Below are 57,671 nucleotides of genomic sequence, written 5' to 3'. Positions count from 1 at the left end.
AGTAATCGATAAGGTACTGTTCTGCTTACCCCTAACTTTTTTGCAATCTCTGAGAGTGACAAACTAGGATGTTCCTCATTAAAAAGCTTAATAATTTCTAACCCTCTAACTAAAGAATTGGCGCTATATTTTTCTTTTTCTACATTATCCATCGAGCAAACCTCTCCTAATACATAGATTTAATTCTACTTTTGACTTATCGGTTGTTTCTTTAAAAAGTTTAACACGGATTGATTAAATATTTTAGGATCTTCTTGATAGCATAAATGCCCTGTATTTGGAACAATAACAAATTCCGAATTTGGAATCAACTCGTGAAATATTTGTGACTCACTTACTGGAGTTACTTGATCTAACTCCCCACACATAACAAGTGTTGGAACAGATATTGAAGACAGAATCTCCATTTGGTTTAAGTTCGATAATGAGTAGGAAACAGAACGGTAACCAGATAAACGTACTTGTGACATTATACGTTCGGCCTCTTTTATAACCTCAGCCGATGCATTTGGCGCAAGTAATGCTATTACTCTTTTTCTGGCTAGTGCAGTTGGATGTAGATTTTCAATGGAGTTTAATCTATTTTGAAGTTTTTTCTCGTTTTCTTCTCTACTTAACCCAGCTGCTCCACGTGTTGCATCTGAAATAATTAACGCATCGACCATATGTGGAAAACGATTCGTAAAATCAATTGCAATTGCCGATCCCATTGAATGACCTAGTAAATAGATAGAATCTAGCCCTAGACTATCCAAAAACTCTTTAAGAACATTAGCAAACTCGGAAAATTCACGAAACTCCGTTTGTAAATCGGAACTCCCACCATAACCCGGTGCGTCCCAAACAATTACTCTATACTGTTCCTTCAATTCACTTAATTGATGCTTCCATGACTGAGAATTGTTTCCTAAACCATGTAAAATTACAAGTGCTTGTCCTTCACCTGATTCTTGATAATGAATCGATAACTCTTTTAAATGACTAATTGGCATCCGCATTACCTCCACGCTATTTTCTAAATTCAAAATCTACTAACCTGCATTTCAAAAAACATAATGTTTCATATAAAAAACATATTTTTTCAACTTGAATTATAGATTTGTCAGAATTTAATGTCAATAACTCAATTTTTCAATGAATAGATAAATGATTGATTATTCCATCGAAACATAAAAATTGGAAAATTTTTCAGTAAAATCATAATTGACAAACTTTTCTAATTATTTTATCTTTAAAAGAGTTTCATCGGTAAATTTTGAAACAGTGTTTTATATTTAAAACCTTTGCAAATATCGAAAGGAGTGAATCATTCAAGTTGAGCCAAAATTAATACGTGAAGTATCAAAACAGATTATTTGAACTTCAATATCTATTAGGTAAACGTAGTTTCTGCTTTTTCCTTCCAAATTTTAAACGCAATTACATGATTTTAAAAGGAGAGAGAATTTTAATGCTACATAGACAAAAAAGATGGATTTTAATTGCTTTACCAATCTTTTTCTTTTGGTTCTTTGGTCAAATTGATAAAGTTGGAATTTCTGTCATACAAACAGATCCAGAGTTTTTGAAGGCACTCGGAATGACCGGTGTTGACAAAAATGCAAAAATTGGTCTTCTTTCATTTGTTTTTACGGTTGCATATGGAATATCGAATCTATTTTGGGGATTCATTATTGATAAATTTGGTGCGAGAAAAACGGCTATAGCTGGATTATTTGTTTGGTCTCTTACTATGTTTTCATCTGGGCTCTCCACTACATATGAAGCATTTATTATAAGTCGAATTATTCTTGGATTCGGAGAAGGGATGATGATTCCTGTTTCGGGGAAATTTATTTCTGCTTGGTTCAACAAACGAGAGTTAGGTCGAGCTCAAGCTTCATGGCTTACAGGTAACTATTTAGGACCAGCAATTGGGGCAGTCATATTAGTCCTTGTTATTTCATCACTCCATTGGCAATCAGCTTTCTTCCTGCTCGCTGGATTTAACTTTTTAATTAATATTCCTATGTTTATTTTTCTTACAAGAAATACACCTGCTGAACACCCGTGGGTTAGTAAAGAAGAGTTGGATCTAATTCACCGTCCAGTAGAACCATTAGAACATCAAGTAAGTAGCTCCAATGGGAATAAAAATTTTATTCAAGATTATCGTTTTTGGATTGTATGGTTTGGTATGTTAGTTTGTTCTTTCCTTTTCTTTGGAATAAGCATTTGGCTCCCAACATACTTGATCGAGGCAAAAGGTTTTGAGCGTGAAGGTATGACAAGCATTACTTCTTTATCTTGGTTATTTGCACTTGGATTTGTTCTCGTATGTGGCTTTCTTGCCGATAAAACAAGACGTCCAAGCTTAATGGCAACAATCTTATTTTCATTGACTGCTATATTTTTAACAATAGCAGTATTTGTTCCAAATCCAGTATTAGCAGGGATTTGCATGGGCCTAGCTATGGGATGTCAAGGTGGTGTCTTCCATCTAAGTAATATGTTTTTAGTAAAATATTCAACACAAGAGACGGCAGGCCGTGCAGCAGGCTTAATCGGATTTACCAACCTAATGGGTGGCTTTTCTAGCTATATTATGGGCTGGCTACGTGATTCATCAGGAGGAAATTTCACTACCTCAATTATTATGTTAATCATTACGGCTCTATTAGGATTGATCGCTTATCTATTTTCTATTAAAGAAGAAGCAACCGAGCTACGTGCTGTTTCCCTACCTCCACAAAAAATTAATGCTTAATCAATCTAAGTTTTGAAAACGCTTTAATAAAAGAGGAGCGTCCCAAAAGTATAACTTTAATGGGTAGCCCGTTTTTTATAACGGCAAATATCAATTAAGAAGTCCAATTATCCAAATAAATACTGAAGAGTTGCAAAAAAAAGTGAACTGCAATTAAAATTGGAATACCGCAAATAAAATTGCCAAAGCTGCAATTAAATCAAAGAAAATCGCAATTAAAATTAATAATTACCTATACGAGTTGGGGTATTATGACATAAAAATTGTTCAATAGTAGATACCTTGAATTGGAAAACTAGCAAATATATTCTAACTCTTACTAAATCGAATAAAACTCTTCTAATATGATTTAAAAAACAGCCATTTTCTCAACTAAAATGAAAAGTTCTTGAGATACCCCTACTAGTTTAATTTTCATATAAAAAAGGCGTCTCGTGTCAGTTAATCTGACTTTTTGAGACGCCCTCTTTTATAAATAGATGATCACTATCAAAAATCAAATTTTCTACAGTAATCATCTCTTCTATTACTTATCTAAATCAATTTTAGTTCCAGGGCGGACAGTCCAGGAAGGATTTTTCCCTACTTTATCCTCTTCCTTTACTCCTTTAAGAATGGCAATATATTTCCCTTGTTTTTGGCCAGTTTTTACATTCTGCTTATAAATAGTTCCTTTTTTAAGTACATACACATATTTTGATTTTCCTGATCCTTTTACGCTTGTCGCAGGTATTGCTAATAAATCCTTTGATTGTACGACTACTTCAAGATTTGTTTCATAGCCAGGATATAGATTCTCTTGTGAATCTAGCGTTGCTCTAAAAGTGTAATATGGTATAGCTTCTTTTTTGGAATTCTTATCTTGGTTGGTGGATTGATCATTCATAGGATAGTTACTTACCTCTGAAATGCTTCCTTTCCAGCTCTTATCGGTAACAACCTTTGAAGTGACTTTAACTACTTGGCCTGGCTCAACTTTTGCTTTCTCTTCTTCTGTTAGCTTTCCTTCAATTTGAAATGGTTCGTTTGAAGCAATTTGCATAATTGAGATTTGCTGTTTATCTGTTGCTTTATAACCTTGACCGATACTTTTGTTCAAATTAAGTACTACTCCATCATTATTACTGTTAACAGTTAATGATTCTTTTTGTGCTTTCAGCTTTTCAGCTTCAAGTGTATATTGTTCTACTTTTAGCTGTGCAGCATTAAGCTCTTCCTTTGCAGTATTAAGTTGAGCTTGCAGCGATTGAATCTCTGGTGTATTTGTTGTATTTGTTGCATTTTTATCTGTATTATTGGCATCAGTTGTATCAGATGTTGATGTTGACGCTGAAATAGCATTTTGAATGTCTTTCTCTAATGATGCAATTTGGCCGTTTTTCTGCGTAACAGTTGTTTCTGCTAGCTTTTTATTTACTTCTGCTTGTCCCATTTCAGCTGCTATAGTAGTATCTTCATAAGAAAAAAGTTTTTGTCCTTTAGTGACAGTATCTCCTTCTTTAACAAAAATCTCATTTATAGAACCTTTAGTTGGATTTACGTAAATTGTTTCAGTATGACTTTGTACTACACGACCAGACACAGTTTCAGTTTTCGTAAAACTTTTTACCGTTGGACTGATAAACTGTAATGTTTTAGATTTACTTTTTTTAATTTCTACCACCGCTACGCTAAGAACCACAGAAACGATTAAAAGAACAATGATCCCCATTAAAATAAATTTCTTATTACGTGGTGTAATTACTTTTACTTGTTCTTTTTCTTCGTCAATTCTTTTCGCCGTTTCCATAACTATACCTATACCCCTTCCTTATCTTGCCAAAAACTTAATACGACTTCTCCTATATCTATTGTCTATTGTTTTAAAAAGCGTTTCAAGGAGATTTTTTAGAAAATCATAAATATTTAATATGTTTTTTTTAATAAACCATTTATTTGTCATTTCGAGTGGATTATTAGGTTGATTTGGGCAAATTTATATTATTTCAGAATATTCAAATTTTAATTTTCAAAAAATAATTTTATCGTTTATTGAATAAAATTTTACCAAAAATATCGAATAAATAGGGTCTACTAAAAAAGTCACAGAACCCTTTGATAAATCTATGTATTTTCGCACATACTTTCATTAATTTAATTAAAATTTAGACTCTATAAGATCAAAATCTAATATTTAAAACATTCATACTATTATTGCGTAGTATTATTGAACTATGTTACAATACAAAAAATATCTTTGTAGGAAAGGATTTTTTCCATTCCATAAGTCTATAAAAGTGTATTTCGTATACCCAATAGAAAACGCTTACGAACATTTCGAGGAATTAACAGTCTTTCCTCTAGCAATTTTGGGAATTAATACAACTCTCCCGTTGCAAATTGATTAGTTACTACGCACTCTTTTAAGCGGTGTGTATTTATTTACTAAAAATACAGATAATTCACAAAAAGGGGGAGTCTTTGGATGAATGCTTTTTTCAGGAAAAAGTCGATTGAACAGCTCCAACAGGATGGGGCTAAAAATACCGGACTTAACCGCGTTCTAGGTTTATGGCAACTGACTGCCATTGGTTTAGGCGGAATCATAGGTGTAGGTATTTTCGTATTAACCGGTGTAGCTGCAGCTGAACACGCTGGTCCGGCAGTTCTCTTATCGTTTATTATTGCTGGTTTAGCTAGCGCAGCAGCAGCTTTGTGTTATGCAGAATTTGCTGGGCTAATACCGGTAGCCGGAAGTGCTTATACTTACAGTTATGCTGTTTTAGGTGAAGGTACAGCTTGGTTAATCGGGTGGGATTTGTTACTCGAGTATGCCTTAGTTGTTGCAGTAGTAGCCATTGGATGGTCTGGCTACATGCAAGAGTTTTTATTACAAATGGGCGTTCACATTCCTGTATGGGCACAAGGCGCGCCTGGTACTGGAGCAGGTCACAAAGTTGACTTAATTGCCGTTTTAGTTAGTCTTGGAATTGCCGGCTTACTTACATTAGGAACTGAAATGGGTTCTAAATTTAATTCATTAATGGTTATCATCAAATTAGGCATTATTCTTTTAGTTATTGGTGTTGGTAGTTTTCATATTAATACAGCTAACTGGCACCCATTCATGCCTTTTGGTTTTCATGGCGTAATGAGTGGAGCAGCTCTAGTATTCTTTGCTGTATTCGGATATGACACATTAACTACAGCAGCTGAAGAAGCAAAAAGACCGCAACGTGATTTACCACTTGCAGTTATCATATCATTAGCTGTCGCTTTATGTTTGTATGTTGCAATGTCACTTATTATTACAGGGATGGCTCCGTATGAAACACTTAATAACGCAGCACCTGTAGCAAAAGCTTTTAGTAATATTGGTATGAAGTGGATTACGTTAATCATTTCTGCCGCTGCAATTGCAGGGATTCTATCAGTATTGTTCTCATTTATGCTTGCTGGATCACGTATATGGTTCTCAATGAGTAGAGATGGTCTATTACCAAAATGGTTTACAAAATTACATCCTAAATATAAAACACCTTATCGTCCAACTTTATTAATTGGTTTAATTACGGCATTTGTAGCAGGTGTTACGCCAATTAACGAAGTTGCAGAATTAGTTAATATCGGAACGTTAACAGCATTTATCTTAATTTGTTCTTCTATTATTGTATTACGTGTAAAACGTCCTGATTTAAAAAGAGGATTCAAAACACCATTGGTTCCAATTATTCCATTAATCGGGATCGGATTTTCTGCTTATCTAATCGCTAGTCTTCCAGGCATTACATTTATTCGTTTTATTGTCTGGATGGCTATTGGACTTGTTGTGTATGGTTTTTATGGTAAGAAAAGAAGTGTACTGGGGACCGCGAACAACAACAATAATAAAACTAAAATAAGCTAAAGCAGACCACAAGGAAATTAATTTTCCTTGTGGTTTTTTTCGTTAATACAAGTATCCCTTTCTTTCCTCTTTTCCAATAAATCCTGTTCAAAACAAAAAGCATGTATCCGATTTAAAATCGAATACATGCCCAAAATTTCCTGAATTCTAGTAAGCTATTAAATCAAAAGCTTACTTTCTTGCTCCGTCTTTACCTACTTTATATTTACCAATTGTAGTATTTACAGCCATTACGCCAGACTTGTTGAAGTAATAATATTTACCATTTATTTTCTTCCAGCCATTACTAAACATTACTCCGTTTGGATCGAAGTAGTAGTGTTTAGAGCCTAATACTAACCAACCAGTTTTCATTACTCCGTATTTATCAAAGTAATAGTGTTTAGTTCCTAATACTAACCAGCTAGTTTTTCATTACTCCGTATTTATCGAAGTAATAGTGTTTAGTTCCTAATACTAACCAGCTAGTTTTCATTACTCCATATTTATCGAAGTAATACTTCTTACCATTTAGGTCTAACCAGCTAGTTTTCATTACTCCGTATTTATCAAAGTAATAACGTTTTCCATTTATAACTACCCAACTAGTTTTCATTACTCCGTCTTTATCGAAGTAATATTTTTTACCACCGATTGTAGTCAAGCCAACTACTTTAACACCTTTGCTATTGTAGTTCTCTATAAAATTCAAAATATTTTAAAATTTTTAATTTTTTTGCGTTTTTAATAAAAATATGTAATTTTATGTATTAATTTATCGTTTTGGCGCAGTTTTTTATAGATTTAAAGTTCTAGATTTGTATATTTATCTAGATAAATATTCACACTTTTTAAATATATGTAACAGTAGATCGTAGGACTTCTGTGTTAAATTTCAGAGAAAAAAATTCAAAATTTGAGTTTGATCAACAATATCTTACAAAGCAAAAAAAAAGACAGCACACCCATCAGGTTTGCTATCTTACTATTTCTATTTAAAAAACCTTGGTAAATATTCTTTATGAGCTTCTAGCATCTCGTCAACGATCGCTACAGCTACCTTATCATTTGCTACAAGCGGATTTATTGTCAATGCAAGAATTGCTTTTTCGCGACTTCCTTCTACAGCAGCTTCAATTGCTGTTTGTTCGAAAGATTTAATCGTTTGAATTAATCCTCGAACTGGAACTGGTAATTCCCCGATTGTCAGTGGAATTGGACCATCTTTTGTGATGACACAGCTAACTTCTACTGCTCCGTCATATGGTAAGCCTGAAATAGCTCCCTTGTTCATCGTATTTAATGGTTGAATATCTCTCGTATCATTATAAATAGATGAAATTAAACGACAAGCCGCATCCGAATAGTAAGCTCCACCACGTTTTTCTAACTCAGGTGGTTTTATATCTAGTGCTTCATCTTTATATTTTTCAAAAAGAGAAGCTTCAATTTTTTGCACGACTTCTGCACGCGTTTCATTCGATTCAAAATCTTTTAATGCTCTTTCAAGCATTTCAGATGTTTTGTAATAGTAATGGTGATAAGAACACGGTATGACATTGACTGCTTTTAGGAATTCAGGTGCCCATTCTTCCGCATCTATATTTTTTACAAAACTAGCATTAGCAGGGTCCATAATCATTTCAAGTACTTGCTCTTTTACACTAACTCCGTCTAAATAAACCTCTGTACCATATACCATATGATTTAGACCTGCAAAATCAATACGTACACGTGAATGATCTACGTTTAATAATTTTGCAACACCCATTTCCATTCCGATCGGTATATTGCAAAGACCAATGAATCTCTTAATATTTGAATATCTTAATGCTGCTTCTGTAACCATACCTGCAGGGTTTGTAAAGTTAAGGATCCAAGCATTTGGACATAGCTCTTCAACTTCTTTACAAATATCCAATATAACAGGAATTGTACGTAATGCTTTAAATAATCCACCTGCACCGTTTGTTTCTTGACCGATTACCCTATGTTTAAGTGGAATTCTTTCATCAAGTGCACGTGCAGCTAGTTGTCCAACGCGAAGCTGTGTTGTAACAAAATCAGCATCTTTTAAGGCCTCACGACGATCATACGAAAGATGAATCTCCATAGGTACTCCAGCTTTTTTGACCATACGCTTTGCTAGTGCACCGACTGTTTCTAACTTTTCACGGCCAGCTTCTACATCAACAAGCCACAGCTCATTTACTGGGATTTGTTCATAGCGCTTAATAATTCCTTCAACCAATTCTGGCGTATAACTTGAGCCCCCACCTATTGTCACGATTTTAAATTTTGACATTACTTTAGGCCCCTTTCATACATGTCAACGAACTCTTTTGCCAAGTCTTTTACAGTCATTGCATTCATTAAATGATCTTGAGCATGAATCATTAAAAGTGAAATCTCCGTTGGAGTACCACCAATCTCTGATTGAATAAGCGTTGTTTGAATATGGTGTGCCTCATTTAAAGCATCACCTGATTCTTTCAATTTCTTGCGAGCTAAATCGAAGTCTTGTTTTTTTGCTGCTTGAATCGCTTCCATTGCAGCACTTCGACCATTTCCACCATGAAGAATCAGTGTGAAAATTTCCGTTTCATTTTTTACCATAAAACTGACCTCCTCTCTTTATTAACAAAATTTTTTTATCGTCATAACCCCGCGGTTTTTAATTTCAAAGTTATAAACCTAAAAGGTATTCATCGTATTTTTCTTCTAGTAAAGATCAGAAAAGTCATTTCTCAACAATTACTACTTATTTTCAATTAAATTGATAGCTTGCTCTAAGATCGCTTCACCATCACACATGCCGTAATTCATCATATTAATTACTTCAACTGGAATGTTTTTCTCTTCACAGATTTCTTCCATTTCTCCTAAAAGGAAACGTACTTGTGGACCTAACAATAACACATCAGCTTCATCGATTTCTGAGCGAACAACTGATTCAGAAACTGCCCAAATGCGTGCTGAAATCCCTTTTGATTCAGCAACTTTTTCCATTTTAGAAACGATTAGACTTGTTGACATGCCTGCAGCACAGCAAAGTAAGATATTCATGATAATTTCCTCTTTCTTTAGTAAGTTTTTTTATATTTCATTCTTATTTATAACGACAAATCGACCGATACGATCGTGAACAGCTAATGATTTTTTATTAGCAAACATACTAATAACTGATAAAAAGAACGGAAGACCTTGAAAAATAAACATCGTCAAAAATTTAAAGAAACTTCTAACAATCACTAGTAATACATAAGGAAGTATTCCCTTTTTATTATTAATGCGTGTCAACTTCAATCGAAAGATCTTCTTTCCAATAGTCGATCCTCTTAACAATAAGGTTGTTAAGACGTCATAACAAAAATAGATGATAAGCGATTGGAGAAATGCTTCATTAAAAAGAGCCATCACCTTTACAGCTGCATCTTGAGTAGCAGTTGATTTTTGAAGCTCAATCATATTTGCTAGAACTCCTGGAAAGTTTGGAAGTCCCGTGATTCGATACACAATTGACAAGATGATTGAAACAATTATTGCATCAATGGCAAAGGCACCGATTCTTTTTAATCGAAACGAAGTTATAATTTTTTGTCGATTTTCCATAAGTTTTAGTCCCTTCTTCTAATCAATTATCCATCTATTTGCTTGGGAGAATTATTTACTAGCTTTCTCCATCTCTAAATTTTTCTTATCCCAAATTCGAATGAATGGGAACCAAATGATCGAAGCCACTGCAAAAGCTACCAATTGCATGACTACACCCATAATCTTACCACCCGTCATTAGATAACCACTTATGAAATAAGGAGTTGTCCACGGGATGATTGTTCCAGTTGTATGTGGGAAAATTCCCATTGCCGTACCAAAGTACGTTATTGTTAATACTGCTACTGGAGCTAGAATATAAGGAATCATTAAAAATGGATTTAAAACAATTGGAACACCAAACATAATTGGCTCATTAACGTTAAAGATAGATGGCCCAATTGCTAGACGTCCTACCTTCTTAAGAAGTTTTGACTTCGCTAAAAATGTCATATAGATTGCAACTGGTAAAGTAGCACCAGATCCACCCATCCAAATTCCATTCTCATAGAATGTATACGTAATGATATGTGGTAACGTTTTACCTGCTTTAAGTGCTTCTAAGTTTGCATCTGCATTTGTAATCCAAATTGGTTCCATAACAGACGTGATGATTGATGAACCGTGGATACCAAAACTCCATAAAAGGTGTTCCATTAAACATGCGACAAGTGTACCAACATAAGTTGAACCTAAAATCGTAAATGGCTGTGTCACAACTTTATGAACAAACGTTGCAAAATCTCCCCAGCCTGTATGACTAAATCCGTAACGAACTAGTAAGAAGAAAAGGATAATCACAAAGCCAGGAATAAGAGCCGTAAATGAACGTGACACTGTTGGCGGCACTGTATCTGGTAAAGTGATGATAATCTTCTTTTGTAAGAAGTAACGATAAATTTCAGCAGTAATAATTGCAATGATTAATCCAACAAACAAGTATTGTGCACCAAAAAGATCAGGTGACCATGCAGATACAGTTTCCTTACCATCTTTGAAAGTGCTCATAATATTAACAATTAAATAACTCGCTAATGCTAATACCCCAGCAGGAACTCCATCAATATTCTTTTTATCTACCTTATAACTACTTGCTAAGGAATACGCTACTCCAAATACTGCAACTAATGCGATAATCCCCATTGAACCGTTATAAACGATATCTCCAAAAGCATTCCAATTTTCGCCAAATACTTTTGACATGAAGTTTTGATACCAATCTGCTTCTAACCAAGCTACGATAATGAAAAATGAACCAATGATCATTAGTGGCATAGCAAACATAATACCGTCACGCAAAGCAAGTAAGTGTCTTTGATTACCTATTTTCGAAGCGATTGGTAAGAATTTTTTTTCAAAAAAGCTGCTGTTCATTTCGTTATCCCCTCTCTAAGGAATTAGGATCTTGGTAAATCAAGATTTTCCCCATATACCAAGATCCCTTTTAGAATTTATTTCTTTTTTAAATTTAAGTTTTAAAGTTTAAATTTAATAACAGTTGTGTAACTACCGTAAACTTTAACTTTTCCATCTAGGGTGAAAGCACGAACTTTAAAGTAGTACGTTTTACCTTTAACTAATCCTGTTGCATTAAATGTTCCAGTTGTAGTTGTTTTTGTTATTTGGTCAGAGAAATCGCTTTTTGTAGCACGAACGATTTCATAACCAGATACACCACTTACTCCAGTCCAATTTACTTTAATTGAAGTAGTACTTGCTTTTGTTGCTTTTAGTCCTGTTGCTTTAGCAACATCCCATTTTGCATAAAGCGTTGTATTTGCTGTTACTTTATCAGTTGCAAAGTTCCATGCAGTTTTAAGTCCTGCATCTTTGTACCATCCAGCAAAGACAAATCCTTTTTTCGTTGGATTAACTGGTTTCGTAATGATAGAATCATAGTTTCCTGTTATAGTAGCTACATTAGATCCACCTTTACTGTTAAATGTAACTGTGTATTTGTTAATACCCCATTTAGCGTAAAGTGTAGTAGATGCTGTTACTTTATCAGTTGCAAAGTTCCATGCTTGAGTACATGAAGCATCTTTATACCAACCAAGGAATGTATAACCTGTTTTTGTTGGTGTTGGAGATGTAATCGCTTCATTGTAAGTTGCAGTTATTGGATCTACTGCAGATCCACCTTGTGAATTAAATGAAACTGTTTGTTTTGCATCTCTAGAGACTGTGCGTACAAAAGTCATCACATGGCTATCATTTGCAAATTGTGCTTCTCCGTTCAATGTCATTCCAGAGTATACAACCGTCGCAGTGATGTTAGCTGGTTTATCAGTGTTGTACGTTACTTTTCCATCCGCATCAACAGCAACATCGTCTGGTGAAGATGATTCGTAACTAATTTCTACATATTTATTTCCATCTGTATTAAGTCCTTTTTCAACCATTGCATCTTTTAACCAAGTTGGGTATGCAAATGCGTTCTTGTCAAGCTCAGTAGGAGCAATTTTTTCAGCTGATTTCATCGGATCAACAACTTTGATAGTGTAAGTGATTTTTTTCGGTGTTCTAAAGAATCCGTCGATCACATAGCCCGTAACTGTACTAGTTCCTGGTTTTAAAGCAGTTGCGTATGAACCATAGTGCACACCATCTTCACTAATTCCAGCTGCACTTACATTTCCAACTTCACCGTAAGCTGCTAAAGTTCTTAAATCAAGAACTTGAGATACATTTGAATCAGCATTGATTTGCGTTGGTAATCCATTGCTATATCCAGCTAAATCCCAAGAATTCGTTAACCAAGCTACATTGTTCGTATATCCTGTTGTTTTAGCATCCAATTTAACAGAGTCACCAACATTAATCGTAAATGAATGTGTGTCTTCGTTATATTTAGCCTTTGGATTCATAGCTGCTACATTCGTTGGATAATAAATACTTTCTGTTCCGTTATTTACTGGCGCAGTAACTTTTGATCCTAAATCTTCTACATATGCAGCATCCTCAGGGTTTTGAGTTAACCAATAAGGCATAGATGTTACAGTTGAAGATTCCATTGATAAACTGTTACCAGAATCAATTGTTCTTCGGTCCATCGTTCCGAAAATATTTGTATTGTATTTAGACATCATCACTTCATCACGTGGAATTAATTGATCAACCATTAAATCAGGTGTCACATGTGTTACGTCATTTCTGTTTGCAGAAAGAACATCCCAGTTCATGAAGTTATTTGGTATACGTGTCATTTGCCATGTTGAACCTGCAAGGTCAACCGTTGAACTTCCGATACTAAATCCTTTTTCTTTCAATGCACCTAGAGAAGCTGCATAGAAAGTTGACATAAATGGATTTTTCTCTCTTTTTTCATTGAACCACCATTGGTTCATACCATCTAAGATCCCTTTAGCGTTCATTTTCTCTGCATGGTGAGATAATGTGTAGTATGATAATGCAGCTTCTTCTTCATCAGAATAGTTCATGTATGACTCGTAAGATACACCACTTACGCCAATATCGTCTCCGTTATGAGCAGATATACCAAAGTATCTTGAGTGGTACTGTAATGACATATCAAGTAATGAAGTTGAGTTATAAGACTTAGGGTATCTTGTTTCATAATCATTGTGTTCTGAAGCCTTTGTAGACGCTTTCACACCATTCATTACTTTGTATTCATTTGCAAAATCAAGTGGAGAAATTACTGCAACACCTTGTGCTTCAAGTGCAGCTTTTTCTGCTGGTGTATAACCTCCCATATCTCTTGCAGCTACAAGCATTTGTAATGCCAGTGTTGCATTTAATGGACCATCTTCGTAGTCATTTCTACCCCATGCATTTGATACACCGTCAAGGAATTCTGGATTTAAATTTGCCCATTTAGTTGGAGCTGAAGGAGCATTTAATCCATCTCCAGGTGCTGTTCCATTGAAACGAGATTCAATTGGGTTCTCCCCAGTAACACTTACTTGATAATAGTTGTTTAATACCATTGCATTTGTATGGTTAATTAAATCATTTTTCACAAGAGCCGCTAACTCAGGATCACTATCTTTAAACGTGTTATAAGCTAGGTCTAATGTAAAGTAATGACCTACTAATTCGTCTGTAGATGTTGTCGCTTTATAATAGACTTTGTTTGAGTCTAAAGCTTTTGTTGCATCATCTAAATTAGGATTTTGTTCATTTACAATATTCGTTAAACGCGGCGGTACTGCAACAGTGTCATATGCCTTGATTCCAGCAGTTCCTCCACTGATTTTACCTGGAACAGAATATTTAACTGTATTTCCGTTTACATCAGTCGTAGTTCCTGCACTTTTTTGAAGCCAAGCTTGATCCCATGATTTGCTTTCTGCAGTCGTAGAACCATTGTTGCTGCCTTCTACTTTATATGATCTAGCAAAGAAGCCAGCAGAAGCAGGTTTTCCTGTTGTGTCCAACGTATAATTTCCTTCATTATCAACGAATACCGGTTTACCTTCGTTATCTGCAAGCCACTTCTTACCTTCATCAATCGTCGTAACTTTGCCACCTAGTGAGTTAACAACATAAACAACATCGTTAACATTGTCTTTTGAAGGTACCTTTAACTGCGTTCCAGATACATAGCCAAGCGTTACAATGGCTTCAACAGCGCGAACAGCAGAAGCTTTAGCATCTATTGTCCTAGCATCTTTTTCACCAAAGTTTTCTTTCATATAGTTGTATCTCCAAATTTCACCTGAAGCGTACATTGTTGTCCATAATCCATCATTATCCGTATCAGAAATTGAGCTTATAGCATCTTTATCTGCAGTCATAAGAGCTTTAATCATATTATCCTTATTAGTAAAACTCATAGAACCAGATTGGAATCCAAATCGATCTGCGTAGTTTCTAGAAATTTCTTCTTGAACTAATGATTTGCCCATTAGAGACATTTGTTTTCTTACAATATGAGTAGCATTTCCTTTTTCGCCTAGAATCCAAAGACCATTATTTCCATCAGACATAATGTTTGTAATTACTTCTTTGGCGTTAAATTGAGTCGGGTTTCCGTTTTTATCGACCCCTGAACCCGAATTTTCACCAGTTTGAGGAATATATCTTCCACCTTGTAAATATTGAATTTGATCAGCTGGAGCTAAGTTTGGATCATATAGAGTAATTGCATCAGATACGATACCAGTAGTAACAGGATGATCTTTTTCATCACCAAAATTAACGTTACCATTTGACTTAATTAAAGTATCCTTTGAAACTAACCATTTTACGCCATTTTCTCCATTAACATAGCCAACAATGTTTTTAGAAGGAAACTTAGTTCCTGATGGAGCAGTTGGAATATTTGTTGTTTGCAAATTAGATGATGAAAGTGCAGAAGGAATTTTTGAATCTCCTGCATTGTAATAGTAAACTACCTTTTCAAGATTAGTAGATGCCTGCGTTTCAATTACAGAAACCGTAATATTCACTGTAGCTGCATTACCATTTAAATCTACTCCAGTACCTGTGATGATTGCAGATCCACCAGATACACCTAAAATCTTTCCACTGTAATCACCTTTTGCATTACCAATTGTGTCAACATATGCAACGTATGGATCAGAAGTTGTCCATTTTACTGGCTTTGTTGTATCTAATCCACTTGGTTTTGCATGAGTGATTTGTGTAGTATTCATAAAAATCTTAGTGCCAGTTGAGATTGGCGCTACTGATTGAGTTGTAATAGTTGGTGCAGCTTTTGCAACAACGCCACTAAATGGCGTTGCAAACATTGATGCCGCTAGTACAGAAGCTGGAAGTGCTCTACCTAAAAACCATTTATTTCTTTTCATTTATCTTCCTCCAAAATAATTTATTTAATTAATTTTCTAATCGAAGAACACCTTTTTTAATAAGTAACCGTTTTCAATATTATTTAAAAAGGACAAATGATAGCATGAAGTTGATTCGTTTCTATTAGCGATCACCCTTCTAATTTTTTTGTTAGAATGATCGCTAAACTGTTACGAACCATATTTAAACAAGATTTTTGAAATTTCATATTGAAAATCGTTAAAATTATTTGATTTTAATACTTTCTGCTTCGTTTCAGGATGGTCCATTAAATGTAAAAATAATCGACTTAACTCTTTGTGTAAAAACAAGTCTCCGGCACGAAGATTAATTAAAAATAAGATTTGTACAACTTTCCCATCGATTGTTGGCGGATTTTTAAAAATCACCACACTGATTGAATCCTGAATCGCAACCATTTTTAATGCATGTGGCGCAGCGATTCCATTTTGCAGTATCGTCGATATTTTTTCTTCACGGTCGACAACTAAAGCTGGATAGTTAGGTGCTGCAAATCCTAGTTCAACAACGCTTTTTGCCTTTTCTTTAATAAAGGCTTTGTAGTCAAACGACTCTTTGCTTTCTTCTATATAAAACAAATCTGTATGAAATAAAGATAAAAGTGTTGGTACATCTTCTTTAACTTTATTAGCTGGGTATCTTGTAAGCGTACGACGAATTCTTTGGACATCCGTTTCAGTTAGTATTGGTGCTACTTGAATATATGGAATCGAAATATTGTCAAATGGAATCGAAGTCGATGAAACTAATAAGTCATAATCTTCTAAATTTAACAATTGAAGCTCACTATACAAAACGACGTCAATGATTGCCCCTTGGAAAAGTGTCTCAAGTTTCATTTTCATTAAATCAGCCGATCCTGCTCCTAATCCGTAAGATAGTAGAATTTTTTTGTAGGAACTTAATTGTTTTTGCTTCTCCCTTTCCACGTGAGCTGCTAAATGCATTGTAATATAACCCATTTCGTCACTAGAAAGTTCGAACCCCCATATTTCCTTTATCATTTCAGAAAAATTTAAAGCAATCATAAACACATCCGAATACCTACTATAAACATCATCTATTAATGGATTCGTAAGCTTTAAATTAAAATATAATCTTCTTAACAATGGATACATATGCATGATCATCGTATTTAAAAGCTGCTGGTCACCTGAAAACTGTGTTAAGAATGTTTGATCTAATCTTTCTAAACAATTCTTTAGTTTTTGTTTTAAGTCATTTTTTTCATGTTCCTCAATATCGTCTACACTCGATTTACCACTTATATGAGCAGCTAAATAGATGATTTCACTCTCTGGTAATACGACATGATATAGTTCAGAAAGAATTTCACAAATTCTCTTTGCTATATTCATAAACGATGGTTTGATTAGAGAAACATCTAACTTTTTTTCTTGATTAGGCAAGATAAAGTTGTGTTGAGTTACTCGAAACGAGAGTACTTGGATATGCACTAAAATGTTCTCTAATGCAAAATAACTTAACTTCAGTTGATTATTCTGTACTTCTTCACTCAAAACAGCTCGGATTTCCGCAAACGGAAACGCTTTCTCAAAAGTTTGATAAATTGACTTTTTTAACAATCCAGTTTCTTTTTGACTTAGGAAGTAGGAAAACGCTCTTCTAAAATTCATTTCATCCCCAAGTAAACGAACTCCGTAACGTGATTTTGTTTCTACTTTTAAATCAAAAATCCTAACTTGCTTTTCAACTTCAATCATGTCGGTAAAAACTGTCGATCTGCTAATCATTAGACTATCAGCAAACATATCGATCGTTTGAAACTCAGTTGTTTGAAGCAAAAGCATAATAATATTGTTCACTCGAACACGAGGTAAATCTGGTGCTAACGCTCCATCTATTTCATTCAAATATGTTTGAACCAGTTCTTGGTTTTCTACATGAAGTAAATAGCCTTCACCACGTTTTTTCTGAATCACAAATCCGGACTTTTCTCCAATCGCGTTTAATTCTTTCAATTCATTTCGCAATGTACGATTTGAAATAGCGAATTCTGATTCAAGTTCCTGTGAAGTTAGTGATTTTCCTTTTTGATACAAATATTGCAAAATTAAATCTCTTCGCATATATCACCTCACCACCCTAGATGCCTAATCTAGTATTTTAAGTTTACTTTCCAGTAAATCTATTTAACAGTTTGAATTTTTCCAATATAGTTCGCAATTTAAAACAAACACTTCTAGTTCATATGTCATATATACTTACAATGCTATACCTAAGTCCTACTACAAAATACAGGAACATTTTACTAGCACCGATCGTTTCTAATTCTTTTGTATACAAAAAAAATCCTTATCTTAGCATAAAAGCACTAAGAACAAGGATTTTGTCCTTTTATTGTTTTAAGCATTTCTTAACGTTGTATTAGAAATTCTGTAAGACGATGTTAACACTATAATCCGTTCAAACGTGAAAAAGCGCTCCCATAAACTGGGAACGCAAAGCAAGTCAATAAGTTAAAGTTAAATCTTTTTAAGTTATATTCGATATTTTTTAAACACCATAATACTTAGCAAACAACTCTTTATTCCATTCATCTCCACCATCTACATTAGAGCTTTTAAACACAGGTGGTTTTAATCCGGCTTGATGATATTTTTTTGCTAATAATATAGAAATTGATTGAGCAACAAAGGCTCCAGCCATTGTGGAAGTTGCCCCCATACCTGTATTTGCTTCTTCTACAAAAAAGGCAGCATCTCCAGGTCCTGTGCAATTATCTATAACTACATCACTAAAATCGCAAAGATATTTTCCACTACTATGTCTTGATTTTGAGCCTTCTGTATGATTTGGATTTGTAAAAGCGATTACCTTTGCACCGCATTCCTGTGTCATTTTTGCAAGTTCAACAGTCATTCCATTTCTTCCCGAATTGGAAGCAATCACAAGAATATCTTTTGAGCTTATTTTATATAAATCAAAAATTACTTTTGCATAAGCTTCAATTCGTTCGATCACAGTACTTTTTAATGGATGATCATGTAAAAAAAACTCATTCGGCAAAATTGGAGAGACCCCCGCAAATCCACCCGCTCTTACATAAAATTCTTCTGCAAACATATGTGAATGACCTGAACCAGTAACAAGGAAGCGACCACCATTTTGAATGGCTTCAAAAATAGAAGTTGCTGCATGGTCAATGTTTTGATTCTGTGTCGTATATAGTTTTTCGAGATTTGCCATCACATAATTAAAATAATTCTCCATAAATGAATACCTTCTTTTATCGATTTAATAGAATTACCAACCGTACTTCTTTTCACTCCATTTTTTAATAACTAGATCTTGTTTTACGAAAACAAGACTATTTTGTTCAATATCTTTATCGATGATTGCACCTGCTCCGAGCACACTATAAGGCCCTATTTTACATCCAGGCATAATAATCGTATTCACACCAGTTCTACAATAATCACCAAGATAAGCTGCATTTGAAAAATGTAAAGGTATTTCCTTTCGTCCATTTATAACGTGCTCAGTTTCACCGTCATCAAAGCGTAATGTTCCACAAACTGTTGCAGCACCGATATCCGTATGACTACCTATTGCGCCATAAAACTCGCCATAGTGGTAAAGATATACCTTATCCATTACCATTCCACCAAGGAACTCTGCACAATGATCGAATATACAATGCGATCCAATTGAAACTCCATCATAAATCATACAATAATTACGTATGGCAGTATGATCGCCAATAATTGCATTGCCATTGAAAATCGCACCATTATCTATGATTGTATTATCACCTACAATTAGGTTACCGTGAATGACAACTCGATCTCCAATTGAGGAATTCTTACCAAGCTTTACGTGACCATGAATGGTTGCATTTTCAGAAATCGTCGCACCTTCTGCTAGTTCGTTCTCTTTTATTGCATCACAAAAATGATTCACCATATATTCATTCGCTTCTAACATATGCCAAGGCTTATCGATATCAAAGAAATAGCCATTACACTCAATCGCTTGTAATTTTGTTTTCTCAAGTGATATTAGAAGTGCAGCTTCGATGTATCTTTCTTTCGGAACACCCACTCCGACTTTTACATTCGGAAAATAATCGGGCGTTCTTCTCACTTCATCTAGTAATGTCTCTTCAAAAAGAAATCCTGCGAATTGATGGGTAATACTATCACCACGGTAGTGGGCACCGATTGACTGAACAAAACCATCCTTTATACTCGCACCGATCCAATTCCTTGATGACTCTTCTAATTTTTTCAACAAAACAGTAGGTTTGTTCGAATTAGCTAATTGCTCAAGATCCTTTTCTTCGATGATCGTATCACCGTAAAGAACTAGAAACTCTTTAGTACTTGAAAGTCTCTCAACTCCCTTTACTAAACTTTCTGCACTTCCTAAATTAGATTGATCAATTACAAATTTAACATTTTCTATGTCGAATAGAAGATTCTCTATCTCCCTTTGATGTTCCTCATTAACGACAACAATAATCTCTTCTATTCCCATTGCTACAATGGATTCAATATTATAACGTATTAATGGCTTACCAGCGATTTTTATTGATGTTTTGGAGCGAACTGCGTTGAAAGGATTCATTTTACTCCCTTTGCCTGCCGCAAGAATTACTGCACTTTTTACCATTCTAATACCTCGACTATAAATTTTTTTTACTTATATTCAACTAATCGAAATTTATTTTTGCCTGCTAAAAGATAAGGCATTAAATCGTAAGCAAAAGGATGAATAAATCCAATGACATTATGTTCAACGGATTGTCCTAAATCTTTTAATGAAATTTGTACCTCTCCCTCATATTGTGCACTTCGATTATTTAAAATAGAAACTGTATATTTCTCTCTTGGAGCACAATAGCAATGAGGTACTTCCATTCCCCTTGTATCAGTTGCACGAATGAGATTTGCTGGTTGATCTACTCTTGAAATAAGAACCTGCTCGCTAATTTTCACCTTTGTCTGCTCGGGAACAAACTGATTAAAAACAACTGGAATTTCTATATACTCTTGTTTGTAACATTTAGCCATTTCTGTGAGCTCTGAAAAATCTGCAAATGAGTCACCAATTAACACATCATTAAAACCATTTGCAAATAACTCTAGCATGGCAATATGGCTAGGCAAAAAGCGGTGTTTTTCAATTGTACAAACGCCATGCCCTAAATGGTGTAAATCTTTAGGAGAAAGCTGCGAAGCAACAAACCCTCCGACTGGCACACCGAATAAAGCAAACATATTGTTAATTGAGCGTATGTCTTCTAAAGACAAAGCTGTATCTGGTAGAGGAAAAAAATTATGACAAGCTGTAAGTTGTCCGATATTTCCTTCTCGTTCTATTGTTTCTAAAAACTCACGACATTCGCGTAAAGCGTTTCCATTTTGATTATTAGAAGAAGACATTGAAGCATTTACTTCTATTTGAATTCCCTGTTTATTTTTTGAAAGGAGCGCAACTTCTTCACTCGTAAACCCACCATCGATGCGGAGCCTTGTGATACCCATATTCTGCAATGCTGTAAGGTCGGTTAATGTACAACCCAACTCACTGAAAACTTCATCATTCATATCAGCTGACACTGTCATATTAAGTTCCTTACAATAACCAAATAATTCATTCCAAGTGTCCGCATTTACATTTATCGCACCTTCAAAGCCATGATTATTTAAAATAAGTGAAACAAATATCTTTTTAAAGCCTAATGATTTAGCCTTCTCTAAATAATCTTTGATTTGATCTAAAGGATAAAAGTTGGGATACACACTAATTCCTATTTCACGCATATTCGATCCCCATTCCTTACTATTTTTATTTTGAATTACAAGAATTTCTCGCCAATAATGATGGCACCGAAAACTGGATCATAAAGAGGTGCAGAAAGTTCAACTTGGGGTAAAGCAACACTTAACTTCTCCTTTAGCGTATCGAAATACTCAGCTGATTTCGTCAACAAACTTCCTGCCACAGATAGGCGGAATTTAATTGAACCCATTTGTCGGCTGATTCCAATGACTAAACGAACCAACTTGTCTAGTTCTCCTTCAACAATTGTACGAGCAGCTTCGTCACCTTTTACCCATGCTTCTAAAACGATTGGCGTACATGAAGCTACCTTATCTACGGGAATTGTATCTTCCAAGTAAAATAAATCCATAAAATCTTCCGGGGAATTCAACTTAAAATGAGCGAGCAATTTTTCGGTAAATGAAGTTGGAGCAATTACTTTGTCGTACTCATTCATAACTGCCGCGATTGCATGTAAACCAATTTGGAAACCGCCACCCTCATCACTTATTAATCCACCCCATCCGCCTGACCGTATTGTATTTCCTTTTGAGTCTACTCCCATAACAATGGAGCCTGTTCCAGCAATCATTAAAGCATCTTTTCGATCTCCGTTTCCACCTACAAGAGCAATTTCTGCATCATTCACTACTTCTAGCTGGCAAGTAAAACCACTTTCTTTTAAAGCATTCAAATAAATATCAATATCTTTCGGTCGATCTACTCCTGCAGAGCCTAGTACAAGAATCGCATTTTGTAAACGCTCTCCAAAATAAGAAACAAGCGATTCATATATTTCACTAAATACTGGTCTAAGCCCTTCTACACCGATATTGTTATAATTTGACATTCCAAAATTTTGATCAAATAACGTTTCCCCTTCTAGGCATTCTTTGACCATAACTCTCGTTTTCGTTCCTCCGCCATCCATTCCAATTATCAATCTATTCATTATGTGTTGATCCATCCTTTCGTTAAGCTAATAAGTTATCGTATCAATCTACTTATACATAAAGATTTAATTTCATTCTCTTTCGATTCTTATTTCATCTTAATTTTCAAATTTATTATGAATGTATAGTTGCATTAATTGTAAAGTAAACATTTCTCATTTACTAGGTGGATATTTTCTTCAAGTAAAGGAAAAAAACCACTTATTCAATGTGAACAACTCGTCAAAGTGCAGACTTGGAGATTGTTTAATAAAAACAAAAAAAGTACCCTATAGTTAGACTTTTAAAGTGTCTACTCTAGAGAGTACTTTTTAACTGTATTTACATGTGCAGACTGTAATTGACAGCACAAGGGCTGAAACTTTTACAGTTCCAATATTCCATCAAGATACTTTGATTCAAAGTTATCAAGCATTGCACGTACTTCATCTGTTGATTTCGTATTCATCAATTGATTTCTTAGTTCACCAGCTCCGCGGAATCCTTTGACATAAATTTTGAAAAAGCGATGAAGCCCTGTGATTGAACGTGGTAATACATCCGCATATTGATCTTGAAGATCAAGCTGCAGTCTTAAAAGATCAAGATGTTCTTTACTACTATGCTCTTTTGGCTCTTTTTCAAAAGCAAAAGGATTTTTAAAAATGCCTCGGCCAATCATAACCCCATCAATACCATATTTTTCGGCAAGCTGTAGTCCAATTTGACGGTCAGGAATGTCTCCATTGATTGTTAAAAGCGTATTTGGTGCGATGCGGTCACGTAATTTTTTAATTTCTGGAATAAGCTCCCAATGCGCATCTACTTGGCTCATTTCGTCTCTTGTACGTAAATGAATAGAAAGGTTGGCGATATCTTGTTTTAAAATATGCGTTAACCACTCCTCCCACTCATTTACCTCCTTAAAACCGAGTCGCGTTTTCACACTGACAGGAAGTCCGCCTGCTTTTGCTGCTTGAATAAGTTCTGCAGCAACGTCTGGGCGCAGAATAAGGCCGCTCCCCTTCCCTCTTGATGCCACATTCGGTACTGGGCAACCCATATTAATATCGATTCCTTTAAATCCTAGTTCTGCCATACCAATACTCATTTGACGGAAATATTCAGGATTATCTCCCCAGATATGTGCCACCATTGGCTGTTCATCTTCTGTAAAAATCAAACGGCCACGCACGCTTTTCATACCCTCAGGGTGACAATAGCTATCCGAATTTGTAAACTCTGTGAAAAATACATCCGGTCTACCCGCTTTACTCACCACATGACGAAAAACAACGTCTGTCACATCTTCCATCGGTGCAAGCACAAAAAATGGTCGTGGTAAATCACGCCAAAAATTATCTTTCATATTAATTTTCAAATCCTCTCATGATGGGATTCTTAGTTCAATTTCCTATCCCAAAATTATAAATCAAGATGTCCTTGCTTACACTTGTACCATTATTCACTTATTATCTTCACGCCATCAACCAGCAATCCAGTAATCTTAGTTAATAAAAGTTTTGCTAAAAAACTGTAGTACTGTTGAAGAGCACCAGGTTCAAAAACTTAGTGTTAGTTCCCTTCATTAAGTACTAATTTCGCGACAGCTTCTACGTGACTAGTATGTGGAAACATATCCACTGGCTGTATTTCTACTGTTTTATAACCACCGTCTTCAAGTACGCGTAAATCTCTTGCTAATGTAGCAGGATTACATGATACATAAACTACTTTGCTTGGCTTCATATCAATGATTGTATTTAATAAAGCCTCGTCACAACCTTTTCTTGGCGGGTCTACAACTAATACTTCCGCTGTAATTCCTTGCTTGTACCAATTAGGTATAACTTCTTCAGCTTTCCCAACTTCAAATTCAACATTTGTCATCTCGTTAATCCTAGCATTTCGTTTCGCATCTTCAATCGCTTCTGGTACAATTTCTACACCATAAACCTTTTTAGCCTTTTGAGCTAAAAATAAAGATATTGAACCGATTCCACAGTATGCATCAATAACTGTTTCACTACCGTTTAAGTTTGTATACTCGAGTGCTTTATCATATAAAACCTTAGTTTGTGTAGGGTTTACTTGATAAAATGATCGAGCTGATATTTCAAAAGTAATGTCACCAATTTTATCTTTGATTGTTTCACTTCCGTATAATACAATTGTTTGATTTCCAAGAATCACATTTGTTTTTTCATTATTTACGTTTTGAATAATGCTTGTAATTGTTGGATATTTCTCAACAATTCTAGCTATTAATTCTTCTTTTTGAGCAAAGTTCACTTTATTAGTAACAAGAACTAGCATTGATTCATTTGTATAGTAACCATAGCGTGCCATAATATGACGCAATAGTCCTTTGTGGCCAACTTCATCGTATGGCTCGATTTTTAATTCTTCACAAAGATCTTTCACAGCTTGTATCATTTCATCATTTTCTTTTCCTTGAATGTAGCATTCATTCATTGGAATAATTTCATGGCTTCTCTTTTGATAGAAACCAACAACTAATCCACCTTCTAGTTCCCCTACTGGAACTTGTGCTTTGTTACGGTAACTCCATGGATTTTCCATTCCTAACACTGGATGGATTACTACGTCATCAAGTTTCCCAATTCGTTTTACAACTTCTACTACTTGTTTATGTTTCGCCTCAAGTTGGCCTTCATAGCTCATATGTTGAGTTTGACAACCACCACATTGATTGTAAATTGAACAAATCGGTTCAACTCGTACATCACTTTCTTTTTGGAATTCTATAATTTTACCGAACCCAAAGCCTTTGCTTGTTTTTAGCACCTTAATTTGTGCTTTTTCACCTGGAAGTGCATTTGGTACAAAGATCGGATATCCTTCTATCTTTGCAACTCCATGTCCCTCATGAGTTAAATCGATAAATTCAACATCTATAAATTGATTCTTTTCTACAGGTAACACTCTTTTCGACAAGTCCCTTACCTACCTTTCAACCTTTTATTAAACCATTTCATTATACAAAATAAATAACCACGTTAACTACCGTGGTTACTTTTTCTAGTATTTACTACTATTTCACTTATTATGGTACATAGATTTCTAGGTGGTTGTAAAGCATATCGACAGTACATGGTGTTTCTCCACCATACTCACCATCAATATTTAATAGTAGTTTATCATCAGACATAATTTTCAAATGGCTTGCTCTAGTATAAAGAACATATTCATTTTGTACATGCTGACCACTTAATAGCTGGGCACATACTCTGATGATTTCGGCTATATTTGATTTCTTTAAGACTAATAAATCAAATTGCCCATCATTAATACTTGCCTCTGGTGCAATTTTTTCAAATCCGCCAACTGAATTTGTATTCGATAATAAGAACAAATACGCTTCTTCGTCAAAGACTTTTCCATCGTACTCAATTTTTAATCGAGTAGGCTTAACCCTTGGTAACATTTCAATACCTTTTAAATAATATGCTAGTTGTCCTAACATTGTTTTTAGTTTGCTAGGTACTTCATATGTTAATTCTGTAATTTTACCGGCAGCTAAAATATTTACAAAATATTTATCATCAACTCTTCCAATATCAAGAGGTACAGTTTGCCCATTTGTTATGACTTCAGCCGCTTCCATAATTGAAACATTCACACCAATTGCTCTAGCAAAATCATTTGTTGTCCCAACCGGGATTAATCCTAACTTTGGTCGATATTCTTGTTCTGCCATACCACTAATGACTTCATTAAGTGTTCCATCTCCACCGCAAGCTACAACTAAATCAAATTTTCGTTCACATGCTTCTCTTGCTGCGATTGTCGCATCTCCTGCACCGGTTGTTGCATGACAAGAGGTTTCATAACCCGCTTGCTCGAACAATTGCAACACGTCGGGAAGCTTTTTCTTAAAAATTTCACGACCAGAAGTAGGGTTGTAGATAATTCTTGCACGTTTCATCATTAACCATCCTACTTATTTATTTAAGTTCTCTAACTTATATCCTAACCTAAAAAGTTTTTGTAGTAAACTTTTTCCATTTACTTATCTATTTTTACCTTTCTAAAGCATGTTCAAACCCATATTGAAAAGCAATATTATATTATATTAAATTTATATTACATTCGTTTTTCTTTGCTATATTTTTCTATCGTTTTGAACAACTTAATCATTATAGTACATATTGATGATAAATACATTAAAGTAGAATTAGGGATTGATAATGAGATGGATAACAAACCGTTCGTGAATGTAGAGTATTTTGCTCTAAAAAAGTTAAAAATTTACCGAGATAGTGTTTTGCGTTTTTTATTAAGAGCAATAATGGCTAGTATGTTTATAGGCTTCGGGGTTATAGTGGCATTTAAATCAGGTAATTTCTTTCATGCTACGTATACACCTTTTGCCTACCTAATGGCTGCTATAACAATTACGGTCGCCATTCTTCTAATTGCATATGGTGGTGCTGATCTATTTATAGGAAACATATTTTATTTTGCCTATACTGCCATTAGAGGAAAGATGAATTGGCCAGAGGTGTTGCATTTATGGCTTATAACTTACATAGGAAATATACTAGGTGCTGGTTGTTTTTCTTTATTAATTCATATAACAGGATTATATAACGACCCAACAGTTAAGTGGATATCCTTTTGTATGCACCAACAAGCCAACCATATTATTGAGTCATTTTGACCTTAAACACAGTACAAAAAAACTACGGAGCTCATTGCCCGTAGTTTTTTCATGCTGTTGAAAAACAACCTTGTCAATTAAATTACCAAATTTTCGCAAAAGGAGTAGAGTGATGTTGATTTCCACTACGAGATGCTCGCTTTCCATGGGGCGAGATTCTTTAGCCTCCTCGGCAAGACTGCGGGGTCTCAACCTTCCCGCTTATCCCATAGGAGNNGAGTCGAGCACCCCTTCGTTACAATCAACTTATTCATCAAGAAAAGTCTGCGATAAATTCTAATCAAATAACCTTTACTTAGAGTAATCTAATAGTTGTTTATTAATCAGTTTGTATGTTAATTAATATCGAACAATGATTAATAAACTAATCAATCGAATTTGTTATCTAAAAATAAGCTCATAATATTTTTAACTTCTGAAAAAAAAATCAAAACTAGGTTATAGAATCATAAAATTGCTCAAACATATTTACATTTAAAACAATTAATAAATATCCAAAAAAATGATCATTTCATCATTAATAAATGTTCATTAATATCCGGCTATTGATCATTTTATATTTCAACAACTTAAAAAACTACGAGCTTATAGCCCGTAGTTTTTTGTATTGAAAACCTTATCTTTTTTGAATTTCTTCCATTAAGATCTTATTTAATAGTGGTGGATTCGCTTGGCCTTTAGTCGCTTTCATCATTTGACCAACAAGGAAACCAATAGCACGGTCCTTACCATTTTTAAAGTCTTCAATAGATTGTGGGTTAGCATCAAGAGTTTCAATAACGATTTTACGAAGAGCGCCTTCATCAGATAATTGTACTAAACCTTTCGCTTTTACAATTTCATTTGCGTCTCCGCCGTTTTCGATTAACTCAGTGAATACTTTTTTCGCAATCTTAGAAGAGATTGTACCGTCTGTAATTAACTTAAGCATACTAGATAAGTTTTCAGGCGTTAAAGCAACTTCATGCAGTTCTTTTTGTGATTTATTTAAATATGCCGAAACTTCACCCATTAACCAGTTAGATGCTAATTTTGCATCTGCACCATTGTTTACAGTGTCATCGAAGAAATCAGACATTTCTTTTGTTAAAGTTAATACCATTGCATCGTATGCTGGTAAACCTAATTGCTCTACATAGCGTTTTTGACGAGCATCTGGAAGCTCCGGAATACTTTGGCGAACACGTTCTTTCCACTCATCATCAATGTATAGTTCAACTAAGTCTGGTTCTGGGAAGTAACGGTAATCATCTGATCCTTCTTTTACACGCATTAAGATTGTAGTCTTTGTAGCTTCATCGTAACGACGTGTTTCTTGTTGGATTACTCCGCCAGATAATAATACTTTTTCTTGGCGAACTTGCTCATGCTCTAGTCCTTTTTGAACGAAAGCAAATGAGTTTAAGTTCTTTAGTTCTGCTTTTGTACCGAATTCTTCTTGTCCAAATGGACGTAAAGAAATATTAGCATCACAACGAAGTGAGCCTTCTTCCATTTTTACATCTGATACCCCACTGAATTGAATAATTGACTTAAGTTTTTCTAAATATGCATAAGCCTCTTCAGGAGTTCTCATATCCGGCTCAGAAACGATTTCAATTAATGGAGTTCCTTGACGGTTAAAGTCTACTAATGAATATCCTTCATCTGTATGATTTAACTTTCCAGCATCCTCTTCTAAATGAACACGAGTAATACCAATACGTTTCTTTTTGCCACCGACTTCAATTTCAATCCATCCATTTTCACCAATCGGCTTATCAAATTGAGAGATTTGGTAAGCTTTTGGATTGTCAGGGTAGAAGTAGTTTTTACGGTCAAACTTTGTTTCAGTAGCAATATCACAATTTAATGCCATTGCTGCTCTCATACCAAAGTTTACAGCTTCTTCATTTAATACTGGTAACACACCTGGATAACCTAAATCGATTACACCAGTGTTTGTATTTGGTTCTGCACCAAACGCATTAGGGCTTGGTGAGAAGATTTTTGATTTTGTTTTTAATTCTACGTGCACTTCTAAACCGATTATCGTTTCAAAATTCATCTTTCCCGCGCCTCCTTATAGTTGTGGTCTTTGTTTTGTAAAGTCAGTTGCTTGCTCGTATGCATGGGCAACTCTGTAAATTGTAGACTCATCAAAATGTTTACCGATAATTTGTAATCCTAATGGAAGACCATTATGGAAACCACAAGGAACAGAAATCGCAGGTACACCCGCTAAGTTAATAGGAATCGTTAAAATATCATTTGCGTACATTGTCATTGGATCACTTACTTTTTCGCCTACTTTAAATGCAGGAGTTGGTGTAGTTGGGCCAATAATAACATCATAGTTTTCAAATACTTTCTCGAAATCTTCTTTTATTAATGTACGTACTTGTTGAGCTTTTTTATAGTAAGCATCATAGTAACCAGAACTTAATGCATAAGTACCTAACATGATACGACGTTTTACTTCATCTCCAAAGCCCTCAGCTCTAGTTTTCTTATAAAGATCAATTAAGTTTTCTACATCGTCTGCACGATGACCGTAGCGAATACCATCGAAACGAGCTAAGTTAGCAGATGCTTCAGATGAAGAAATTAAATAATATGTAGCTAATGCATATTTAGAGTGTGGTAATGAAACCTCTTCCCAAGTAGCACCTAAGCTTTCTAATAAATTTAAAGCAGCCATAACAGATGCACGAGCTTCTTCACCAACGCCTTCTCCTAAATATTCTTTAGGTACAGCGATACGAAGACCTTTTACATCACCTGTTAACGCCTTAACGAATGAAGGAACTTCTACATTTGCTGAAGTTGAGTCACTTGCATCTAAACCTGAAATTGCTTGTAATAACAATGCATTATCTTCTACATTTCTAGTAATTGGGCCAATTTGGTCTAGAGAAGAAGCAAATGCTACTAAACCAGAACGAGATACACGACCATATGTAGGTTTTAAACCAACAACTCCACAGAATGAAGCTGGTTGACGGATTGAACCACCTGTATCAGAACCTAAAGAGAATAATACTTCTCCAGCAGCAACTGAAGCTGCTGACCCACCGCTACTTCCGCCTGGTACGTATTCAGTATTCCAAGGGTTACGAGTACCACCGAACGCAGAATTTTCATTAGATGAACCCATTGCAAATTCATCCATATTTAATTTTCCGATCGTAATGCTTTCAGCTTGTGCTAATTTCGTTACAACTGTCGCATCATAAATTGGATTGAAGTTCTCAAGAATTTTACTCGCACAAGTAGTACGAAGACCCTTTGTAACGATATTATCTTTTACACCAATAGGCATACCTGAAAGAATACCACGAGACTCATCCCAAGGCTTTTCATCAAGTGCTTTTGCTTGTAAACGCGCTTGCTCTTCGTTTAAAGTTAAAAATGATTTTACTTCACCATCAACTGCAGAGATTCGCTCATAGGATTCATTTACTAATTCTTCTACTTTAATCTCTTTTGATTTTAATTTGCTATGTAATTCTGAAACTGTATATTCAAATAATGACATTCTAATTTCCCCCCTTAATCCAATATTGACGGTACTTTAACTTGTCCATCTTTGTGGTCTGGTGCATTTTTCAGTACCTCTTCAATTGGTAATCCTTTACCTGGCTCATCTTTACGTAATACATTACGCATTTTTAGAACATGTGTAGTTGGTTTCACATTTGTTGTATCAAGTTCACCTAACTGCTCAGCAAAATCTAAAATTGCTCCAAGTTGTTTTGAAAACTTCTCTGCTTCTTCCTCAGTCACCGCTAAACGTGCTAAATGAGCAACGTGCTTAACTTGCTCCATTGTAATTTTTGACATTTATATGCACCTCCATATTATTCGCACAACATACAATATACTGATAATACCAAATTTCCCATGTGTCGGGCAACATTCCACTTAAATACTAGTAAAATAATTACAGACTGTCCGCCAAACGCTCGCTTTCTTCGTCACTTCACCTAACTAAAAGCTCATTATCGTATAAGATAACACCGCTCCTCATCAGGCTTAACGAACCTCGAAAGACATTCGCTTGCAAACAGTCTGCACTAAAATTCTTACATATAAAATTAATCAAACGTTTGTTTAATTATGGACTAATGTTTATTCAGCAGGAATTCTTGTTAATTCAATTCCATATTTTTTAAAATACTCAATTGAATAATCATCCGGATAGCCTACATTATATACAACTCTAGTTATCCCGGCTCCATTTATCATTTTTGCACAAGCTCGACACGGTGCAGTTGTACAATAAATAGTCCAACTATCACCTTTCGTTTTTTGAATTCCTGATTGTACTAATTGATAAATTGCATTTTCTTCAGCATGGAAAGCATCACAAGGATACTGATCCGAGTATTTACCACTATCTAATAATCCTTCTTGACGAGCAGCAAAGCGTGGACATCCCCCATCAATACAATGCTTAGCTCCTTTCGGATATCCATTATACCCAGAAGCAATTATTCTATTGTCACTTACAATAACTGCTCCAACCCTTCTACTTCCGCAAGTTGAACGAAGAGAAGTTATAAATGCCTGTCCTAAAAAATAAGAGTCCCAATCATCACGAGTTCCTAAAGGAATTGAATCTACTAATTGAATAATTCTCTGTAAAATTTGCATGGTATTCCTTCTCTCTGTTCACTATCGTTTATTTAAAATTATAGCATAATAATATGGGGAAGGGTTTAGTTGGAAGTAAAGTATTGAGCATAACAAAAAGAGCCTAAATTTACTTACGCCCTTCAAAATACTCAATTCATTATAAAATGATGCTGATTCTAATCTGGTATATTTATTATTTAGCACCTTTTGTAAAGTGATTCACAATTTTTTTTTTAAAAACACCTAATTAAAAAAACTTTCTTTCTAAATTATTATAATGTATAACAATTTTAAAATGATAATCGAAAACAAACCAGTTGCTATGAATAGTAAAATTTCCATTCTCTTTCCGAATATTTCTTTATCCATACTTCTCTCCTTCTAAATTACAGAAAATGTATCCAATATATGAATTCCTGACTGATTGTGTTAATCCTATTAATATCATATTTGATAATAATGAACTTCCACCATAACTTAAAAATGGTAGTGTAATACCTGTTACGGGTAGCAAGCCTATTGTCATTCCTATATTCTGAAAGATTTGAAAAGCTAATACAGATATCGTACCAATACAGATCATTGTTCCAAACAAACTATTGGTATTCTTCAAAGCATCTAAAGAAATATTCATTATTCTACTTAGCAATAGAAAAAACAAAACGATGATTACAGCCCCTCCAATAAAACCAAACTCTTCACCGATATTTGCAAAAATAAAATCAGTATGTTCTTCTGGGATGTAGACAGCTCCTTTTAAGTATCCTTTTCCAGAAAATTGACCAGTTCCAATTGCAAGTAATCCCTGTTTTGTTTGAAATCCAGCATCACTATGCTCAAATGGATTTAACCAACCTTCAATTCTACTTCTCTGATAAGGCATTAGTAAAGATAATATTCTTACCTCAAAATAATTCGGAAATTTAGTTAAAATAACTAAAAGAGTAGTTATCATAAGTGTAGGAATTGATATTAGAAATAACGCAATTGATGTTTTAATCTTAGAGCACAATATGATGGAGAAAATAATAGCAAGAAAAATCATAGTCATTCCTGTATCGGGTTGTTTAAGAACAATTAAAGAAGGTGGCAACGAAATAAGTAGAATTTTACATAATAATATTAAATCAGTTTTTACATTATTTATTTTATATACCTTATTATGCTTATCTACCATCGCACTAATACTTATAAGCAAACTTATCTTCATAAATTCTGAAGGTTGTAATGAACCAATAAACGGTAACTGAAACCATGCTTTTGCCCCGTTAACTGGCCTCGCAATACTTTCAGGAGAATATATTAAAACGATTAAAAGTAAAATACAAATTCCATAAATAATCCAGTTTATCCTTTTGATTCGATTAAGATCAATTTTCGCGACTAATATTGATATTGTAAGTCCAATTAAATAAAAAACACTTTGCCTTGCTACGAAACCTCCCTGATACTGACCACTTTTACTGGCCGAATAGATCGCAACAATACTAGTAAACATCAGACAAAAAATTAAAATTAGCATAATAAAGTCATAGGATTTAATAAAATCTTTTTTAGGATTCATACGAAAGTCCTCTAACATTCTTTACTTTTAATAAATTTCTCTTAACCATTATACTAATTGCTTGATTGCATTTACTACGGAACTAGTTGAGGTTTCGAAAAACATTCGATTTTTAGACAAACTATAGACAAAAGTAACTTTAATCTATTAGTTTATAATGCTAGGAATTGTATAGTAATACAAAGAAACCCCACAAAGAAATTCATTTCTTAGTGGGGTTTCTTCTTTTAAAGGTTGTCAATAAAACAAGCCTTTACTCTATTTATTAAAGCATTTCTGAAGTTGTTTTACCTTGCATGTGAAGAACTAGGTAGTCTGGTCCGCCTGCTTTTGAGTCAGTACCTGACATGTTGAATCCACCAAATGGTTGGTAACCAACGATTGCACCAGTACATCCACGGTTGAAGTATAAGTTACCAGCGTGGAAATCTTCACGTGCTTTTTCGATGTTTGCACGGTTGTTAGAGATAACAGCACCTGTTAAACCGTATTCAGTGTTGTTAGCAATTTCTAAAGCGTGATCGAAGTCTTTAGCTTTACAGAATGCTACAACTGGTCCAAAGATTTCTTCTTTCATTAAACGAGCATCTTCTTTAACGTCAGCAACGATTGTTGGTTTGATGAACCAACCAGTAGAATCGTCTCCTTCTCCACCTGTTACTACACGGCCTTCTTCACGTCCGATTTGTACGTAGCTCATTACTTTATTGAAAGCAGCTTGGTCATTAACTGGACCCATGTAAGTTGAACGGTCTTCTGGGTTTCCAACAGTTAATTCGTTTGTTAATTCGATTGCACGAGCAAGAACTTGATCATACACATCTTGGTGAATTACTGCACGAGAACATGCTGAACATTTTTGACCAGAGAATCCGAATGCAGAAGAAACGATTGATTTAGCAGCTAATTCTAAATCAGCTTCTTTATCAATTACCATTGTGTCTTTACCGCCCATTTCAGCGATAACACGTTTTAACCAGATTTGACCTGGGTTTACTTTTGCAGCGCGCTCATAAATACGGATACCTACTTCTTTAGAACCAGTAAAGCTGATGAAACGAGTGCGTGGGTGATCAACTAAGTAATCTCCTACTTCAGCACCGCTACCTGGTACGAAGTTTACTACTCCTGCAGGTAATCCAGCTTCTTCTAATACTTCTAAGAATTTGTAAGCAACTACTGGAGTTGTACTTGCTGGTTTTAATAGAACAGTGTTACCTGTTACTACAGCAGCTACAGTTGTTCCAGCCATGATTGCAAATGGGAAGTTCCAAGGAGAGATTACAACACCAACTCCTAATGGAATGTAGTTGAAACGGTTATATTCACCAGGACGGCTTTCAACAGGAATTCCGTCTTTTAATTGTAACATTTGACGAGCATAGAACTCTAAGAAATCAATTGCTTCAGCTGTATCAGCATCTGCTTCATTCCAAGGTTTACCAGCTTCTTTAGTTAATAAAGCTGAGAATTCGTGTTTACGACGACGAATAATTGCAGCCGCACGGAATAAGATGTCAGCACGAACTTCAGGTTTAACTTTTTTCCATGTATTAAAAGTTGTATCAGCAATTTGCATAGCTTTTTCAGCTAAGTCACGGCTTGCTTTAGATACAGAACCAATAACTTCTTTATGATTTGAAGGATTTACAGATACGATCTGTTCTTCAGTAAAGATACGCTCTCCACCAATGATTAGTGGATATTTTTCACCTAAATAAGATGAAACTTTTGCTAATCCTTGTTTGTATTGTTCTTGATTTTCCTCTAAGCCAAAGTTTGTAAATGGCTCATGTTTGTAAGGTATAACCATTGAATAAATCCCCCTTTAGTTTGAAAATAGCAACAACTGTAACCGTTTTTCTATCAGTGTTTTCAGTCAATTGCTAGTAGAATAACTACTGTATAAAAAACTCACATTTACATAATACAATATTCCTATATATTCTTCAAATATGAAACGCTTACAGATTCTTCCCTTTCATAAAAAAAAGGAAGAGTAGTCCTCTTCCTTTTAGTTATAAATATGCACACTTGGTTCTTTAGCATCTACATCTTTTACGATGAGTGCTTCCTGTCCATTTGATGAGAAAATATTCGTCTCAACCTTTAAGTATGAAGGGAAATGGTCCATCATAAGTCCCGCTACATATTGAGTAAAAGCTATGACTTCTGCCTTACCATAAAATTGCATAGGTATATCAATTTTAAGTTGTATTAATTCATTATCCTTATAAAAACCAGTGCCTACAACACCCGTATAATTCGGAAAATAATTTTCTATATCTGATTTAAAATTAACCATTTTCATTGCATCATCTCGGTAATCTGCAGTTGCAGCAGCTGAAGGGAATAAATAGTACTTCTCATTTATTTTATCCCAATTACTAATCGAGAAGTCATTTCCAGAAACTGAAGCCATAGCAACATAGTTTCCAGGTACTACAGATGACTGACTTTGCTGACGGAAAATAGCAAATGTGATTGGTATATTTTTAAATTCGTCCATTTTTCGCACTCGCGTCAATATTTCTTGAGCGATCGCTTTACCTTGTTTAATCATTTCATCTTGAGGAATTTTAAGCTCTCTTGGGTAACCGTGCTCCTCTTGATAATAATAAACAGAGTTCATTGCTAAACCAATTGCTACGCCTTCAACTTTAACTTCTTTACCGTCCTTTTTTAGATAATCTTGCTCTAAAATAGAATTTAAAAAAATCGGTGCTTGTTTAGCTTTTTGATCTTCAGTAAGATTTTTTGTGTCCGTTTTAATTGGATTCAATCCATCATTTATAATCGAATTCGGTTTTAAATTTGCCGCTTTTAGTGCATCTTGTTTTTGTTTAAATTGTGAAGGAGTATACTTCCTTTTTAGCCAAGATTCCACCGTTTTTTTACTTAATAATTGTCCTTCTTGATACAGATAATCTTTTGTTGAATATTGCTCTTGTACAATTCGCATTAAACCTAATTCAAATTCACTAATATCAAGTCTATTATCGATATTTGCAACGACAGCACCTCTTGTTTTACTCGGTTTAAATGGAAGTATTGTCTTGTAGTAATCATTTGAAATTGAATAACGGGGTATTATTGCGTCTTCCCCTTTTTTGTTCTTGCTCTCTTGTACAACCTTATCTTCATTCTTTATTGATAATGAACAGCCAGATAAGATGAGCGAAAAACAACATAGGAGCATTCCTATACGTTTTTTCATCTAACTCACACCTTCTACTTATAAGTGAACGAACTACTATCATTAATCCGTCCTCTAGTTGATTGAAATTTTATTGTGGTTGAAGCTCTTTAACCATTCTCTCTTCGTCCCAAATCTCGATATTTAATTTACGTGCAGCATCTAATTTCGATCCAGCTGCCTCACCTGCAATGACTAGATCAGTACTTTTACTAACACTTCCTGCTACTTTTGCGCCAAGTGCTTCTAATTGCTTCTTAGCCTCACTTCTAGTCATCTGTTCTAGCTTACCAGTTAATACTACTGTTTTACCAGCAAAAAGAGAATCCAAATTAATATTTTCTACTTGAATCCCTTTATATTCCATATTCACTCCAACAGTTTTAAACGTTGAAATAAGTTCTTTTACTTCATCTTGTGAAAAATAATCATTAATTGACTGGGCCATTTTAGATCCAATTTCATTAATTCCGGTTATTTCCTCAACTGACGCTTCCATCAATCGATCAATTATTTGGAAATGCTGTGCTAATGTTTTTGCAGCTTTAGCTCCAACATGACGAATACCTAAACCAAATAATAATTTTTCAAGTGAATTTTCTTTAGAAGTTTGAATTGCAGAAATTAATTTATCTGCTGACTTTTCTCCAAATCGTTCAAGTGATAATAATTGTTCTTTCGTTAGAAGATAAAGGTCTGTAAATGTCTTAATCAAATTAGCATCAAATAATTGCGATACTACTCTTTCGCCTAGACCATCGATATTCATTGCATCACGAGACGCAAAATGAATTAATCCTTCACGAATTTGAGATGGACAGAAAGGATTTACACAACGTAGTGCTACTTCACCTGCCACTCTTATTAACTCATGTTCACATGAAGGGCAGTGAGTTGGCATTGCAAAAGGTTGTTCATCACCAATACGACGATCTAATAGTACATTTACTACTTCAGGAATAATATCTCCAGCCTTGCGAATAACGACCGAGTCTCCAATTCGAATGTCTTTTTCTTTAATTAAATCTTCATTATGAAGCGATGCACGTTTTACTACTGTACCTGCAACACGAACAGGTTCTAAAATTGCAGTTGGCGTTACCACACCTGTACGTCCAACACTTAATTCGATATCTACTAATTTGGTTACTACCTCTTCAGCTGGGAACTTAAATGCAATAGCCCATCTTGGTACTTTTGCTGTTGATCCTAACTTTTTCTGAATACTGTATTCATCCACTTTTATGACAATTCCATCAATCTCATAAGGCAATGATGGGCGTTTTTCTTTCCATTCTTCAACGTATTCAATTACTTCTTCAATGGTATGGCATGTTTTGCGGAAAGTATTTGTTTTAAATCCAAGTTTGTGAAGATAATCTAATGCTTCACTATGCTTTTGAATTGAAAATTCCTCAGCTGTAGGGAATCCATAAACGAAGAACGATAAATCTCTCTTTGCCACAATTTTTGGATCAAGTTGGCGTAATGAACCAGCCGCTGCATTTCTTGGATTTGCAAATAATTCTTCTCCATTCTTTTCACGTGATTCATTTACCTTTTCGAAGCTAGCTTTTGGCATAAATGCTTCACCACGAGCTTCTATCGTAATTGGCTCAGAAAGTCTTAATGGAATTGCTTTAATCGTCTTTAAATTATGCGTAATATCTTCCCCAACTGTACCATCACCACGAGTTGCACCTTTGACAAACAATCCATTTTCATATTGAAGTGAAACGGCTAAGCCGTCTATTTTAAGTTCACAAACATAAGGTACCCCCGCAGAATCCTGCCTAATTCTTTGGTCGAAATCTCTTAAATCTCCTTCATTAAACGCATTTCCTAGACTTAACATTGGATGACTGTGAACGACTTTTTCGAACAAATCAATTGCCTGTCCACCTATACGTTGTGATGGAGAATCTGGTGTTAAAATAGAAGGATATTGTTCTTCTAATCCAATTAATTCATGTAATAGTGAGTCATACTCGGCATCTGGCACTGATGGCTGATCTAATACGTAATACTCATAGTTGTATTGATTTAATTTTGTTCGTAGTTCTTCAATTTTATCAATGATTTTTTGATCCAAGAGCTCTCCATCCCTTCTATGCTTTCGTAATTGGAGCAAATTTTGCTAATAAACGCTTAATACCAACAGGACTTGGGAATGCAATATCTAACTCCATTGCTTCGCCTTCTCCTTTTACACTTACAACTGTACCAATTCCCCATTTACCATGAGAAGCTTTATCTCCAACTCTCCAACCGAGTGACTCTCCACCTGTTGTTTTCATTGCCACTGCTGGTCTAGATACAGCACGGCGCTCTGTTACTACTTTCTTATTAGCACGATCTAATAGTTCCTCAGGAATTTCATTAATAAAGCGAGATTCTTGGTTTACACTAGTGCGACCATAAAGTGTACGTGTTTGAGCATTTGTAATATATAAATCTTTTTCCGCTCGTGTTATACCTACATATGCAAGTCTTCTTTCTTCTTCCATTTCTTCTTCATCCATTAAAGAACGACTATGTGGGAAAATACCTTCTTCCAAACCGATTAAAAAGACTACCGGGAACTCTAGCCCTTTAGCAGAGTGAAGCGTCATAAGTATAACCTCATCTGCTTGTGATTCGTCTTTATCCGCTTGATCGATATCAGAAACTAATGCTAAATCAGTTAAAAATGATACTAAACTTTTATCCTCACTGCTTTCTTCAAAAGCATTTGTAACTGTTAAAAACTCTTCAATATTTTCGATTCTAGAAGCAGATTCAATTGTATTTTCATCTTTTAACATTTGGATATAGCCTGTTTTATCAAGTACTTCTTCAACTAGTTCAGTTACTGATAAATAATCTAGCATCTGTTGCCAGTTTTTCGTCATAGCATGGAAATCTCCAACTGCTTTCGTGATTTTCCCACTTAATCCTACGAAATCAATTTGCTCTAAAGTATCAGATAAAGATAAGTCATTCATTATGCTATAGTTAATAATTTTATCTACAGACGCCGCGCCTACACCACGTTTTGGCACATTAATAACTCTTGAAAAACTGATCTCGTCATCTGGATTGGCAATAAATCTTAAGTAAGCAAGTACATCTTTAATCTCTTTACGATCATAGAACTTTACTCCGCCGACCATTTTATAAGGAATATTAGACTTAACTAAAACTTCCTCCATTGCACGTGATTGTGCATTCGTACGATATAGAATTGCAACATCACCATATTGACGAACGCCTTCTTTTTTCCACTCGGCTAGCTTTCCAGCTACGAAATATCCTTCATCTTGTTCTGACGCAGCTCTGAAATAATGAATCGGAGTACCTTGTCCATTTTCTGTCCATAGCTTTTTCGCTTTACGATTTGAATTATTCGTAATAACTGCGTTAGCTGCATCAAGGATCGTTTGAGTCGAACGATAGTTTTGTTCTAACAGAATAACTTGTGCTTTTTCATAATCTTTTTCGAATGAAAGAATATTAGAAATATCTGCTCCACGCCAGCGATAAATTGATTGGTCTGAATCACCTACAACGCAAATATTTTTGAATTGCTCGGCAAGTAATTTTACAATTTTATATTGGGCATGGTTTGTATCTTGATACTCATCCACGTGAATATATTGAAATTTTCGTTGATAATATTGTAGTACTTCTGGAACGCGTTCAAACAAATTAATTGTCATCATAATCAAATCATCGAAATCTAAAGAATGATTTTTACGTAGACGATCTTGATAAGATGCATAAATTTCTCCAACAACTTTTTCATATGGAGTAAAAGCATCTCTTGAATAATCTGCAGCAGTTTGCAGTTCATTTTTTGCACTACTAATAGAACCTAGAATACTACGAGGATCAAATTTCTTTGAATCTAAGTTTTTCTCTTTCAGAATATTTTTTATGACTGTTAATTGGTCAGTTGTATCTAATATAGAAAAGCTTCTGTTAAAGCCAATTCGATCAATATCTCTACGAAGGATACGTACACACATTGAGTGAAATGTTGAAACCCAAATATCTTCTGCATCTTTTCCAACTAGATTAAAAATCCGCTCTTGCATCTCTCTAGCTGCTTTATTTGTGAATGTGATCGCAAGTATATTCCAAGGAGCGACACCTTTTTCACCTAATAAATACGCAATTCGATGTGTTAGTACTCGAGTCTTACCTGAACCTGCTCCAGCCATAATTAATAAAGGACCATCAACCGTTTTAACGGCTTCTTTTTGCATTGGATTTAAACCTTGCAATAATTCTTCTGCTGTTTTCATTACTTAGTCGCTCCTTTTTTCACAGCTTTCACAGTTTGTAAAGCCTCTTGTAAGTTATCATATATAATATTCCCAACAACAATCGTATCAGCAAATTGCTTCATCTCAATTGCTTGTTGAGCTGTTGAAATTCCACCACCATAGAATAATTTCGTATTGTTTAATACGTTCGATACTTCTTCTACCACCTCGGGTGAACCATATGTGCCGCTATATTCTAAATAAAAAATCGGTAATTTTAATAATTGCTCAGAAACTTCCGCATAAGCTACAATATCTTCTATTGAAAGATCTGTCACTGCACTTGTTAGCTTTGCAGCCTTACAATCTTCATTTAATATACAATAACCTTCCATTACCAATTCTTCAGCATGAATTAAATGAGCAAATTCTTTCATTGCTTGTTGATGCATTCCAATAATCCACTTTGGATCATTACTATTTAAAACTGTCGGGATAAAATAGAAATCATAACCTGGAGTTACGGCTTCAAGGTTTGATACCTCTAAAATACATGGTACTGCATAGCGTCTTATTCTAACTAGTAGAGATATCGTAGCATCTAACGTTACATCGTCCGTTCCACCAACTAAAATTGCGTCCGTTCCTGACTCACAAATTTTTTCTAATTCGTCATCAGAGATTTCTTTGTTTGGATCTAATTTAAATATGTGATTCCATTGTGAATAATCGTACATTTTGTCCTCCGGAATTGTTTTTTAACATTAATTTATCTATTTTTATTAAGTACTTTTTATCAAAAATATAAAAATATTGTATCTTATTAGAAAGGAAAAGTAACCCTACGTCCCCATTTTAAGTAATTAATACTAATTGTTTCCTATGATATTGTAACAATTATAGGGAAAAATGGTAAAGAGTGATGTAGTCACTGATACTTATTATAAGGGGAGTTACTGTTGAGACCAAATATTAGCATTATAAATGCACTCATACGTATAACTGCTGGCTTAACAATTTTAGCTTACGGCACAGCAAAGCTTACACGCAGAAGATGTAGTAATTCTGTAATCATTTTGATCATAATCGGTGCCATGAAAGTTGCAGAGGGAATATTACGTTTTTGCCCAATGACTGCTCTAGGTAAGAAATGTAAGATTATGGCAGATAAACACGACGAGGGAGATACATTCGAAGATTATATTCAACCTTCATAAAAGTAGTTTATCAAAAATGGAGTAGATTGTATAGATAAATATAGAACACTAGTTCTTATTTTAACAAGAAATAAGGTCGTCATTGATCATAAATGACGACCCTTTCTTACTAATTATTTACTTTAATTGCTTTATGCGCTATATCGTGGCGATAGAATAAGCCAGTTGATTGAACCGTATCAATTTGTTTATATACATTTTCGCAAGCTTCATTAATGGAACTTCCTTTATGTGCAATAATTAATACTCTTCCACCATTTGTAACATATTCATTATTTTCAAGTTTTGTACCTGCGTGGAAAACCATCGTTTCATTACTAACATTATTTAATCCAGAAATTACAGCACCTTTTTCAGGAACTTCAGGATATCCATTTGCAGCAAGTACAACTCCAACAACAGCTTCCTCTGACCATTCTAAACGGATTTCTTCTTCATTCAATATTGCTAATAATACTTCCGCTAACTCACTCTCTAAACGAGGTAATACAACTTCAGTCTCTGGATCACCAAATCTTGCATTAAACTCGATTACTTTAGGTCCCTGGCTTGTTAACATTAAACCAGCATAAAGTATTCCAGTAAAATGTCTTCCTTCAGAAATCATTGCTTCTGCGACTGGTACTACTATTTCTTTTAAAGATTGTTCAACAACTGACTCTGAGATTTGTGGTACTGGCGAATAAGCACCCATACCACCCGTATTAGGTCCTTTATCTCCATCATATGCACGTTTATGGTCTTGAGCGATTACCATAGGATAAACCTTATTCCCATTAACAAACGACATTAGCGAGAATTCTTCGCCCTCTAAATATTCTTCAATTACTACAGATGCACTTGCATCGCCGTACTTTTCATCAAGTAGCATGTCATGAAGGCTTATGATTGCTTCTTCAATTGTCATCGCTACAACTACACCTTTACCAGCTGCTAATCCATCAGCTTTAATAACAATCGGTGCACCAACTTTTTCAACATATGCTTTTGCTTCTTCAAAACTAGTAAACGTTTCATAAGCTGCAGTCGGTATCGCGTATTTTTTCATTAAATCCTTTGTAAAGCTTTTACTTCCTTCAATAATTGCCGCTTCTTTAGTTGGACCAAATATCTTTAAATTAGCAGCTCGAAAATCATTTACAATTCCGTTCATTAAAGGTACTTCAGGACCAACGATTGTTAAATCAATTTCTTCATTTTTGGCAAATGCAATAAGTGCTTCATGGTCACTTTCATCAATATTGACAAGTGTTGCAACATCAATCATTCCATCGTTTCCTGGAGCAACAAATACGTCTGTTACATTCTCCGATTGATTTACCTTCCAAGCAATTGTATGCTCACGGCCTCCGCTACCAATGACTAATACTTTCATCTTGTCATCTCCTTATTTCTTAATGTTTAAAGTGACGAACCCCTGTAAAGACCATTGCAATTCCATATTCATCAGCTTTTTTAATTGAATCTTCATCTTTGATTGATCCGCCCGGTTGAATAATTGCTGTAATACCTGCTTTAGCCGCTGCTTCTACTGTATCATTCATAGGGAAAAATGCATCTGAAGCTAACGCCGCGCCAACTGATTTTTCGCCAGCTTGTTCAATCGCAATTTTTGCGGCTCCAACGCGATTCATTTGACCTGCACCAACACCGATTGTCATATGATCCTTCGCTAAAACAATTGCATTTGATTTAACATGTTTTACAACTTTCCAACCTAATTTTAAATTCTCCCACTCTTCTTCAGTTGGTTGACGTTTTGTAGGGACTGTAATTGTTGCTTCATCTAATCCAAATGTATCCATGTCTTGACGTAATAAGCCACCATGAACTGTCGTTAATTTAGGTGCAAACGTAGGCTTAGTTTCTAAGTCTACTGTTAATAAACGTAAGTTCTTTTTACTAGTTAAGATTTCTAAAGCCTCTTCACTGAATGAAGGAGCGATAATAATTTCTAAGAATAATTCATGCATTTTCTTAGCTGTTGCAGCATCAACTTCACGGTTTGTCGCAATAATTCCTCCAAAAATTGAAACTGGATCAGCAGTATAAGCACGATCATATGCTTCTTCAATTGTAGTGCCTTCGCCTACTCCACAAGGATTCATGTGTTTTACAGCGACAACAGCTGGATTTGAGAATTCGCGTACAATATTTAATGCTTCATTAGCGTCATTAATATTGTTATAAGAAAGCTCTTTACCATGTAATTGCTCTGCATAAGCAATTGACGAAACTGTTGGCATTGGAGCACGATAGAATGTCGCTTTTTGATGAGGATTTTCACCATAACGTAAAGATTGTTTTAATTCGTAAGTAACAGTATAGCTTTCAGGATTTTCTTCTCCTACTTGCTCTGTTAAATAATTAGAAATTAATGAATCATAAGCTGCAGTATGACGGAAAACTTTAGCAGCTAATCGACGATTCGTATCAATAGAAACCGAGTTATTTTCAGCTAACTCAGCTAAAATTACTTCATAATCTGTTGGGTCCACTACTACAGATACAAATTCATGATTTTTAGCTGCTGAACGAAGCATTGTAGGGCCACCGATATCGATATTTTCAATTGCATCTTCAAATGTAACATCCGGCTTCATAATCGTTTCTTTAAACGGATATAAATTTACACAAACTAAATCAATTGGCTGAATTCCTAACTCGTTCATTTGACGCATATGTTCTTCATTTGAACGAACACCTAGTAAACCTCCGTGAATTGAAGGATGTAATGTTTTTACACGACCATCCATAATTTCTGGAAAGTTAGTTACTTCTGAAATACCAATTACATTTAATCCAGCATCTTTTAATAAATTATAAGTTCCACCTGTTGAAATAACTTCAAAATCATGTTTAATTAATCCACTTACAAATTCAATAATCCCTTGTTTATCTGAAACGCTAACTAAAGCTCGTTTTTTCATGATATACATTCCCCTATCTAATCGATTTCACGCTCTATATCTAATCTAATTAACTAAACAATTTTTTTAGTGTTTGCACATATAAAACATGCTCGACACTATGAACCTTCTGCTCAAGAGACTCCTTAGAATCTCCCTTTTCAATCAGAATTTCTTCTTGCGCAATAATTGGACCAGTATCCATTCCTTCATCGACAAAATGAACCGTTACACCAGTCGATTCGACACCTGCTAGGAGAGCTTGACCAATTGCGTCTTTTCCAGGAAATAATGGTAGAAATGAAGGATGAATATTTACTATTTTCCCAGGAAATGAGTCTAAAATTGTCGGACCAATCAATCTCATATAGCCTGCTAATACGATAAATTCGACATTTAACTCTTTAAGATGGGTAATAATTTCACCTTCATATTGCTCTTTTGATTCATAGTTTTTCGCTGAAAATATAAATGATGGTATATTTGCTTGCTTTGCACGTTCTATACAAAATGCATTTGGACGATCACAAACAAGTAATTTCACTTCAGCATTCACTTCTCCGCTTAGAGTTGCATCAAGAATGGCTTGAAAGTTGCTGCCATTTCCTGAAGCAAATACGGCAATCTTCTTCATTACAGAGAACCTCCGCCAAAGGTTACACCTTCACCTGCTTTTGTTCTTCCGATAATAAATACTTTTTCTCCGTCTTCTTCTAATAGTTTAATAGTGTCATGTAAGTTCTCTTCACTAACCGCAAGAACCATACCAATACCCATATTAAAAATATTAAACATTTCTTCACGCTTTAATTCACCAATCTCTTCTAATAAATCAAAGATTGGTTGGATTGGCCATGAACCGTAATCAATTTCTGCACCGATTCCTTCTGGAAGCATTCTTGGGATATTTTCAATAAACCCACCACCAGTAATATGTGCCATACCTTTTACTTCAAACTTTTTAAGGACATTTAAGATTGGTTTTACATAAATTTTAGTTGGGCGTAGTAGTTCTTCGCCTAAAGTATGACCTAATTTATCAATGTGTTGATCAAGCGTTAAGCCACCTTTTTCTAATAAAACCTTACGAACTAGAGAATATCCATTACTATGGATCCCGTTTGATGAGATTCCTAATAAGATTTCTCCTTCTTTAATGCTTTGTCCTGTTACAAGCTTCGGCTTGTCAACAATCCCTACTGCAAAACCAGCAATATCATATTCATCTTCTGGATACATACCAGGCATCTCTGCAGTTTCTCCACCCACTAATGAGCAGCCTGCTTGAACGCAGCCATCAGATACACCTTTTACAATTTGCTCAATTCGTTCAGGTACAGCCTTGCCAACTGCTAAGTAATCTAGGAAAAATAAAGGCTCCGCTCCTTGAACCACAATATCATTCACACACATCGCGACTGCATCAATGCCAATCGTATCGTGACGGTCCATTTGGAAAGCTAATTTTAATTTTGTTCCTACTCCATCTGTCCCTGATACAAGAACTGGTTCTTTAAGATTGAATTTGGAAAGATCAAACATTCCTCCAAATCCGCCTAATCCACCAAGAACTTCTTGACGCATTGTTTTTTGAACGTGTTTCTTCATTCTGTTCACTGCTTCGTAGCCAGCTTCGATATCTACTCCAGCTTGTTTATATGCATTCGCCATGTGATGATTTCCCCTTTCAGTTCCTTATGAATAGATTCAATTGAAAAGAGGCGGCGACTTTGCTCACCGCCTCTGTTTTTTAATATTAATTATGAGAATGTACTAATTCATTTTCATCATAGATTACTGTTGGATACTTCCCTGTAAAGCAAGCAGTACATTGCCCTCTATTTGGTCCCTCATGATTTCTACCAATAGCATTTAATAATCCTTCTAAACTAATAAATTCTAATGAATCTGCACCAATTTCTTCGCAAATTTCTTCAATTGTATTAGTTGCAGCAATTAACTCTTCTCTTGTAGAAGTGTCAATACCATAATAGCAAGGATTTTTCAATGGTGGTGCACCAATACGAACATGAACTTCACTTGCACCTGCGTCACGTAACATTTGTACGATTCGGCGGCTTGTAGTTCCACGAACAATTGAATCATCTACCATTACTACACGTTTCCCTTCAACGATCGAACGAACTGGAGAAAGTTTCATCTTAACCCCTTGCTCTCTAAGTTCTTGAGAAGGCTGAATAAACGTACGACCTACGTAGCGATTTTTAATCAAACCAAGTTCATATGGAATACCAGATTCTTCTGCGTAACCAACTGCTGCTGAAATACTTGAATCTGGTACACCGATTACTACGTCTGCTTCAACAGGAGCTTCTTTAGCTAATACACGCCCCATATTTTTACGTGCTGCATGAACATTGATATTATCAATATTGCTATCAGGACGAGAGAAATAAATATATTCCATACTACAAATTGTGTGATTAACTGATGAAGTAAACTGATCAGTTTCCACTCCATTGTCTGAAATAATTAGTAATTCTCCCGGATTAATATCTCGAATATATTTTGCTCCGACTACATCAAATGCACACGTCTCTGAAGCTACAACATAAGCGTCACCTAGTTTAGCTAACGCCAATGGTCTAAAGCCATTTGGATCTAGTGCGACATACATTGCATCTTTAGTTAGAACTAAGTAAGCGAAAGCTCCTTTGATCATATTTAAAGAGGCTTTAATGCTATCTTTTAATGGAGCAGAGCCATTACGTTTAATTAAATGAGCAAGCACTTCAGTATCAGAAGTAGTTTGAAAAATACTACCTTGCATTTCTAAGTCTTTACGTAATCTTGAAGCATTTACTAAATTACCATTATGAGCAAGAGCAATGCTTCCAGTATGCGATTGGAATAATAGAGGCTGAACATTTTCATATCCGCCTCCGCCTGCAGTTGCATAACGAACATGTCCAATAGCAGCTTTTCCGTGTAAATCATTTAATTGACCTTTACTGAAAACTTCTGTTATTAAACCAAGTCCTTTTGCACCTTCAAGTTCATTCCCATCCGTTACAACAATTCCAGCTCCTTCTTGGCCTCTATGTTGTAAGCTATGAAGACCATAGTAGGAGATTTGGGCAGCATCAGTATGCCCCCAAATTCCAAAAATTCCACACTCTTCGTTTAGTCCTTTTATTTCAGCAAGCATGGGATCGCCTCTTTCCAAGCTTGTTTCAGTTCCTCAACTGAAGCATGAAGAACTGTTTCATTGTTTTCATTACGAACTGTTACTGATGTTTCTTCTGTAACTGTACCGATTAACTTTGCATCTACTAATGCTTCGAATTGTTCTTTATGTTCAGGTTTAACTGAAAGTAAGAAACGTGATTGAGTTTCGCTAAATAATGAAACAACCTCATTTCCTTCGATCGTAATAGTTGCACCAACTTCTGACGGACCAAATGTGCTTTCTGCAATCGCTACAGCTAAACCACCCTCAGAAATATCGTGTGCTGAAGCAACTACACCTGCTTGAATAGCAGCAAGAATTTGCTCTTGGCGACTAGATTCAACAGCTAAATCAATACTTGGTGCTTTACCAAAGATTTTGCCATTTAATAATTTTTGAAGCTCACTTCCACCGAATTCAGCTTCTGCACCACCGATTACATAAATTAAATCGCCAGCAGTTTTAAAGTTTTGAGTCGTGATATGCTCGACATCTTCAATTAGACCTACCATACCAACTACAGGAGTTGGGTAAACTGCTTCACCATTTGTTTCGTTATATAATGATACGTTACCACCGATTACTGGAGTACTTAATACATTACAAGCTTCACTCATACCATCTGTTGCTTTTTCTAACTGCCAGAAAATCTCAGGTTTTTCAGGATTTCCGAAGTTTAAGCAATCAGTAATTGCAAGTGGACGAGCACCTGAACAAACTACATTACGAGCTGCTTCTGCTACTGCAATTTTCCCACCAACTTCAGGATCTAAATATAAGTAGCGTGCATTACAGTCAGTTGTCATTGCTAGAGCTTTTTTTGTATCACGAATTCTGATTACTGCAGCATCTGAACCTGGAGCAACTACTGTATTTGTACGAACCATATAATCATACTGACCGTAAACCCATTCTTTACTTGCGATTGTAGGTTGAGAAAGTAATTGTTTTAACGTTTCTTTTGAATCACTAATTTCAGGAATATAGTTTTCCATCGCTTGGAACTCACCATAATATGCAGGTTCACTTGATGGCTTATGATATACTGGAGCTTCTTCAGCAAGAGCATCTACAGGTAATTCAGCTACAACCTCACCATTATGAAGTAAGCGAAGCATCTTATCATCTGTAACACGTCCTACAGATACAGCATGTAAATCATACTTTTCAAATAAGTCTACGATTTCTTGTTCTCTACCTTTTTCTACAACAAGTAACATACGTTCTTGAGATTCAGATAGCATCATTTCGTAAGCTGTCATACCAGCTTCACGTTGAGGAACTAAATCAAGATTCATCTCAATTCCCATTCCTGCTTTTGAAGCCATCTCAGCAGATGAAGATGTTAATCCAGCTGCGCCCATATCTTGAATACCAACAAGAGCATCATTTTGAACAACTTCTAAACATGCTTCAAGTAATAACTTCTCCATAAATGGATCGCCTACTTGCACCGCTGGGCGTTTCTCATCAGATGCATCAGATAACTCTTCAGAAGCAAAAGTTGCACCATGAATTCCATCACGACCAGTTGAAGCTCCAACGTACATTACTGTATTTCCAGCACCATGCGCTTGACCTTTTTTAATATCTTTATGATTGATTAATCCAACACACATTGCATTTACTAAAGGGTTGCCTTCGTAACATGGATCGAAGTTTACTTCTCCACCAACTGTTGGAATACCAATACAGTTTCCATATCCAGCAATACCTGCAACAACTTCTTCAAATAAATACTTAACTCTTGGAGTTTCTAATTCACCAAATCGTAAAGAATTTAGAAGTGCAACAGGACGTGCTCCCATTGAAAATACATCACGAATAATTCCACCTACACCAGTTGCAGCACCTTGGTACGGTTCAATTGCAGAAGGATGATTATGGCTTTCGATTTTAAATACTACAGCTTGCTCATCGCCAATATCAACAATACCTGCTCCTTCACCTGGTCCTTGTAAAACATGCTCACCGCTTATTGGGAATTTACGTAATAAAGGTTTTGAGTTTTTATAACTACAATGTTCAGACCACATTACTGAGAATAATCCAAGCTCTGTATAGTTCGGATTGCGACCAATAATTGATTTGACTAATTGAAACTCTTCATCAGTTAAGCCCATAGTGGCATAAATTCTATCATTTTCAATTTGAATTGGATTTGGCTCAAGAAGTAACGACATGGTTTTCCCTCCAGTTTCTTACAATCGAACGAAATAGTTGAAGTCCGTCTGCACTACCTAATAATGCATCAACTGCACGCTCAGGGTGTGGCATCATTCCTAATACATTTCCTTTTTCATTAACAATTCCTGCGATATCATCTAAGCTACCATTCGGATTATTTTGATAACGGAAAATTATCTGATTATTACTTTTAAGTGATTCGTATGTTTCTTGATCGCAATAGTAATTTCCTTCACCATGTGCGATTGGAACTGTAATTACTTGACCTTTTTCATAACCAGTTGTAAACATTGATTCATTGTTTTCAACAATTAACTCAACAGGCTTACACATAAATTTTAATTTCTCATTACGTCTAAGAGTACCTGGTAGTAGACCTGCTTCAGTTAGGATTTGGAATCCATTACAAACGCCAAATACTGGTTTACCTTCAGCAGCAGCTTTCTTCACGGCATCCATCACGTTTGCAAAACCTGCAATTGCGCCAGAGCGTAAGTAATCTCCATATGAGAAGCCACCTGGTAATAAGATACCATCAAATTCATCTAAATTCGTTGAATCATGCCATACGTATTCTACTTCTTCGCCTAACTCATCTTTGATTGCATGATACATATCAACATCACAATTTGAGCCCGGGAACACAATTACTGCAAACTTCACTGTGCGACTACCTCCTCTACCTCATAACGGTAATCTTCAATTACGATGTTTGCTAATAACTTTTCACACATTTCTTTTACTGTAGTATCTAAATCTGCAACATTTTTATCAATTAATAATTCCATATATTTACCGATACGAACATCTTGAACTTCGTTAAAATTCATGCTATGAAGTGCGTTTTTAACTGCATTTCCTTGTGGATCTAAAACACTTTCTCTTAATGTAACGAATACTCTTACTTTGAACATGATAATCCCCCTAAGCGTTTTAAAATTTCTTCGTATCCATCTGTTAAGTTACCTAAATCTCTACGGAATACATCTTTATCAAATTTCGCGTTTGTATCTTTATCCCATAATCGGCAAGTATCTGGTGAAATCTCATCTGCTAATAAAATTGTTCCATCATTTAATTTGCCAAACTCTAATTTAAAATCGACTAATCGAACATTACATGCATTAAACTGTTCTACTAGCACATCATTAACACGGAGAGCAATTTCTTTAATTGTTTCAAGATCTTCAGTTGTTGCTAGTTTAAGTGCAGCGATATGATCTTCATTAATAATTGGATCACCTAGATCATCACGTTTGTAATAAAACTCAATGATTGGCTTTTCTAACTTAACACCCTCATCTAATCCCATGCGTTTCGATAAGCTACCAGCAACGATATTTCTAACAACTACTTCAATTGGTACAATTGTTACTCGTTTTACAAGTTGTTCAAGTTCTGATGTTTTTTCTACGAAATGTGATGCAATACCTGATTCCATTAACTTTGAAAATAGTAAACTAGTAATTGCATTATTTAAGCGACCTTTACCGGCAATTTCTGCTTTCTTTTCACCGTTAAATGCAGTTGCTGAATCTTTGTACACAACTCTTACAATTTCAGGATTCTCAGTTGAGAAAATTCTTTTTGCTTTTCCCTCATACAACATTACTTGCTCTGCCATGTTAACAATGCCTCCCATATCCTCATTTAGACACCCAATAGAATTTATGCTTTATCTGTTATTTGAATTGTTTGGCTAAGAATTTTTTTCTCTAATCTTAGCCAAACAATATTTATTAATTTAATCCTAAGCGTTCAAAAATTGTATCGACTTGACTTAAGTGGTAGCTGTAGTCAAAGCAATCATTAATTTCTTCTTGAGATAATAAAGAAGTAATTTTCTCTTCTGCTTCTACAAGCTCTTTAAACTGTACTTGAGTTTCCCAAGCTTCCATTGCTTTTGGTTGAACAGTATCATAAGCCTCTTCACGTGACATTCCTTTTTCAATTAAAGCAAGAAGTACACGTTGAGAATAAATTAGTCCGTAAGTACGGTCCATGTTACGTTTCATATTCTCAGGGAATACTGTAAGGTTTTTAACAATATTTCCAAATCGATTTAACATGTAATTTAAAAGTATTGTTGCATCTGGTAAGATGATTCTTTCTGCAGATGAATGTGAGATATCTCTTTCATGCCAAAGTGATACATTTTCATAAGCCGTAACCATATGACCCCTAATTACACGAGCTAATCCTGTCATGTTTTCAGATCCGATTGGATTACGTTTATGTGGCATTGCAGAAGAGCCTTTTTGACCTTTTGCAAAGAATTCTTCAACTTCGCGTGTTTCACTTTTTTGTAATCCACGTACTTCAGTTGCAAACTTCTCAATTGAAGTTGCAATTAAAGATAATGTTGCCATGTAGTGAGCATGACGATCACGCTGTAAAGTTTGAGTTGAAATTGGAGCTGCTTGAATTCCTAACTTTTCACAAACATATTCTTCAACAAACGGAGGAATATTTGCGTAAGTTCCAACTGCGCCTGAGATTTTGCCTACTCGAACTGTTTCAATCGCATTCTTAAATCGCTCTAAGTTACGCTTCATTTCTTCAGTCCATAATGCCAGTTTCAAACCAAAAGTAGTTGGTTCTGCATGTACACCGTGAGTACGTCCCATCATTACTGTGTACTTATGTTCTTTAGCTTTCGTTTCAAGAATTCCAATGAAATTCTCTAAATCTTTTAATAAGATATCATTTGCCTGACGTAGTAAGTATGAAAGTGCCGTGTCTACTACATCAGTTGAAGTTAAACCATAATGTACCCATTTACGTTCGTCGCCTAATGTTTCAGACACTGCACGTGTAAATGCAACTACGTCATGACGTGTTTCTTTTTCAATTTCATAAATTCGGTTTATATCGAAAGAAGCTTTTTCACGTAACACTTTTACGTCTTCTTTAGGAATATCTCCTAATTCAGCCCATGCTTCACATGCTAAGATTTCAACTTCTAACCAAGCTTTAAATTTGTTTTCTTCTGTCCAAATTGCTGCCATTTCTGGGCGTGAATAACGTTCAATCATATTATTACCTCCACCGGGTTTTGTTCCCAAATCCCTAACTCTTGTACTTTTTGCATCGCTAGTTCTGTTGATGCTGCCATTATATTAATATGTCCCATTTTACGGCCTTTTTTGCTTTCTTCTTTTCCATAAAGATGGACATTTAATGTACTATCATTTTGCATTACATTCAATACTTCTTCAACATGTTCACCTAATATATTTACCATTACAACTGGTTTAAGTAATTCCGTATTCCCTAATGGTAAATTACAAACCGCTCGAATATGCTGCTTAAACTGTGAAGTTTCAACTGCCTCCATCGTATAGTGTCCTGTATTATGTGGACGCGGAGCTAATTCATTAATATAAACCTGCTCATCTTCTGTTACAAATAACTCAATTGCTAAAACACCTACAAGATGAAATGAGCTAGCTACTTTTTTTGCATAGTTCTCTGCTGTTTCTATTACTGATTTTGATGTATTTGCCGGTACAGATGAAGTATGCAGAATTTGATTTATATGAACATTCTCTGCTATTGGAAACGTATTTACCTCTCCATTACTATTTCTTGCGACAATTATTGACAATTCTTTTTCAAAAGGAACCCAGCCCTCAAGAATACATTGCTGTTTTTTTACAAGTTCTAACGCTTCAACAAAGTCTTCCTCAGCTCTTAAAACAACTTGCCCTTTTCCGTCATAACCACCTGTTGTCGTTTTCAAAACAGCTGGTAAACCTATTTTCGTAACTGCCTCAGAAAATTGCTCTTCATTTTCTACTAGTTGAAATGGAGCAACCTTTATACCTAAATTTTGAATAGCTGTTTTTTCAGTTAATCTATTTCTTGTAAGCTTTAATAACTCACTGCCTTGAGGTAAATAAGAATGTTGATCCAAATACTCAAGAGCGTTTACATCAATATTTTCAAATTCATATGTTATAACATCACTTACTTTCGCAAGCTGTTTAATTGCTTCTATATTAGAATATTCAGCCGTAATCTCTATATCAGATACTTGCCCACAAGGCGAGTTTGGAGTAGGATCTAAAACAGCTATTTTATAGCCCATTTCTTTCGCCGAAAGCGCCATCATTCTTCCAAGTTGGCCTCCCCCGATGATCCCTATTGTTTGTCCTGGTAGAATTACTTTGCTATTCATATTGATTCACTACTTTCTAGTACTTGTTTAGTAGTGTTTTCACGACGAGTTTCTAATGCTAAATAAACTTCTTGATCTTGGATACTTAATACTTGAGCTGCAAGTAAGCCTGCATTCGTCGCACCTGCTTTACCAATTGCAACAGTTGCAACAGGTACTCCGCCTGGCATTTGCACAATTGATAATAATGAATCTAATCCATTTAAAGCTTTTGATTGTACTGGTACACCAATTACTGGAAGTGTCGTTTTTGCTGCTACCATTCCTGGTAAGTGAGCAGCTCCGCCTGCACCTGCAATGATTACTTTAATACCGCGTTCTCTAGCTGATTCTGCATACTCAAACATTAAATCTGGTGTACGATGTGCTGAAACAACTCGTTTCTCATAGCTTATATTAAGCTCTTCTAACACATCACAAGCGTGTTTCATTGTTTCCCAATCACTTGTACTCCCCATAATGACCCCAACTACCGGTTTCATCTGCTTTTCCCCCAAGTTTATTCGCTATTTTTTTATTTTTACAAAAAATTTCCAACAAAAAACGCCTAAATAGAATTATTTCTCTATGGCGAGAAAGATAATCTACTTAGGCGTATACTAATTTACGTACACGTGTGATTAACTTCCCCTCATAGTCCAGTAATTTAAGGTTACTAGGTAGAAACTTTTGGGCCATATTCCCAAACTTATATGAGGTTTGCTAAATTTCCTATCTCTATAGTATCAATTTATAACTCTTTTTTCAACAAAATATGAATGTTTTTCTTAAAAAATATTTTAATGTTCGTGTTTTACTAGGTTTTTTACATTCTATGATGTCTATTTTAGTTAAATTACTCATAGCTACTGTAATGTTTTTAATTCATATTCGGATTTCATAGTATCGAATAATTAAGAAGAACAAAAAAGCTATCTATCCCTATAATAAATAGGAAAGATAGCTTTTTCAATTCTTGACTTTTATTGAAGAACCGTTACTTTAGTCGGAGTTGATGTTACTTTAAATCCATCTTTTGTTGTAACATTAGCAGAGATATAATATGTGCCGTTTGGCAGATCTGCTTTTGGAACCCATTTTGTGTGCACTTCTTTTTGATTTTTATATTCAAATGTATCAACTATATTTCCATTTACATCTTTCACATTGAACTTCCAATCTACCCTGTTTTGAGCAAAGAAGTCGACTGAGGCTACTCTGTTTTTACTAATATTTGTAGTCGGATATACGCTGCCGTTCGAAAGTACCATCCATTCACTCATATACTTAGCACTTTGATCTCCCCAAGTAGTATACGAGTGATTAAATGCATTGTCAGCTCCACCAATTACAATACTCTTTGGTTCAATATTTACTAGTAAAGTTTGAGCTGTTCCTGGTGAATAATAATTTCCGTTGACCCTGAAAACAGATGCTGCATATCCACTGTCATCATCGCTACCTTTTCATGAAATTTCGTATTTTCTCCTTCACGAATGTAGCATAAAAAAATGACTAAAAAGTACTAATACTTCCCATCTTTAAAAATAAACAACAGGTGTACCTATATAGGTACACCTGTTTCAAATTAGAAAATACTAATATTTTATAATACTTTCAATTTCCTCTATTAATTCAGACTGAATTTTATCAACTTTTGAAAAGTCCATAGCTCCAATATAAATAGCTTCTAATTCGTCTCTAAGAACTTTAGCCTCTGCCAAATAAGATATTGCCTCTTTCATTTTATCTTTGTATGAATTTGTTGTTCTTTCGATTTCAGTTGCGTATTTCTCATCTGTTCCTGGCGTAATACATCTTTCATACATATCAATAATCTCATCGTTTTCACGATCAGGAAAGTATTCATGTGGTGCCGTGCTGTCAAAGATTGCAATGCCCTTTTCAGGAATAATGACCATATCAAGGCTGTTTGGATCAAATCCACAATGATAAATCTCTACATCAAATCCTCTTTCTTCTCCTGCAGCTGCTATTTTCTTTAACATTGTTGATTTACCGGAACCAGCTCTACCTTTAATAAAATATCGCTTTTCGATTTCTTCTGTTAAATTTTGAATATAATCTACCGCACCACTCGGAGTTGCTGCACCTAAAAATCTATGTTTTACTTTGGAGTCTTTTTCAGTATTACTGTCATTACCATAAAATAGCACTATCAATTCGTCGGTCAGTTTATTAGCTTCTAAAAAGTTCATATTGGAAATATATATTTCTTCGATCTCATCATGAGCCCTTAATGAAGCCGCAAATGTGTTATATGCTGTTTGAAACTTCTTGGAAATTTCATCATTTAGTGTTAGTATTGCTTCCTTGTGCATGGATAATTTCTTAGAATCCCAAGCAACACCTAAATTCACATATTCTTCAATAACCCCTGGAGCTTTTGGTTCAATTACATGTGGTGCTGTTCCGTCTACTATACCAATTTGAAATTTCGGGATAATTAAGCCATCAACTGAATTGGTATCTGAAGAACAATGTAAATATTCAATATCGATCCCCTTATTTACAATCAATTCTCCAATTGTTTTCATTAAAGTTGATTTCCCAGTACCTGGACCACCTTTTAGAATGAATAGTTTTTCTAAATCCTCTAAAGCTGAGTCATAGAGATTATAAAACCCTTTTGCAGTATTACCACCTGCATAATAATTGAGTATTTTTCCTCTCATCTTTTTCCCTCCATTCAATCTAGGTTATGTAGATTTATAATTAAGGGTGTTTGCCCAGCATTTATATTATTGTGTACTTTATTAACTTTTGGCAGAAGTAAAGTAACCTGTTAATTATTTGCTGAACTATTTGGGGATATTCTTAAACTTGTCGTTTAGACTTTTGATAGTCTCTCTATCTATATGTAAGGTCATGTTAAGGTCTGATATATCAAAATTGAATACAAAAAAACATCAGCGTATTAGCTGATGTTTTTGTTTACCAGGCGACGTTCTACT

At 35.0% G+C, this 57,671-nt stretch carries 47 protein-coding genes and 1 riboswitch (1 of these 48 running past the window's edge); of the genes, 4 read left to right on the top strand and 43 right to left on the bottom strand.

Translation table 11 applies throughout. The annotated features are described in order from the left end of the window. Both COI44_RS18375 and COI44_RS18370 read right to left on the bottom strand, forming a co-directional pair. Positions 1-152, bottom strand: the beginning of a protein-coding gene (locus COI44_RS18375; RefSeq protein ID WP_098429229.1) for an IclR family transcriptional regulator. 652 nt of this gene lie to the left of the window's left edge; 152 of the gene's 804 nt are visible here — the first part of the coding sequence; the start codon lies at positions 150-152; the stop codon falls past the left edge of the window. A gap of 33 nt (positions 153-185) precedes the next feature. Next, on the bottom strand, positions 186-992 hold the full coding sequence (locus COI44_RS18370; RefSeq protein WP_098429228.1) for an alpha/beta fold hydrolase: 807 nt from the start codon (positions 990-992) through the stop codon (positions 186-188). A 458-nt stretch (positions 993-1,450) separates the two neighbouring features. On the opposite strand from COI44_RS18370, the gene COI44_RS18365 reads away from it, so the two are divergent. Then, positions 1,451-2,746, top strand: coding sequence for an MFS transporter (locus COI44_RS18365; RefSeq protein WP_098429227.1), 1,296 nt, complete (start codon positions 1,451-1,453; stop codon positions 2,744-2,746). A gap of 526 nt (positions 2,747-3,272) precedes the next feature. On the opposite strand, the gene COI44_RS18360 is transcribed toward COI44_RS18365, so the two are convergent. Continuing rightward, positions 3,273-4,535, bottom strand: coding sequence for an efflux RND transporter periplasmic adaptor subunit (locus tag COI44_RS18360; RefSeq protein ID WP_098429226.1), 1,263 nt, complete (start codon positions 4,533-4,535; stop codon positions 3,273-3,275). A 675-nt stretch (positions 4,536-5,210) separates the two neighbouring features. On the opposite strand from COI44_RS18360, the gene COI44_RS18355 reads away from it, so the two are divergent. After that, the gene (locus COI44_RS18355; protein ID WP_098429225.1) at positions 5,211-6,632 is read left to right on the top strand and encodes an amino acid permease; all 1,422 of its coding nucleotides are present in this window, start codon (positions 5,211-5,213) and stop codon (positions 6,630-6,632) included. Between the two features lie 171 nt (positions 6,633-6,803). Here COI44_RS18355 and COI44_RS18350 read toward each other — a convergent pair whose 3' ends face one another. The 16 genes from COI44_RS18350 to COI44_RS18275 form a co-directional block, all read right to left on the bottom strand. Then, positions 6,804-6,986: a hypothetical protein gene (locus tag COI44_RS18350; RefSeq protein WP_098429224.1), complete on the bottom strand. Its 183-nt coding sequence runs from the start codon at positions 6,984-6,986 to the stop codon at positions 6,804-6,806. A 49-nt stretch (positions 6,987-7,035) separates the two neighbouring features. Next, on the bottom strand, positions 7,036-7,275 hold the full coding sequence (locus COI44_RS18345) for a hypothetical protein (RefSeq protein WP_142329283.1): 240 nt from the start codon (positions 7,273-7,275) through the stop codon (positions 7,036-7,038). Between the two features lie 327 nt (positions 7,276-7,602). Continuing rightward, the gene (locus tag COI44_RS18340; protein WP_098429222.1) at positions 7,603-8,916 is read right to left on the bottom strand and encodes a 6-phospho-beta-glucosidase; all 1,314 of its coding nucleotides are present in this window, start codon (positions 8,914-8,916) and stop codon (positions 7,603-7,605) included. Then, the gene (locus COI44_RS18335; protein ID WP_097974004.1) at positions 8,916-9,227 is read right to left on the bottom strand and encodes a PTS lactose/cellobiose transporter subunit IIA; all 312 of its coding nucleotides are present in this window, start codon (positions 9,225-9,227) and stop codon (positions 8,916-8,918) included. Before COI44_RS18335 ends, COI44_RS18340 begins: the two co-directional genes overlap by 1 nt. Positions 9,228-9,368: 141 nt before the next feature. Continuing rightward, positions 9,369-9,677 (bottom strand): PTS sugar transporter subunit IIB, encoded by a 309-nt coding sequence (locus COI44_RS18330; RefSeq protein WP_098429221.1) that lies wholly within the window; start codon positions 9,675-9,677, stop codon positions 9,369-9,371. 30 nt (positions 9,678-9,707) lie between these two features. Beyond that, complete coding sequence (locus tag COI44_RS18325) at positions 9,708-10,223, bottom strand: RDD family protein (RefSeq protein WP_098429220.1); 516 nt, start codon at positions 10,221-10,223, stop codon at positions 9,708-9,710. Between the two features lie 51 nt (positions 10,224-10,274). Next, entirely contained in the window at positions 10,275-11,579 is a 1,305-nt protein-coding gene (gene celB / locus COI44_RS18320; protein ID WP_098429219.1) for a PTS cellobiose transporter subunit IIC, read from the bottom strand. Positions 11,580-11,680: 101 nt separating this feature from the next. Further along, positions 11,681-15,982 carry an InlB B-repeat-containing protein gene (locus COI44_RS18315; RefSeq protein WP_098429218.1) on the bottom strand — a complete coding sequence of 1,434 codons (4,302 nt, stop codon included), beginning with the start codon at positions 15,980-15,982 and terminating at the stop codon, positions 11,681-11,683. Positions 15,983-16,153: 171 nt separating this feature from the next. Continuing rightward, positions 16,154-18,094 carry a BglG family transcription antiterminator gene (locus COI44_RS18310; RefSeq protein WP_098429217.1) on the bottom strand — a complete coding sequence of 647 codons (1,941 nt, stop codon included), beginning with the start codon at positions 18,092-18,094 and terminating at the stop codon, positions 16,154-16,156. Positions 18,095-18,521: 427 nt separating this feature from the next. Further along, complete coding sequence (locus tag COI44_RS18305; protein WP_098429216.1) at positions 18,522-19,238, bottom strand: SIS domain-containing protein; 717 nt, start codon at positions 19,236-19,238, stop codon at positions 18,522-18,524. A gap of 33 nt (positions 19,239-19,271) precedes the next feature. Next, on the bottom strand, positions 19,272-20,639 hold the full coding sequence (locus tag COI44_RS18300) for a nucleotidyltransferase family protein (protein WP_218926930.1): 1,368 nt from the start codon (positions 20,637-20,639) through the stop codon (positions 19,272-19,274). Between the two features lie 26 nt (positions 20,640-20,665). Beyond that, the gene (locus tag COI44_RS18295) at positions 20,666-21,793 is read right to left on the bottom strand and encodes a MupG family TIM beta-alpha barrel fold protein (RefSeq protein WP_098429214.1); all 1,128 of its coding nucleotides are present in this window, start codon (positions 21,791-21,793) and stop codon (positions 20,666-20,668) included. 35 nt (positions 21,794-21,828) lie between these two features. Further along, positions 21,829-22,746, bottom strand: a complete 918-nt coding sequence (locus COI44_RS18290; RefSeq protein ID WP_179887177.1) for an N-acetylglucosamine kinase — start codon at positions 22,744-22,746, stop codon at positions 21,829-21,831. Positions 22,747-23,111: 365 nt separating this feature from the next. Then, entirely contained in the window at positions 23,112-24,095 is a 984-nt protein-coding gene (locus COI44_RS18285) for a tRNA dihydrouridine synthase (RefSeq protein WP_098429212.1), read from the bottom strand. Positions 24,096-24,301: 206 nt separating this feature from the next. Then, entirely contained in the window at positions 24,302-25,684 is a 1,383-nt protein-coding gene (gene rlmD / locus COI44_RS18280; protein WP_098429211.1) for a 23S rRNA (uracil(1939)-C(5))-methyltransferase RlmD, read from the bottom strand. Between the two features lie 109 nt (positions 25,685-25,793). Then, positions 25,794-26,678 carry a diacylglycerol kinase gene (locus COI44_RS18275; RefSeq protein WP_097973985.1) on the bottom strand — a complete coding sequence of 295 codons (885 nt, stop codon included), beginning with the start codon at positions 26,676-26,678 and terminating at the stop codon, positions 25,794-25,796. Positions 26,679-26,942: 264 nt separating this feature from the next. Between COI44_RS18275 and COI44_RS18270 the strand changes: the two genes are divergently transcribed. After that, positions 26,943-27,410 carry a formate/nitrite transporter family protein gene (locus tag COI44_RS18270; protein ID WP_098429210.1) on the top strand — a complete coding sequence of 156 codons (468 nt, stop codon included), beginning with the start codon at positions 26,943-26,945 and terminating at the stop codon, positions 27,408-27,410. A gap of 616 nt (positions 27,411-28,026) precedes the next feature. Here the strand turns inward: COI44_RS18270 and gatB are convergent. The 10 genes from gatB to pcrB form a co-directional block, all read right to left on the bottom strand. Further along, on the bottom strand, positions 28,027-29,457 hold the full coding sequence (gene gatB, locus COI44_RS18265) for an Asp-tRNA(Asn)/Glu-tRNA(Gln) amidotransferase subunit GatB (RefSeq protein ID WP_098429209.1): 1,431 nt from the start codon (positions 29,455-29,457) through the stop codon (positions 28,027-28,029). Positions 29,458-29,472: 15 nt separating this feature from the next. After that, positions 29,473-30,927 carry an Asp-tRNA(Asn)/Glu-tRNA(Gln) amidotransferase subunit GatA gene (gene gatA, locus COI44_RS18260; RefSeq protein WP_098429208.1) on the bottom strand — a complete coding sequence of 485 codons (1,455 nt, stop codon included), beginning with the start codon at positions 30,925-30,927 and terminating at the stop codon, positions 29,473-29,475. Positions 30,928-30,941: 14 nt separating this feature from the next. Further along, positions 30,942-31,232: an Asp-tRNA(Asn)/Glu-tRNA(Gln) amidotransferase subunit GatC gene (gene gatC / locus COI44_RS18255; RefSeq protein WP_069032659.1), complete on the bottom strand. Its 291-nt coding sequence runs from the start codon at positions 31,230-31,232 to the stop codon at positions 30,942-30,944. 288 nt (positions 31,233-31,520) lie between these two features. Next, positions 31,521-32,045, bottom strand: coding sequence for a deoxycytidylate deaminase (locus COI44_RS18250; protein ID WP_098429207.1), 525 nt, complete (start codon positions 32,043-32,045; stop codon positions 31,521-31,523). Positions 32,046-32,388: 343 nt separating this feature from the next. Beyond that, positions 32,389-33,591 carry an FtsW/RodA/SpoVE family cell cycle protein gene (locus tag COI44_RS18245; protein ID WP_179887176.1) on the bottom strand — a complete coding sequence of 401 codons (1,203 nt, stop codon included), beginning with the start codon at positions 33,589-33,591 and terminating at the stop codon, positions 32,389-32,391. Between the two features lie 265 nt (positions 33,592-33,856). After that, a complete protein-coding gene (gene pruA / locus COI44_RS18240) occupies positions 33,857-35,404 on the bottom strand; it encodes an L-glutamate gamma-semialdehyde dehydrogenase (RefSeq protein ID WP_098429205.1) in 1,548 nt (515 codons plus the stop codon). 201 nt (positions 35,405-35,605) lie between these two features. Next, entirely contained in the window at positions 35,606-36,808 is a 1,203-nt protein-coding gene (locus COI44_RS18235; protein WP_098429204.1) for a CamS family sex pheromone protein, read from the bottom strand. 70 nt (positions 36,809-36,878) lie between these two features. Further along, positions 36,879-38,879 (bottom strand): NAD-dependent DNA ligase LigA, encoded by a 2,001-nt coding sequence (gene ligA, locus COI44_RS18230; RefSeq protein ID WP_098429203.1) that lies wholly within the window; start codon positions 38,877-38,879, stop codon positions 36,879-36,881. 16 nt (positions 38,880-38,895) lie between these two features. After that, entirely contained in the window at positions 38,896-41,073 is a 2,178-nt protein-coding gene (gene pcrA, locus COI44_RS18225; protein ID WP_098429202.1) for a DNA helicase PcrA, read from the bottom strand. Then, on the bottom strand, positions 41,073-41,771 hold the full coding sequence (gene pcrB / locus COI44_RS18220) for a heptaprenylglyceryl phosphate synthase (protein WP_098429201.1): 699 nt from the start codon (positions 41,769-41,771) through the stop codon (positions 41,073-41,075). Before pcrB ends, pcrA begins: the two co-directional genes overlap by 1 nt. 222 nt (positions 41,772-41,993) lie before the next feature. Here pcrB and COI44_RS18215 point away from each other — a divergent pair, with 222 nt between their 5' ends. Next, positions 41,994-42,251, top strand: a complete 258-nt coding sequence (locus COI44_RS18215) for a YgaP family membrane protein (RefSeq protein WP_286163981.1) — start codon at positions 41,994-41,996, stop codon at positions 42,249-42,251. A gap of 109 nt (positions 42,252-42,360) precedes the next feature. On the opposite strand, the gene purD is transcribed toward COI44_RS18215, so the two are convergent. The 14 genes from purD to COI44_RS18145 all read right to left on the bottom strand — a co-directional run bounded on the left by purD (position 42,361) and on the right by COI44_RS18145 (position 57,392). After that, positions 42,361-43,626, bottom strand: coding sequence for a phosphoribosylamine--glycine ligase (gene purD, locus COI44_RS18210; RefSeq protein WP_098429199.1), 1,266 nt, complete (start codon positions 43,624-43,626; stop codon positions 42,361-42,363). A 19-nt stretch (positions 43,627-43,645) separates the two neighbouring features. Continuing rightward, positions 43,646-45,181 carry a bifunctional phosphoribosylaminoimidazolecarboxamide formyltransferase/IMP cyclohydrolase gene (gene purH, locus COI44_RS18205; protein WP_098429198.1) on the bottom strand — a complete coding sequence of 512 codons (1,536 nt, stop codon included), beginning with the start codon at positions 45,179-45,181 and terminating at the stop codon, positions 43,646-43,648. A gap of 49 nt (positions 45,182-45,230) precedes the next feature. Then, positions 45,231-45,794, bottom strand: coding sequence for a phosphoribosylglycinamide formyltransferase (gene purN / locus COI44_RS18200; protein ID WP_098429197.1), 564 nt, complete (start codon positions 45,792-45,794; stop codon positions 45,231-45,233). Further along, entirely contained in the window at positions 45,794-46,831 is a 1,038-nt protein-coding gene (purM, locus tag COI44_RS18195; protein ID WP_098429196.1) for a phosphoribosylformylglycinamidine cyclo-ligase, read from the bottom strand. Before purM ends, purN begins: the two co-directional genes overlap by 1 nt. An 85-nt stretch (positions 46,832-46,916) precedes the next feature. Then, a complete protein-coding gene (gene purF / locus COI44_RS18190; RefSeq protein WP_098429195.1) occupies positions 46,917-48,329 on the bottom strand; it encodes an amidophosphoribosyltransferase in 1,413 nt (470 codons plus the stop codon). Beyond that, the gene (gene purL, locus COI44_RS18185) at positions 48,314-50,533 is read right to left on the bottom strand and encodes a phosphoribosylformylglycinamidine synthase subunit PurL (protein WP_098429194.1); all 2,220 of its coding nucleotides are present in this window, start codon (positions 50,531-50,533) and stop codon (positions 48,314-48,316) included. Before purL ends, purF begins: the two co-directional genes overlap by 16 nt. After that, a complete protein-coding gene (gene purQ / locus COI44_RS18180) occupies positions 50,517-51,200 on the bottom strand; it encodes a phosphoribosylformylglycinamidine synthase subunit PurQ (protein WP_098429193.1) in 684 nt (227 codons plus the stop codon). Before purQ ends, purL begins: the two co-directional genes overlap by 17 nt. Beyond that, positions 51,197-51,451 (bottom strand): phosphoribosylformylglycinamidine synthase subunit PurS, encoded by a 255-nt coding sequence (gene purS, locus COI44_RS18175; RefSeq protein WP_098429192.1) that lies wholly within the window; start codon positions 51,449-51,451, stop codon positions 51,197-51,199. Before purS ends, purQ begins: the two co-directional genes overlap by 4 nt. Further along, a complete protein-coding gene (purC, locus tag COI44_RS18170) occupies positions 51,439-52,161 on the bottom strand; it encodes a phosphoribosylaminoimidazolesuccinocarboxamide synthase (RefSeq protein WP_069032644.1) in 723 nt (240 codons plus the stop codon). The genes purS and purC overlap by 13 nt, the downstream gene beginning before the upstream one ends. Positions 52,162-52,276: 115 nt before the next feature. Continuing rightward, on the bottom strand, positions 52,277-53,572 hold the full coding sequence (gene purB, locus COI44_RS18165) for an adenylosuccinate lyase (protein ID WP_069032643.1): 1,296 nt from the start codon (positions 53,570-53,572) through the stop codon (positions 52,277-52,279). Further along, positions 53,569-54,717, bottom strand: a complete 1,149-nt coding sequence (gene purK, locus COI44_RS18160) for a 5-(carboxyamino)imidazole ribonucleotide synthase (protein ID WP_098429191.1) — start codon at positions 54,715-54,717, stop codon at positions 53,569-53,571. The genes purB and purK overlap by 4 nt, the downstream gene beginning before the upstream one ends. Continuing rightward, complete coding sequence (gene purE, locus COI44_RS18155; RefSeq protein ID WP_098429190.1) at positions 54,714-55,199, bottom strand: 5-(carboxyamino)imidazole ribonucleotide mutase; 486 nt, start codon at positions 55,197-55,199, stop codon at positions 54,714-54,716. The genes purK and purE overlap by 4 nt, the downstream gene beginning before the upstream one ends. Before the next feature lie 132 nt (positions 55,200-55,331). Next, positions 55,332-55,433: riboswitch (purine riboswitch) on the bottom strand. A gap of 246 nt (positions 55,434-55,679) precedes the next feature. Further along, positions 55,680-55,979, bottom strand: a complete 300-nt coding sequence (locus COI44_RS18150; protein WP_098429189.1) for a flagellar hook assembly protein FlgD — start codon at positions 55,977-55,979, stop codon at positions 55,680-55,682. Between the two features lie 315 nt (positions 55,980-56,294). Next, positions 56,295-57,392, bottom strand: a complete 1,098-nt coding sequence (locus COI44_RS18145; RefSeq protein ID WP_098429188.1) for a PRK06851 family protein — start codon at positions 57,390-57,392, stop codon at positions 56,295-56,297. Positions 57,393-57,671: the final 279 nt, after the last annotated feature.

It is taken from the genome of Bacillus sp. AFS088145 (assembly GCF_002564465.1).
GTDB lineage: Bacteria > Bacillota > Bacilli > Bacillales > Bacillaceae_G > Gottfriedia.
The sequence above is the reverse complement of the archived record's forward strand: the minus strand, read 5'-3'. Positions and strand labels throughout refer to the sequence as shown.

Excerpts from the sequence above, each read along its gene's own strand:
- purM (WP_098429196.1), bottom strand. The coding sequence starts at position 46,831 with ATGGCGAATGCATATAAACAAGCTGGAGTAGATATCGAAGCTGGCTAC.
- pcrB (WP_098429201.1), bottom strand. The coding sequence starts at position 41,771 with ATGTACGATTATTCACAATGGAATCACATATTTAAATTAGATCCAAAC.
- celB (WP_098429219.1), bottom strand. The coding sequence starts at position 11,579 with ATGAACAGCAGCTTTTTTGAAAAAAAATTCTTACCAATCGCTTCGAAA.
- COI44_RS18295 (WP_098429214.1), bottom strand. The coding sequence starts at position 21,793 with ATGCGTGAAATAGGAATTAGTGTGTATCCCAACTTTTATCCTTTAGAT.
- COI44_RS18325 (WP_098429220.1), bottom strand. The coding sequence starts at position 10,223 with ATGGAAAATCGACAAAAAATTATAACTTCGTTTCGATTAAAAAGAATC.
- COI44_RS18270 (WP_098429210.1), top strand. The coding sequence starts at position 26,943 with ATGGATAACAAACCGTTCGTGAATGTAGAGTATTTTGCTCTAAAAAAG.
- COI44_RS18360 (WP_098429226.1), bottom strand. The coding sequence starts at position 4,535 with ATGGAAACGGCGAAAAGAATTGACGAAGAAAAAGAACAAGTAAAAGTA.
- COI44_RS18365 (WP_098429227.1), top strand. The coding sequence starts at position 1,451 with ATGCTACATAGACAAAAAAGATGGATTTTAATTGCTTTACCAATCTTT.
- COI44_RS18245 (WP_179887176.1), bottom strand. The coding sequence starts at position 33,591 with ATGAATCCTAAAAAAGATTTTATTAAATCCTATGACTTTATTATGCTA.
- COI44_RS18145 (WP_098429188.1), bottom strand. The coding sequence starts at position 57,392 with ATGAGAGGAAAAATACTCAATTATTATGCAGGTGGTAATACTGCAAAA.
- purB (WP_069032643.1), bottom strand. The coding sequence starts at position 53,572 with ATGATTGAACGTTATTCACGCCCAGAAATGGCAGCAATTTGGACAGAA.
- COI44_RS18350 (WP_098429224.1), bottom strand. The coding sequence starts at position 6,986 with ATGAAAACTGGTTGGTTAGTATTAGGCTCTAAACACTACTACTTCGAT.
- purK (WP_098429191.1), bottom strand. The coding sequence starts at position 54,717 with ATGAATAGCAAAGTAATTCTACCAGGACAAACAATAGGGATCATCGGG.
- COI44_RS18150 (WP_098429189.1), bottom strand. The coding sequence starts at position 55,979 with ATGAGTGAATGGATGGTACTTTCGAACGGCAGCGTATATCCGACTACA.
- purF (WP_098429195.1), bottom strand. The coding sequence starts at position 48,329 with ATGCTTGCTGAAATAAAAGGACTAAACGAAGAGTGTGGAATTTTTGGA.
- gatA (WP_098429208.1), bottom strand. The coding sequence starts at position 30,927 with ATGTCATTATTTGAATATACAGTTTCAGAATTACATAGCAAATTAAAA.
- COI44_RS18330 (WP_098429221.1), bottom strand. The coding sequence starts at position 9,677 with ATGAATATCTTACTTTGCTGTGCTGCAGGCATGTCAACAAGTCTAATC.
- purE (WP_098429190.1), bottom strand. The coding sequence starts at position 55,199 with ATGAAACCGGTAGTTGGGGTCATTATGGGGAGTACAAGTGATTGGGAA.
- COI44_RS18310 (WP_098429217.1), bottom strand. The coding sequence starts at position 18,094 with ATGCGAAGAGATTTAATTTTGCAATATTTGTATCAAAAAGGAAAATCA.
- purS (WP_098429192.1), bottom strand. The coding sequence starts at position 51,451 with ATGTTCAAAGTAAGAGTATTCGTTACATTAAGAGAAAGTGTTTTAGAT.
- gatB (WP_098429209.1), bottom strand. The coding sequence starts at position 29,457 with ATGAATTTTGAAACGATAATCGGTTTAGAAGTGCACGTAGAATTAAAA.
- COI44_RS18290 (WP_179887177.1), bottom strand. The coding sequence starts at position 22,746 with ATGAATAGATTGATAATTGGAATGGATGGCGGAGGAACGAAAACGAGA.
- COI44_RS18285 (WP_098429212.1), bottom strand. The coding sequence starts at position 24,095 with ATGAAAGATAATTTTTGGCGTGATTTACCACGACCATTTTTTGTGCTT.
- COI44_RS18250 (WP_098429207.1), bottom strand. The coding sequence starts at position 32,045 with ATGCAAATTTTACAGAGAATTATTCAATTAGTAGATTCAATTCCTTTA.
- COI44_RS18305 (WP_098429216.1), bottom strand. The coding sequence starts at position 19,238 with ATGGAGAATTATTTTAATTATGTGATGGCAAATCTCGAAAAACTATAT.
- pcrA (WP_098429202.1), bottom strand. The coding sequence starts at position 41,073 with ATGAAAACAGCAGAAGAATTATTGCAAGGTTTAAATCCAATGCAAAAA.
- COI44_RS18355 (WP_098429225.1), top strand. The coding sequence starts at position 5,211 with ATGAATGCTTTTTTCAGGAAAAAGTCGATTGAACAGCTCCAACAGGAT.
- purL (WP_098429194.1), bottom strand. The coding sequence starts at position 50,533 with ATGTCGTTACTTCTTGAGCCAAATCCAATTCAAATTGAAAATGATAGA.
- COI44_RS18335 (WP_097974004.1), bottom strand. The coding sequence starts at position 9,227 with ATGGTAAAAAATGAAACGGAAATTTTCACACTGATTCTTCATGGTGGA.
- purC (WP_069032644.1), bottom strand. The coding sequence starts at position 52,161 with ATGGCAGAGCAAGTAATGTTGTATGAGGGAAAAGCAAAAAGAATTTTC.
- pruA (WP_098429205.1), bottom strand. The coding sequence starts at position 35,404 with ATGGTTATACCTTACAAACATGAGCCATTTACAAACTTTGGCTTAGAG.
- COI44_RS18370 (WP_098429228.1), bottom strand. The coding sequence starts at position 992 with ATGCCAATTAGTCATTTAAAAGAGTTATCGATTCATTATCAAGAATCA.
- purH (WP_098429198.1), bottom strand. The coding sequence starts at position 45,181 with ATGAAAAAACGAGCTTTAGTTAGCGTTTCAGATAAACAAGGGATTATT.
- COI44_RS18300 (WP_218926930.1), bottom strand. The coding sequence starts at position 20,639 with ATGGTAAAAAGTGCAGTAATTCTTGCGGCAGGCAAAGGGAGTAAAATG.
- purD (WP_098429199.1), bottom strand. The coding sequence starts at position 43,626 with ATGAAAGTATTAGTCATTGGTAGCGGAGGCCGTGAGCATACAATTGCT.
- COI44_RS18235 (WP_098429204.1), bottom strand. The coding sequence starts at position 36,808 with ATGAAAAAACGTATAGGAATGCTCCTATGTTGTTTTTCGCTCATCTTA.
- COI44_RS18340 (WP_098429222.1), bottom strand. The coding sequence starts at position 8,916 with ATGTCAAAATTTAAAATCGTGACAATAGGTGGGGGCTCAAGTTATACG.
- purN (WP_098429197.1), bottom strand. The coding sequence starts at position 45,794 with ATGAAGAAGATTGCCGTATTTGCTTCAGGAAATGGCAGCAACTTTCAA.
- gatC (WP_069032659.1), bottom strand. The coding sequence starts at position 31,232 with ATGTCAAAAATTACAATGGAGCAAGTTAAGCACGTTGCTCATTTAGCA.
- COI44_RS18315 (WP_098429218.1), bottom strand. The coding sequence starts at position 15,982 with ATGAAAAGAAATAAATGGTTTTTAGGTAGAGCACTTCCAGCTTCTGTA.
- COI44_RS18275 (WP_097973985.1), bottom strand. The coding sequence starts at position 26,678 with ATGATGAAACGTGCAAGAATTATCTACAACCCTACTTCTGGTCGTGAA.